Source organism: Ignavibacteriales bacterium, assembly GCA_026390815.1.
Classification (GTDB): domain Bacteria; phylum Bacteroidota; class Ignavibacteria; order Ignavibacteriales; family SURF-24; genus JAPLFH01.
In genome coordinates, this window is sequence record JAPLFH010000033.1 from 1 (window position 1) to 57,671 (window position 57,671).

The 57,671-nt window shown below is 35.3% G+C and carries 45 protein-coding genes and 1 pseudogene (1 of these 46 running past the window's edge); 24 read left to right on the forward strand and 22 right to left on the reverse strand.

The window, feature by feature from the left end; genetic code table 11:
* Positions 1-151: 151 nt before the first annotated feature.
* A complete protein-coding gene (locus NTX22_09925) occupies positions 152-349 on the reverse strand; it encodes a hypothetical protein (GenBank protein ID MCX6150831.1) in 198 nt (65 codons plus the stop codon).
* 428 nt (positions 350-777) lie between these two features.
* On the opposite strand from NTX22_09925, the gene NTX22_09930 reads away from it, so the two are divergent.
* Positions 778-2,958, forward strand: coding sequence for a Tex family protein (locus NTX22_09930; protein ID MCX6150832.1), 2,181 nt, complete (start codon positions 778-780; stop codon positions 2,956-2,958).
* 17 nt (positions 2,959-2,975) lie between these two features.
* On the opposite strand, the gene rbsK is transcribed toward NTX22_09930, so the two are convergent.
* The 5 genes from rbsK to NTX22_09955 all read right to left on the reverse strand — a co-directional run bounded on the left by rbsK (position 2,976) and on the right by NTX22_09955 (position 10,122).
* On the reverse strand, positions 2,976-3,890 hold the full coding sequence (rbsK, locus tag NTX22_09935; GenBank protein ID MCX6150833.1) for a ribokinase: 915 nt from the start codon (positions 3,888-3,890) through the stop codon (positions 2,976-2,978).
* A gap of 914 nt (positions 3,891-4,804) precedes the next feature.
* The gene (locus tag NTX22_09940) at positions 4,805-5,521 is read right to left on the reverse strand and encodes a nucleotidyltransferase family protein (protein MCX6150834.1); all 717 of its coding nucleotides are present in this window, start codon (positions 5,519-5,521) and stop codon (positions 4,805-4,807) included.
* Between the two features lie 88 nt (positions 5,522-5,609).
* On the reverse strand, positions 5,610-7,052 hold the full coding sequence (locus tag NTX22_09945; protein MCX6150835.1) for a phosphotransferase: 1,443 nt from the start codon (positions 7,050-7,052) through the stop codon (positions 5,610-5,612).
* A gap of 79 nt (positions 7,053-7,131) precedes the next feature.
* A complete protein-coding gene (allB, locus tag NTX22_09950) occupies positions 7,132-8,598 on the reverse strand; it encodes an allantoinase AllB (protein ID MCX6150836.1) in 1,467 nt (488 codons plus the stop codon).
* A 57-nt stretch (positions 8,599-8,655) separates the two neighbouring features.
* Positions 8,656-10,122 (reverse strand): pyridoxal-phosphate dependent enzyme, encoded by a 1,467-nt coding sequence (locus tag NTX22_09955; protein MCX6150837.1) that lies wholly within the window; start codon positions 10,120-10,122, stop codon positions 8,656-8,658.
* A 338-nt stretch (positions 10,123-10,460) separates the two neighbouring features.
* Here NTX22_09955 and NTX22_09960 point away from each other — a divergent pair, with 338 nt between their 5' ends.
* Entirely contained in the window at positions 10,461-11,465 is a 1,005-nt protein-coding gene (locus NTX22_09960) for a hypothetical protein (GenBank protein MCX6150838.1), read from the forward strand.
* A gap of 46 nt (positions 11,466-11,511) precedes the next feature.
* Here NTX22_09960 and NTX22_09965 read toward each other — a convergent pair whose 3' ends face one another.
* The 3 genes from NTX22_09965 to ygfK all read right to left on the reverse strand — a co-directional run bounded on the left by NTX22_09965 (position 11,512) and on the right by ygfK (position 16,997).
* Complete coding sequence (locus NTX22_09965) at positions 11,512-12,252, reverse strand: restriction endonuclease (protein MCX6150839.1); 741 nt, start codon at positions 12,250-12,252, stop codon at positions 11,512-11,514.
* 128 nt (positions 12,253-12,380) lie between these two features.
* Positions 12,381-13,697 carry a putative aminohydrolase SsnA gene (ssnA, locus tag NTX22_09970; protein MCX6150840.1) on the reverse strand — a complete coding sequence of 439 codons (1,317 nt, stop codon included), beginning with the start codon at positions 13,695-13,697 and terminating at the stop codon, positions 12,381-12,383.
* Between the two features lie 90 nt (positions 13,698-13,787).
* On the reverse strand, positions 13,788-16,997 hold the full coding sequence (ygfK, locus tag NTX22_09975; protein ID MCX6150841.1) for a putative selenate reductase subunit YgfK: 3,210 nt from the start codon (positions 16,995-16,997) through the stop codon (positions 13,788-13,790).
* Positions 16,998-17,291: 294 nt separating this feature from the next.
* Here ygfK and NTX22_09980 point away from each other — a divergent pair, with 294 nt between their 5' ends.
* The 12 genes from NTX22_09980 (at position 17,292) to NTX22_10035 (ending at position 30,220) form a co-directional block, all read left to right on the forward strand.
* Entirely contained in the window at positions 17,292-18,476 is a 1,185-nt protein-coding gene (locus NTX22_09980; GenBank protein MCX6150842.1) for a YgeY family selenium metabolism-linked hydrolase, read from the forward strand.
* A 116-nt stretch (positions 18,477-18,592) separates the two neighbouring features.
* Positions 18,593-19,840, forward strand: coding sequence for an ATP-binding protein (locus NTX22_09985; GenBank protein ID MCX6150843.1), 1,248 nt, complete (start codon positions 18,593-18,595; stop codon positions 19,838-19,840).
* Positions 19,841-20,019: 179 nt separating this feature from the next.
* Entirely contained in the window at positions 20,020-21,030 is a 1,011-nt protein-coding gene (locus NTX22_09990) for a hypothetical protein (GenBank protein ID MCX6150844.1), read from the forward strand.
* Positions 21,031-21,162: 132 nt separating this feature from the next.
* Positions 21,163-21,378 carry a hypothetical protein gene (locus NTX22_09995; GenBank protein ID MCX6150845.1) on the forward strand — a complete coding sequence of 72 codons (216 nt, stop codon included), beginning with the start codon at positions 21,163-21,165 and terminating at the stop codon, positions 21,376-21,378.
* Positions 21,379-21,389: 11 nt separating this feature from the next.
* A complete protein-coding gene (locus tag NTX22_10000) occupies positions 21,390-21,608 on the forward strand; it encodes a DUF2283 domain-containing protein (protein MCX6150846.1) in 219 nt (72 codons plus the stop codon).
* 10 nt (positions 21,609-21,618) lie between these two features.
* On the forward strand, positions 21,619-22,875 hold the full coding sequence (locus NTX22_10005; protein MCX6150847.1) for a threonine synthase: 1,257 nt from the start codon (positions 21,619-21,621) through the stop codon (positions 22,873-22,875).
* Positions 22,876-22,888: 13 nt separating this feature from the next.
* Positions 22,889-23,509: an NTP transferase domain-containing protein gene (locus tag NTX22_10010; GenBank protein ID MCX6150848.1), complete on the forward strand. Its 621-nt coding sequence runs from the start codon at positions 22,889-22,891 to the stop codon at positions 23,507-23,509.
* Positions 23,496-24,290 (forward strand): XdhC/CoxI family protein, encoded by a 795-nt coding sequence (locus NTX22_10015; GenBank protein MCX6150849.1) that lies wholly within the window; start codon positions 23,496-23,498, stop codon positions 24,288-24,290. The genes NTX22_10010 and NTX22_10015 overlap by 14 nt, the downstream gene beginning before the upstream one ends.
* Positions 24,291-24,440: 150 nt before the next feature.
* Positions 24,441-25,880 carry an FAD binding domain-containing protein gene (locus NTX22_10020; GenBank protein ID MCX6150850.1) on the forward strand — a complete coding sequence of 480 codons (1,440 nt, stop codon included), beginning with the start codon at positions 24,441-24,443 and terminating at the stop codon, positions 25,878-25,880.
* Complete coding sequence (locus NTX22_10025) at positions 25,877-28,129, forward strand: molybdopterin-dependent oxidoreductase (GenBank protein MCX6150851.1); 2,253 nt, start codon at positions 25,877-25,879, stop codon at positions 28,127-28,129. Before NTX22_10020 ends, NTX22_10025 begins: the two co-directional genes overlap by 4 nt.
* A gap of 118 nt (positions 28,130-28,247) precedes the next feature.
* Positions 28,248-28,673 (forward strand): archease, encoded by a 426-nt coding sequence (locus tag NTX22_10030; protein MCX6150852.1) that lies wholly within the window; start codon positions 28,248-28,250, stop codon positions 28,671-28,673.
* A 92-nt stretch (positions 28,674-28,765) separates the two neighbouring features.
* Positions 28,766-30,220: an RtcB family protein gene (locus tag NTX22_10035; protein MCX6150853.1), complete on the forward strand. Its 1,455-nt coding sequence runs from the start codon at positions 28,766-28,768 to the stop codon at positions 30,218-30,220.
* A gap of 76 nt (positions 30,221-30,296) precedes the next feature.
* Here NTX22_10035 and NTX22_10040 read toward each other — a convergent pair whose 3' ends face one another.
* On the reverse strand, positions 30,297-33,170 hold the full coding sequence (locus tag NTX22_10040) for a M20/M25/M40 family metallo-hydrolase (protein ID MCX6150854.1): 2,874 nt from the start codon (positions 33,168-33,170) through the stop codon (positions 30,297-30,299).
* 190 nt (positions 33,171-33,360) lie between these two features.
* Here NTX22_10040 and NTX22_10045 point away from each other — a divergent pair, with 190 nt between their 5' ends.
* Positions 33,361-33,747 (forward strand): response regulator, encoded by a 387-nt coding sequence (locus NTX22_10045; protein MCX6150855.1) that lies wholly within the window; start codon positions 33,361-33,363, stop codon positions 33,745-33,747.
* A 43-nt stretch (positions 33,748-33,790) separates the two neighbouring features.
* Here NTX22_10045 and NTX22_10050 read toward each other — a convergent pair whose 3' ends face one another.
* The 7 genes from NTX22_10050 to NTX22_10080 all read right to left on the reverse strand — a co-directional run bounded on the left by NTX22_10050 (position 33,791) and on the right by NTX22_10080 (position 38,823).
* Complete coding sequence (locus NTX22_10050; GenBank protein ID MCX6150856.1) at positions 33,791-34,627, reverse strand: lysophospholipase; 837 nt, start codon at positions 34,625-34,627, stop codon at positions 33,791-33,793.
* A 113-nt stretch (positions 34,628-34,740) separates the two neighbouring features.
* Positions 34,741-35,310, reverse strand: coding sequence for a DNA-3-methyladenine glycosylase I (locus NTX22_10055; protein ID MCX6150857.1), 570 nt, complete (start codon positions 35,308-35,310; stop codon positions 34,741-34,743).
* Position 35,311: 1 nt separating this feature from the next.
* The gene (locus NTX22_10060) at positions 35,312-35,857 is read right to left on the reverse strand and encodes a hypothetical protein (protein ID MCX6150858.1); all 546 of its coding nucleotides are present in this window, start codon (positions 35,855-35,857) and stop codon (positions 35,312-35,314) included.
* Positions 35,858-35,960: 103 nt separating this feature from the next.
* Complete coding sequence (locus tag NTX22_10065) at positions 35,961-36,269, reverse strand: hypothetical protein (protein MCX6150859.1); 309 nt, start codon at positions 36,267-36,269, stop codon at positions 35,961-35,963.
* 103 nt (positions 36,270-36,372) lie between these two features.
* Positions 36,373-37,737 (reverse strand): NAD-dependent succinate-semialdehyde dehydrogenase, encoded by a 1,365-nt coding sequence (locus NTX22_10070; GenBank protein MCX6150860.1) that lies wholly within the window; start codon positions 37,735-37,737, stop codon positions 36,373-36,375.
* A gap of 82 nt (positions 37,738-37,819) precedes the next feature.
* Complete coding sequence (locus tag NTX22_10075; protein ID MCX6150861.1) at positions 37,820-38,371, reverse strand: methyltransferase domain-containing protein; 552 nt, start codon at positions 38,369-38,371, stop codon at positions 37,820-37,822.
* Between the two features lie 110 nt (positions 38,372-38,481).
* A complete protein-coding gene (locus tag NTX22_10080; protein MCX6150862.1) occupies positions 38,482-38,823 on the reverse strand; it encodes a hypothetical protein in 342 nt (113 codons plus the stop codon).
* A gap of 198 nt (positions 38,824-39,021) precedes the next feature.
* Here NTX22_10080 and NTX22_10085 point away from each other — a divergent pair, with 198 nt between their 5' ends.
* Positions 39,022-40,608 (forward strand): M28 family peptidase, encoded by a 1,587-nt coding sequence (locus NTX22_10085; protein MCX6150863.1) that lies wholly within the window; start codon positions 39,022-39,024, stop codon positions 40,606-40,608.
* A gap of 18 nt (positions 40,609-40,626) precedes the next feature.
* Positions 40,627-41,466: a hypothetical protein gene (locus NTX22_10090; GenBank protein MCX6150864.1), complete on the forward strand. Its 840-nt coding sequence runs from the start codon at positions 40,627-40,629 to the stop codon at positions 41,464-41,466.
* 62 nt (positions 41,467-41,528) lie between these two features.
* On the opposite strand, the pseudogene NTX22_10095 reads toward NTX22_10090, so the two are convergent.
* Positions 41,529-41,846, reverse strand: a pseudogene (locus tag NTX22_10095) (septal ring lytic transglycosylase RlpA family protein).
* Positions 41,847-42,292: 446 nt separating this feature from the next.
* Here NTX22_10095 and NTX22_10100 point away from each other — a divergent pair.
* The 3 genes from NTX22_10100 to NTX22_10110 are packed head-to-tail and all read left to right on the forward strand — an operon-like array spanning position 42,293 to position 45,434.
* A complete protein-coding gene (locus tag NTX22_10100) occupies positions 42,293-43,759 on the forward strand; it encodes a glycosyltransferase family 2 protein (GenBank protein ID MCX6150865.1) in 1,467 nt (488 codons plus the stop codon).
* Positions 43,756-44,790, forward strand: a complete 1,035-nt coding sequence (locus NTX22_10105) for a DUF4922 domain-containing protein (protein MCX6150866.1) — start codon at positions 43,756-43,758, stop codon at positions 44,788-44,790. The genes NTX22_10100 and NTX22_10105 overlap by 4 nt, the downstream gene beginning before the upstream one ends.
* 14 nt (positions 44,791-44,804) lie before the next feature.
* Entirely contained in the window at positions 44,805-45,434 is a 630-nt protein-coding gene (locus NTX22_10110; protein ID MCX6150867.1) for a porin family protein, read from the forward strand.
* A gap of 57 nt (positions 45,435-45,491) precedes the next feature.
* Here the strand turns inward: NTX22_10110 and NTX22_10115 are convergent, their stop codons facing one another.
* From NTX22_10115 to NTX22_10130, 4 genes are all read right to left on the reverse strand, one after another.
* Complete coding sequence (locus tag NTX22_10115; GenBank protein MCX6150868.1) at positions 45,492-47,039, reverse strand: SpoIIE family protein phosphatase; 1,548 nt, start codon at positions 47,037-47,039, stop codon at positions 45,492-45,494.
* A 40-nt stretch (positions 47,040-47,079) separates the two neighbouring features.
* Positions 47,080-47,421, reverse strand: coding sequence for an STAS domain-containing protein (locus NTX22_10120; GenBank protein MCX6150869.1), 342 nt, complete (start codon positions 47,419-47,421; stop codon positions 47,080-47,082).
* A gap of 90 nt (positions 47,422-47,511) precedes the next feature.
* Positions 47,512-48,894: a sigma-54 dependent transcriptional regulator gene (locus NTX22_10125; GenBank protein ID MCX6150870.1), complete on the reverse strand. Its 1,383-nt coding sequence runs from the start codon at positions 48,892-48,894 to the stop codon at positions 47,512-47,514.
* A 7-nt stretch (positions 48,895-48,901) separates the two neighbouring features.
* Entirely contained in the window at positions 48,902-50,818 is a 1,917-nt protein-coding gene (locus NTX22_10130; GenBank protein MCX6150871.1) for a PAS domain-containing sensor histidine kinase, read from the reverse strand.
* 543 nt (positions 50,819-51,361) lie between these two features.
* Between NTX22_10130 and NTX22_10135 the strand changes: the two genes are divergently transcribed.
* The 4 genes from NTX22_10135 to NTX22_10150 form a co-directional block, all read left to right on the forward strand.
* Positions 51,362-52,642: a hypothetical protein gene (locus tag NTX22_10135; GenBank protein MCX6150872.1), complete on the forward strand. Its 1,281-nt coding sequence runs from the start codon at positions 51,362-51,364 to the stop codon at positions 52,640-52,642.
* A 54-nt stretch (positions 52,643-52,696) separates the two neighbouring features.
* Positions 52,697-55,570, forward strand: coding sequence for a T9SS type A sorting domain-containing protein (locus NTX22_10140; protein MCX6150873.1), 2,874 nt, complete (start codon positions 52,697-52,699; stop codon positions 55,568-55,570).
* A gap of 61 nt (positions 55,571-55,631) precedes the next feature.
* Positions 55,632-57,014: a TlpA disulfide reductase family protein gene (locus NTX22_10145; GenBank protein MCX6150874.1), complete on the forward strand. Its 1,383-nt coding sequence runs from the start codon at positions 55,632-55,634 to the stop codon at positions 57,012-57,014.
* Positions 57,015-57,147: 133 nt separating this feature from the next.
* Positions 57,148-57,671: the 5' portion of a pitrilysin family protein gene (locus NTX22_10150; GenBank protein ID MCX6150875.1), read on the forward strand. Its footprint extends 844 nt past the window's final position; the window shows 524 of its 1,368 coding nt (coding positions 1-524); the start codon lies at positions 57,148-57,150; the stop codon falls past the right edge of the window.

The window sequence follows — 57,671 nt, forward strand, 5'->3', positions numbered from 1 at the left end:
CCCGTGGCTGTCGTATAAGAAAATGAACTCATTAAATAATCTGTGTACAGTTCTAAGAGTTCTTTTTTCATCGCATACCTCTGATTTTTGTCACCAGAAATTTAATACCTTTCTTTCTCTTTGCGTAAGGTGAGTTAATTAGATCGTGAATTTAACTTGTTGGAACTAATTGCTGATTTTTAGAAAAACCTTCTTCTGAAATTTTTATTACTTCTTTGCAATCGACGCACATATAAATTATTCTGATGTAGTTGCTCGATTCATACGTCATTACCAAGACTTCATTAGATTTCTTTCCGCAATGCGGACATACAACCTTAACATACTTTATTTCTATTTCCGAAATCATCTCTCCTCTGGAAACTACTCTTATAGCTTTTTAATCGTTTAAATGTTCCAACTGCTATACATTTAATTGATTTTTTACTCTTACAAGCTGCAAACATCCATCAAATATTATAAACTTTGTATCTTGCTTCTTCCGGTAAGGAAACGATTAAATGTTTTACTTACCCAATAAACTTATGCTAATACAAATTTATAATCCTTGCCATGAACATGCTAATTAAAAATATCTTACGCAACAAATCATTTAAAAACCTTATAAAGTGATGCTATTATAATTTTAAAGCTGCAAACAACTTTGCTACAGTTTTAACATATGTTTTATTTTCGTGTTAGCTGTACGCGATTTTTTATTAATAGATATTTTAATTTTCTACTTGTAATTGGTATTTTTTTCAGGTTTCTTTTGCATTCAAAAAAATGTGATGGTAAATGATAAACATTCCTTATTTAATTGCAAATGAACTGTTAATAAAGAACGAACAGGTAAATGAAGTAATTGCACTATTTAAAGATGGCGCCACAATCCCTTTTATAGCGCGATATAGAAAGGAAAGAACCGGTGGTTTGGATGAAGAACAACTCCGCTCTATCGAAGATCGATTAAACTATCTAACCATCCTTGAAGAAAGAAAAGATACTGTTCTGAAAAGTATTGAAGAACAAGGGAAACTAACTGATGAATTAAGAGACAGAATAATTAATTCTGCAAAGCTTCAGGAAGTTGAAGATTTATACTTTCCATACAAACCCAAACGGAAAACACGCGGAACAATTGCTAAAGCAAAAGGATTAGAACCGCTTGCACTGTTCATTTTAGAAAACCCAATGTATCCGGGTGAGTTTAATGAAAAGCTACGAGAGTTTATTAATGAAGAATTAGGTGTAACCACGGAAGAAGAAGCACTGCAGGGAGCAAAAGATATCATTGCTGAAATGATAAGTGAAAGCGCTGACGTCCGTAAAATTGTACGTGAATTTTTACTTGAAAATGCAACGATAGCTTCTGAAAAAGTTAAAGAAAAAGCCGAAGTAAAGATCAATACTAAAAAAGATGTTTATGAGATTTATTATAATTTTAGAGCATCAGTTATTAAAATTAAACCTTATCAAACACTGGCAATAAACAGGGGTGAAAGAGAAAAAGTTTTAAGGGTTGCCTTAGAGGTTGATGACACCTCCATCTTGAAAGATATTTGGAAAACCTATTTACAGTATGAAGATTCTGTCTTCAGAAATATTCTTGAGGAAACAATTGAAGATTCATATCATCGTTTAATCTTTCCTTCAATTGAACGAGAGGTTAGAAATTATTTAACAGATGCTGCCGATTTACACGCAATAGAAATCTTTGCCTCTAACTTAAGACAATTACTTTTACAACCTCCGATTGCCGATAAAATAATTATGGGAATAGATCCAGGCTTTGTTTCCGGAAGCAAAGTTGCTTTAATTGATACTACCGGAAAATATCTTGAAGGGGAAACTATTTATCCTCATCCTCCACAAAACAAAACGGATTCTGCCTCCAGGGTGGTATTGTCACTAATTAAAAAGTTCGAGGTTTCAGTTATTGCAATTGGCAATGGAACTGCAAGCCGGGAAACTGAATTTTTTATTGCTGATTTAATAAAAGCAAATAATCTTAATTGCCATTACTTACTTGTTAGTGAGGCGGGCGCTTCTGTTTACTCCGCGTCTGTTATTGCCAAGCAGGAATTCCCAGATCTGGAGGCAAGCCAGCGCGGAAATATTTCTATAGCACGAAGAGTTCTGGATCCTTTAGCCGAGTTGGTAAAGATAGATCCAAAATCTATTGGAGTAGGTTTATACCAGCACGATGTTGATCAGAAACTTTTAGGTAAAAAACTTGATGATGTTGTAGTAAGCTGCGTAAATTATGTTGGGGTTGATTTAAACACGGCTTCAGTATCTTTACTCACTTATGTTTCCGGATTAAATAAAAGAATTGCCAACAACCTTGTTAAGCATCGGGATAAAATTGGAAAGTTTCTTAACCGCACTCAGCTTTTAGAAGTTGCCAGTTTAGGTGAAAAAGTTTTTGAACAAGCCGCTGGTTTTTTAAAAATTCCTAATGGCACCAATCTTTTGGATAATACATTCATTCACCCCGAATCCTATTTAGCAACAGAAAAACTTTTAAACATCTGCAGCATTTCAACTAACAACCTTAGAGATTCCGGAAATCTTGTGCACTTTTACGTTTCTAAACAGGGCAGCAAGAAAATTGCTGATGAAATTGGAATTGGTGAACCAACTTTGCTTGATATAATTGAGAACCTAAAAAAACCTGGCAGAGATCCACGCGAAGAATTACCCAAACCAATTTTACGCAGCGATGTTTTAAAAATGGAAGATTTAGTTGAAGGAATGCGGTTAAAAGGTACCGTAAGAAACATTGTTGATTTTGGAGCCTTTGTTGATATTGGCGTTAAACAAGATGGACTTTTGCACATTTCGCAAATTGCAAATAAGTTTGTAAAAAATCCTTTGGATGTACTAAGCGTTGGAGATATTATTGATGTTACTATACTTTCAATCGATATTCAGAAAGGAAGGATTTCACTTAGCACCAAAATTACGGTTGTTTAGTTAAGGCAATTGCCTAATTATTGGAATTCCATCACTTCAGTAATAGTTGGTGCTGATGATTGAGCACCCATCTTTGTTACAGATATGGCAGCAACAACATTTGCAAATTTAATTGAATCGTCCAAGGTGAAATTATGATATAATCCGTAAGCTAAACCTGCATTAAAGGAATCGCCTGCTCCAGTTGAATCAACAGCTTTCACTTTCTTCGCATTAAAGATTGCTGCCCGTTCTTGATTAATGAGCATTGCACCCTTTTCTCCAACGGTTACGATGACATTCTTTACCCCTTTATCAAGTAACATTTGTGCTGCCTTTTTGATTGAGACTTCATCTCTGATTGGTTGACCAGTTAAAATTTCAAGTTCGGTTTCATTTGGTGTTAGATAGTCAATCATACTTAAAACATTATCCGGAATTAACGTTGCCGGAGCTGGATTAAGAATTACTATCATTTCGTTTTCTTTTGCAAGCACAACTGATTTGTTTATTGTTTCAAGCGGGATTTCTAATTGCGTTAATAATATTCTGGATTTTTGAAACAGCAACTTTTTGGTTTCAATTTCCTCCGGCATAAGTTTCATATTGCTACCGGGAACCACCATAATTTCGTTTTCACCTTTAGCATTAACTGCAATAACTGCTATACCAGTGCTTTCTTCCGGATCAACAAATATGGCGTTGATATCCACCCCATCTTCTGCCATACCGCGGGATAATTTTTCTTTGAATGCATCATTCCCCATTTTTGTAATGAAGTAAGTCTTAATACCAAGCTTGGCTACACCAACAGCCTGGTTGGCGCCTTTACCTCCGGGGAATGTCTGAAATTTTTTCCCCAGTATTGTCTCCCCTAACTTGGGAAAATTTTCCAGAGTAACAACCATATCCATATTTGTACTGCCCACCACAAGAATTCCATCGCGCTCCATGTCTTGCACCAAAATATTATAATGTAAATTTATTTTTGTAAACTACGTATAGAATAATTTTCTGTTTTTTAAACGAATTAAAAGTAGCCGAAAATTTGAAACAAAACAAGAATAACTCTTTCCGCTTTTTGCACATAAATCCATCCTTTCTAAATCTTCATACTGTCTCGCTATTAAAGACAGCAATATAAATATGGGTTGCTACACAAATCTTTGAACCGGGGAATACACCACAGCCAATTCAAAACCTAAACATGGTATTAATTATTCTAAATAGAATTGAAGTGTTGATGCCGGGTTACTTATAATTGCTTACTGGTTAGTCACATAAACAAAAAGCGGCAAGCCGCAATGGTTGATCCCGCTATCGGGATTGATGAATTACCTGCCTTTGCCGAGTCTGTTGCACAACCCAATTTTTCAATAAAGTTAATTGAGACAAAAAGAGAAATAATATTTTAATAGATAAATTATGTTTTTTAAAAAGCTTTCAGAACCCGTTTTAATCGTACTAATGTAGAATTGAAAGTCTCTTTTCAACTTAAGCATTACAATAAGACTTTACATTCAAATTTGTTTTATGGCATTAGCTGTATCAAAGTATGTTGAAATAAAAACGAAGCAGTCAATACAAGCTTTTCTTTCCGAATGCAAAAAAATCACAGACACCCGAATATTAATTAAACTTAGTAATAAAATTATTCTTGCGTGTTCCTTTATCAGAAGAGGTCTTAAAACTTCTACAAAAGCTAATTCTTCTGCTGCACTAATTTGGACAAGTCGGGAAACTTATGCTTTCGTTAAAAGTTATTAAGCAAAACAATAGATTACATTTTAAATCAATTACTGTAAGATTAGCAATCAATAATACAGGTGAATATAGAAATGATAATGAGTGCGGTCAATTTTTAGCATCATAAAAGCTTTTCTGCTTCTGCCAGATTCTCTTTCTTTCCCAAATCCAGCCAGAAATTATCGTCGTGATTGAATGCAATGATTTTATAATTACCAACCAGCTTCAAATAAAGTTCTATGATTGAAAAAATATTTTCTTCCGGCATCAGTTCAAAAATTTGCGGATTGATGATTTGTATTCCGCTGTTTGCAAGCGGATGCATTTGGGATGACGATTGCCTGGCGATTTTCGTTTCGCCGGTTTTTATATTCTTCCAACCGCATAAAATATTATCATCATCAAAAAGCAAGTAGCGTTGCGTGGCTCGGTTTCTTACCGCCAGAGTTGCAATTGAGTTTGCAGTAAGTTGTGTCTGGTAAAGTTTATTGAGATCAATATTTGAAAAAACATCAACATTGTAAACAAGAAATGGTTTTCCATTATCAAAAAACCATGCGGCTTTCTTCAATCCTCCGCCAGTATCAAGCAGTAAATCACTTTCATCGGAAATCGCAATGTTAATTCCAAAATTATTTTTCCTTTTCAGGAAATCAACAATCATATCAGCAAAATGATGCACATTAATAATTATTTCATCAATACCGGAATATTTCAGCTTAGTTATAGCTAATTCAAGTAGAGGAATGTTTTTTACTTCTACTAAGGCTTTCGGTTTATTGTCAGTCAGCGGTTTAAGTCGGGTGCCTAATCCTGCTGCAAAGATCAGTGCTTTCATATTAAGTGAAACGATAAACGTCAGACGTCAAACGAAGGAAGTAAGACGCGGGACGTGAATTATAAAATTGTTTAGAATAATTAAGCCGTCATTCTATTTGTTTAACCAATCCTAATTCCCGGTGATTTATTTTTACTTTCACATCAAATTTATCTTTCAGATGTTTAGCGAGTTTTTCTGCGCAGTAAACTGAGCGGTGCTGTCCGCCGGTGCATCCGAAGTTTATCATCAGATTAGTAAAAAATCTTTTCTGATAATTTTCTACTGTGCGATCAACCAACGAATAAACATCAATCAAAAATTTGTTAACATCGCTTTCTGTTTCAAGAAATTCAATTACCTCTTGGTCCCGACCAGTTAACGAGCGGTACTGATCATACCTGCCCGGATTATTAATGGCACGGCAATCAAAAACAAATCCACCGCCGTTACCAGTTTTATCTTCAGGAATTCCCTTCTTATAAGAAAAACTATTTATAAGAATGGTAAGGTTTAATGTGGCTTTTGTTTCCCCGTATTTTTTTAATTCTTCGGAATCAATCATTCGTCGCAGAACTTTTAGCAAAGTTGGAAGTTTAACCGGAAAAGTGACTGTGTTTAAAATCCATTCAAGGTTGCGTAATGCAAACGGAATACTTTTTAGAAAATGTTCCTTACGTTCATAAAAACCTCGATAACCGTAAGCACCCATTGCCTGCAGCATTCTTATTAAAACGAATCCAAAAAAATATTGTGTAAATTCCAGTTCGTTAATTGGAATCAATTTGCCGGTTGTTTCAATGTAATGATGGAGTAGTTCTGCACGAACCGGCAATGGTATATCGGCTTTGGCATCATACAGCAAAGAAGCCAGATCGTAATGAAGCGCCCCTTTACGCCCACCCTGGTAATCTATGAAGTAAGGTTCACCGTTGTAAATCATTACGTTACGTGATTGAAAATCGCGGTAAAGAAAATACTCGCTTTCAGCTTGAAGCAAATAATCGGTGAAAGTCCGGAAATCATCTTCAAGATGCTGCTCATCAAAAGGAACCTTGGCAAGTTTAAGAAAATAATATTTAAAATAATTTAAGTCCCACATCATAGATAATTGATCGAATGAGGAGCGCGGGTAGCAAACACTGTAATCCAAATCTTTACCCGCAATTATCTGGAACAGGGGAAGCTGCTCAATTACTTTTTTATAAAATGAAATTAAATCAGCAGGAAAACCACCGTCTTTACGAACTGCGGTTAAAAATGAAAATAGAGTTGTATCACCAAGATCCTGGATTAAGTAAACATTGTTCTTCAAATCTTCGCAATAAATTTCGGGCACTCTTAATCCCTTAGAGAAAAAATGTTTACTGAAAGTTAGAAAAGCAATGTTCTCTTTCTTATCAGAATTAAAAACGCCGATGGCAGTTTTGTTTCTTCCGGTTATCCGATAATATTCCCTTGCAGAACCAGACAGAGGAAGTGCGGTTATGTTTAAGGATTTTTCACCAGACCATTTTTCAAAAAGGATTATTAATTTTTTATCTTTTTGCATTTATACCTTATTTTTTTCATAGGAATCAAATCTACCAGAACTAAGAACAAGAACAAGAACAAGAGTAAGAGTTTAAAATTTACTTACCAAATATATTTATAAATTGTCCGTATCCGGTGGATGCTTCCGGATAATTTTTTCTATCAGCAACTATTTTTCCCCGAACCAAAGTTTTTTCAACAATGGATTTAAATGTAATTCCTTCGAACGGTGTGTACTTTCCTTTAGAATGCATATTTTCCGCCTTGATTACTTCCTCATCCCAAAGATTTATCAAACTCAAATCAGCATCATAACCAATTTCTATTTTACCTTTTCCCGGCAGGTTAAAATATTCAGCAGCCTTCATTGATAGCAGCCGGATCGTTTCTTCCATCGTTAACCTTCCTTTAAAAAACCCTTCGCTAAAAAGAAATGGAATCCGGTGCTCTGCGCCAGGTATGCCGACATATACTTCCCAAAAATTTTTAGAGGATTTTTCTTTTGCCGGATTGCATCCAGCATGGTCTGTTGTTACAAAGGAAATCGTTCCATCTTTCAGTCCCTGCCAAAGCGCTTCACGGTCAGCTTCATGCTTAACAGGCGGTGCAGTTTTAAGAAAATTTGAAATCGTGCGGTTCTCAAAATCTTTTTGTGTAAAGTAAAGATAATGGGGACAAGTCTCGGCTGATATATCCAATCCTTCCTTTCTGGCTTTCCGAATCAAATTAAGTCCCAGCCTGGAGCTAAGATGAACAACAAGGATTTTACAACCAGTTTTTTTTGCAATATCAACCACATTAGTAATTGCCTGGGCTTCCGCACTTTCATCACGAGCCTGGCAGTATGCTCGCCAATCAGTTCTTCCTTCACGTTGGAATGAAATCATACTGTTGGTTATCAGCTCTTTATCTTCTGCATGAACAGCAAGAATCTTTTTGTTATTGGCTATCCAGCTTGCGCAAACCTGCATCTGCATTTTGGTTAATTCTCTAAAAGAATTCATCCCGGAATGAAGGTAGGCTTTAAATCCCGTTACGCCAACTTTAGCCAATTCCTCAATTTGATTTTGAATATTTTTCCCATCAGTAAAATCATTTCCGCTGATGCCTCCCCAAAAAGCAAAATCAACAATACTTCTTTGTTTTACAGCCTTCAGTTTTATTTGAAAATTTTCCAAAGATGTAACGGGCGGAATAGATGTGCAGGGCATATCTATTATTGTTGTTGTTCCTCCTGATGCCGAAGCAAGTGATCCATGTTCAAAGTCATCCCGGTTTTCAAAGCCTGGTGTATTAAAGTGAACGTGAGAATCAATTCCTCCGGGCATTGCAAGTAAAAATTCTCCATCTATAACTTGAGAACTGGCTGGAAGTTTTTTTAATTGTAGACCATTGACAAACCCGGATAATTTTTCTTTAGTGGAAATATCGTCCCAATTAACCGTTGAATTCAGCTTTGGAATTATCTGAACAATTTTTTCATCGAAGATAATATCGTTTAGCTTTAACTTATTACCAGAGGTATTTATAAATACATTTGACAGTATGCGTACTTTTGAAGCCATGATTTCCAGTCGAAAATTATTAAAATCAATTTGCTAAATTATAACAAGAGCAATTACTTATTTTTCAGAATTTACCTGCCGATTAAAATCTTCAATTAATTTATCCCATAAACCAACTGTAGCAAAGCGTTCTTTCCAGTAATCTTCATCGTACCACTGAGCATTTAATTCTTTTACATCTTTTCCTTGCTGCTCCACCCAGGTAAAATATTTTAAATTGTGGATGGCTTTCTTTTCGTAATAATTTAACTCTTTAATAAAATCAATATTTTGATTTTCAATTGCAATACGCCAATCGATTTCAGCTTGTCTATCGGAGTAGCTTCCGCTGCTTTCATTCATTTCCTGCAAACGCGATCTATACATTTCAACTGAATCCGTAAAAATTGTAAAGATGACATCGTTCTCACCGAATTCAAAATACTTTGCAAGTTTAATTGCGCTTATGGTATTGCTGATGGATGAAATGCCCATCAACGATAATTGATCGATAACCTCGGAATCCATTCCTTGCTTAACGAGCCACTCTTTTCCGGCAGGTTCGTTAAATAAGCGAAGGATACGAAGTGGAAGTTCGTCATCAATTGCAACAACGGCATCTGTGTTTTTAACATTGTGGATCCATGGAATATGTTTGTCGCCGATTCCTTCAATGCGGTGCCCACCAAAGCCGTTCATATAAAGTGTGGGGCATTGCAGTGCTTCCGATGCGAGAACTTTCATTGTCGGAAACTTTGTGCGCAGGTAATCTCCAGCTCCGATTGTTCCGGCCGAACCGGTTGCGCTTACATATCCGCTTAAACGCTGGTTCCCTTTTTTAATTTGATTGAACAAACTTTCTATCGCAAATCCAGTAACTTCATAATGCCAGGCGGGATTACCAAATTGATCGAACTGGTTGAAGATAAAATACTCATCGCTTTTCGCTTCAAGCTCGTGGCATTTATCGTAAATTTCTTTTACGTTACTTTCGCATCCGTAAGTCGCATAAATTTCGGCGCCAAGAGTTTTAAGCCAATCAAATCTTTCCTTGCTCATTTCTTCCGGAAGTATTGCGACTGCATGCACTGAAAGCAAAGCGGAATTAAAAACACCGCCGCGGCAATAATTTCCGGTTGAGGGCCACACTGCTTTATGATAATCCGGATTGAATCTTCCCGTTACAAGATATGGCGCCAGGCAGCCATAAGTTGCGCCAACTTTATGTGCACCGGTTGGAAAATGTTTGCCAACCAAACCAATAATGCGCGCTTTAACTCCGGTTATGCTTTGTGGAAGTTCAAGATAGTTTATTCCGCCAATCTTTCCAGTCTTAACATCATTCTGCCAATTGATACGGAAAAGATTGAGCGGATTGAGTTCATTCAAATCCACTTTCTCAAGTTTCTGTTGGATCTCTGCCGGAATAGTTTCCGGATGTTTTAATTGTTTAAATGTTGGAAGAATTATTTTTTGTTTTCTGCATCTTTCAATTGAACGGTGAAGGAAATCCTCATTCTCAATTTTCCAATTCCAATTATCCATAATATTTCCTTAAGAATTTTTCACTAACAACAATTTATCTACACGGCAAATTAATGATTTTTTGTGTAAATATTTTGGAATAATTGAAATGCGATAAGTTCCGGCTCCACCCAATGTAACTTTTAAGGTTTATTTGGGCAGGCGGCAGAGCGGAAATTTAGTAAGCCTCGTATTGATGGTTCTTTGATTTACGTGTATTTTTAACGCAAGCTTTAACAAGAATTCATGAAAATTTTAGCAGTTTAAGAACATGGAAAAAGAGGCATCTAATTTTTATTAACGAAAACAATAAAGTTGCATCAATAAAAAATCTTTCTGCGGTTAACCGGATAACGGCGTTGTGGGCTTTCAGTGAATCGGCATTGGGCGGTGTGCTGCATGCATTCAGAATTCCTTTCTCTGGATTATTTATCTGCGGGGCTGCTGTAATTTTTATTTCATTGATTGCGTACTTTTCGCAAAAGCGGTGGACCGTTCTGAAATCCACTTTAATTGTTATCCTGGTAAAGGTTATTATTAGTCCCAACACTCCAATAAATGCGCACTTTGCTGTTCTTATCCAAGGATTAGCCGGGCAATTATTGTTTTCAACAATGCGCCTGCCAAAAGTTTCGTCATTAATTCTTGGAATATTTGCATCGATGTATTCTGCATTTCAAAAAATATTTTTACTAACGCTTGTTTTTGGAAATACGCTGTGGGAATCGATCGATCAATTTTCGGCATTTGTGCTTAAACAATTTTCTATTTCAACTGCGGCTAATTTAAAAATAAGCTGGTGGCTGATTGGCATTTATGGTTCTATTCATCTTCTTGGAGGAATTGCCGCTGGAATAATTGCCGGCAGGTTGCCAGCATGGATTACGAAACTTTCTGAAAGGAATGATATTCCAGCCCTGCAATTCCAGAACAATAGTTCGCGGGGGAATATTGACCAGAACAAGAATAAGAAGAAAAAAAGAAGATGGTGGAAGAAACCAACTGGAATTATAATTTTAACTTTCCCCGTTGTGATGGTTAGTTTGTCTTATATCTTTCCTGAGTTTGGAAAGAATAAGGTTTATGAAATTGTAAATATGATTATCAGATCGCTCCTGATAGTTTTTGTGTGGTTTACTTTTGTAGCTCCGTTGATTCTAAAATTCTTTAAAAGGCTGATTGATAAAAAAAGAATTATTTATTCTTCTGAAATAGATGAGATAATCAGTTTGTTCCCACACTTAAGAACCATCATAAATGAAAGCTGGAAAATTTCTGCTACACAGAAAGGACTAAACCGGTTAAAGGCATTTTTGAGCTATGCATTTGTATTACTTATTCTTGCAGATTTTGAAACAGAATGAAAACAATTATAGCGGCGTCCGTCTTGATTGGCTATTTCGACTACGTTCACACTCCTTCAAAATAATCTGAATCTAATTTTTTTAGAATAATTTTTTTATGATGACTTACACCAATGTCATAATCAATCATCAGTTCTGCTAACTTATTACCGTCAATCAATACAATCTTCTTTTCAATTTTGTCAACATATTCCAGTGATTCTTTAGTGAAAGTTGATGTTGTTATAAAAACACCCTTTTTTGCTCTTTTACTTTCAAGGCTACCAGCAAATTTTTGTATCTCAGGTCTCCCCACAGTATTTTCCCATTTTTTTGCTTGAATGCATATTATATCTAAACCAAGCACGTCTGCTTTTATGATTCCATCTATCCCCTCATCCCCAGGACCTTGAGTTATTCTTGTTTCATCATTGGGATCACCGTAACCCATAGCGACAAGTAGATCTTTTACTAATATTTCAAAAAATTGCCAGGTACAACCTTTTAATTTTTCTAAAATCTCATCAGAAAGATTCTTTTTGAATAATTCATAAGATGTATCAATTTTTTCTTCTGGTAATAGAGTATCAATTACTTGCTCGCTTTCTGAATCATTGGTCTGATTTTTTCTATATCTACTCATTATAAATTCATCAAATTCAGGATATTCTCTTAAAACACTCACATCAATTTTATTCAATTCCCTTTGTAGTAATTGTTGACCTCTTGTGGTAATAGTAAAAAATCCTTTATTAATTCTCTCGATTAATTTAGATTTTAGAAAATAACCAACCGTTCCATTAATCATTAGAATTGATCTTTTAGGATCGTCGTTCTTTATTAAGTCATAATTTTTCGTTAAATGATCCACAATATCGTTATAACTTCGCTCAATATTGCTCTTGAATGAGCAGAGGACAGGTAACATATAATCTTCTAATCCGGAAGTTCATCCATTCGCTTCCATAATTTTCTTGCTGCAACTTTTGCTTCCCGGTAAATTGGTTCTATATCAAAAGGGAAATGCCGATTTTCTAATACAATTTTACCGTTCACAATTACCGTTTCAACATCCCGTGAGGAAAAGCCAAAAATAAAATGGCCAGCAAGGTTTTCTGTTTGCAAAGGTGTTGGCGGCTGATAATCGTAAACTACAAGGTCGGCAATATAACCGATCTCAACTTTTCCAAACGGATAACCAAAGTACCGGTGAAGAATTTCATTTCCATTTTGTAAAAATCCAAGGTAGTCGTTCGTTTGAAGAGGAGCCTTAGCATCATTATTCTTGAAGTATGCAAATTTTGTTTCTTCAAACATATTAGAGCCAATTCCATCCGTTCCCAATGCAACATTTTTTACTTTCGACATGTTATTCAAATATCCAACACTGTTGTTCATATTAGAGCGTGGATTATGAATTAGAAAGGAGTTTTTAGAATTGATTATTTCGATCTCCTTTTCATTTAAAAACACTCCGTGAGCAAGTATTGATTTATGATTTAGTAGATCAAAATCATTTAATCTTTCTATTACTCTCTTCCTGTATTTGATGATACAATCTCTTTGGTCAGAATCATCTTCAGCAACGTGAATGTGTATTCCTCTTTTGGTTTTCGAAACAGCCGCAGATAAATGTTTTAATGAATCATCACTTAAAGTAAAAGAAGCATGGGCGCCAATTGCAGCTCCTACCAAATGAGGCTTCGATTGTTCCGGAATGGAATTCGTAAAATCTATATTTTCTTTGACTCCAATTTCCATTTCGTCCAAACCATTCCTGTCTGTAACTTCGTAACATAAGATCCCACGCAATCCAACTTCTTCAAAACATTTTTTTAAAGTGGTTAGCGAATTGCTGATAAAAGATGGAGAAGCATTATGATCAATAACCGAAGTGGTGCCGCACTTGATTGCTTCCAGTGCTCCAATCAATCCGCTGTAATAAAGAGATTCTTCATCCAATGCACGGTCAAGTTTCCACCACAGGTTTTGTAAAATCTCAGGAAAATTATGGGCTGGATTTATGTTTGCTATTATTCCTCTTGCCAGCGCGGAATAAAAATGATTGTGTGAGCAGACTAAACCGGTAGAAACAAATTTTCCATTCAGATCAATAACTTTATCCGCAGGATATTTTTTGTTTACGTCTTTTCCAACATCGTGTATAATTCCGTTATCAACAATAATGTCCGTTGGCTCCGAAACAAATTGAGGATTAAAATTTATAATTCGTGCATTAAGTAGAGCGATCATGATTGTTCCGATTTATATCATTGTTAGTTTATACCATTTTCCATCATCCGTCAATCCCGCTAGCGGGATCATCCATTGCGGCTTACCGCATTATGTTGTTGGATCTAATAAGTACGAATAATTTTTGTAGATATTTAAAATCAACGTTGTGTATTTGCTAAACCCCGCACTTTCATAAAGTTCTGAGTTCCAGCCAATCAGGTTACTGCTTTTATCAAACTCAAATTCACCTTCAACAGAAGCTAATCTTATTTTAAATGCCTGGATGTTTTCGGACTTTGATGGTCGCAAATAAAAACCATCATTCTTGCTTTTATTAAAATTATCATCACTCCAGAACAAAGTAAATTTATTTTTATAGGGTGCACCGGTGTAAGGGCAAAATGTTTCGCAGTTTCCGCATTCGTTACACATTCCATCTATGTGTAGGATTTGGTATTTATCTTTGAACTGTGAATCGGAGAATCGGAGAGTCGGAGAACCTGTTTGCCGAAAGGCAAGATCGGAGATTTCAATTGCTATATTTGACCTGTTCGGGCAAACTTCCACGCATTTATTGCAAATAAAATTACAACTCAAACATCGTGAAGATTCTAAAATCAAATCGCTTTCACTTTGAACGGAAACAACACCTTTCCTTTTGATCAATGTTTTTTCCCTTTTTGTCAAATCGAATTTGATTTGATAATTTTCTTCAAGCTTTATATTCTCTTTTCTGATTATCGCATCAGCGGTTTTCTTACCATCCGCAATCGCTTCCACAACTGTTGCGGGACCGCGCAAAGCATCACCTCCGATAAAAACATTTTCCAATTCGGTTTCATTTGTGGTGTTGTTTGTTATTATAGAGCTACTTTTGTCCAACGAAAGATTATTCTTTTTTAGAATATCAAGTTCCACTACTTCACCGATGGCAGAGATAACGGAATCAACTTCAATTTCTGTAAATTCATTTTCTGCGGGTAACACTTTTCTTCTTCCATCGGATTCAATTCCTCCAAGTATCATCTTCTGGCATTGTAATTTATTGCTGGAAAATTCAACTGGCAATAATAGTTCTTTAAATATCACACCATCGTTTATTGCTGCATCAAATTCTTCTTTATCAGCGGGCATAAATTCCTTGGTTCTCCGGTAGATGATGTAAACCTTCTCCACGCCGCAGCATCGTATTGCTGCGCGGGCGCCATCCATTGCAGAGTTTCCGCCTCCAACTACTGCTACTGTTTTTCCAAGCACCGGCTTTTCATCTTTATGGAATTGTTTTAAAAAGCTGATTGCGTCTAACACATTTTTGTTATTACCAGCAAGTTTTAATTCTCTCGATTTTCCAGCACCGATTGCCAAATAAAAATATTTGAATCCTTGATTTCTTAATTCATCCAATGAAAAGTCGCTACTAATTCCAAATTCAAATTTCACTCCAAACAATTTTATAAACTCAATATCTTTATCAATTGCATCCTGCGGTAATCGGAAATTTGGAATAACGTGCTGGACCGTTCCACCGGCTTTTTCTGTTTTCTCGAAAATGGTTACTTCAAACCCAGATTTTGCAAGAAAGTAACCGGCAGCTAATCCTGAAGGTCCCGAGCCAATAACAGCAACTTTTACTGCAGCTGAATTATTTTTTACTGACTTCTGACTTCTTGCCCCCAGCTTCTCTAAATATTCCGGAAATCCTTTTTCAGCAGCAATTTTTTTAAGATCTCTAATTAAAACCGGAGATTCATAATCCCAGCGCGTGCAATGATACATACATTGATGATCGCAAATGTAACCAGTAATATGAGGCAGTGGATTTTTAGCTGTAACTACTTCAAACGCTTCTTCAAATCTATTTTCTTCAATCAGTTGTATGTACTCAGCAACATCCTGATGAATTGGGCAGGCTTCCTGGCAAGGCGCAATGTAACAATCTAGTTGAGGTAATTTCAAAGGAACTTTAATTGAATTAATTTCCCGTGCATCTTTTCTATAATCAATATCAGTCAAAGAATATTCAGCCAATGACTTGAGTTTATCAAAATTTATTTTCCTTCCTCTCGGTTCTAATTCCCAAACACGGGTTACCTGCTCTGTAATTTGATACAATCGATTATAACCACCGGGCTTAAGCAAATCGGTCACAAAAGTAATTGGATAAATTCCTGCGGAAAGAATTTTTTCCGCATTGTGGATCGATCCGCCGCCGGAGAAAGAAATATTTAAATCTCCATTAAACTCAGAAGCTAATTTGCTGGCAAGATTAATTGTTAATGGATACAATGCTCTTCCGGACATATACATGTCGCTCCCTGGAAGCGCCCCTTTTTTATTCTTCATTCCCAAAGTATTGGAAAGCTTAACCCCGAACTCTCTGTTGTTTTCTTTGGCGAATTCTTTCAAACGATTTAACATTGGAACCGCGCCAGTAAATTGCAGATCGTGGTTAAAGGCATCTTTATCAAGTTGAACATATTTGTAACCAAGCGAACGCAAAGTGTTTTCAACAAACTCATATCCAAGTAAAGTAGGATTTAATTTAACGTAAGTGTGAAGACCTTTTTCTTTAATCAAATATTTGGCAATTGCTTCAATCTCATCCGGAGGGCAGCCATGCATTGTTGAAAGTGTGACTGAGTTAGAAATGTTTGGTGTTATTCTTTCAAGGCATTCAATGCAGATTTCAATTTTATCATCAAAGATGTGTTCTATTCCAAATCCGTTTTTCAGTAAATTCTTGTAGTAACCATTTTTTAGCAGAGCGAGTAAAGATTCTTTATAAGTATTAAAGGTTTTATTGATGGAGGCATCTTTTAATTGGTTTATAAATGTATCCATTCCCGGCGACTTAATTCCTTTAAGATCATAACCAACGCTCATATTAAAAATAAATCCTTTCTCTTCTAAAGGAGAGAAATGGAATATTTCATTCAGCAGGTGAATGAGAATCCATGCCTTTATATACTCATCGTAAGATTCACCGAGCGATAATTCCTGCGACCATTCAACATTGTAACCCTCATCTTCAGCATCTATACAGGGTTTGTCTATTTCAAGGTTATCCAGGATTTGGACGGTCTTTAATTCAAAAAATCTTCCTCCGGTAAGAAAAGCGGAAATAATATTTTGCGCTAACTGAGTATGCGGTCCAGCAGCGGGACCGATAGGCGTTTCTAATAATTCACCAAAGACTTCTAAAGTTTTAAAATCCTTCTTAAAGAAAAATTTTTCTGAAGGTATTCCAAAAATTGATTTGTGATTTTTATATTCATTAAAAATCCAGTTCAATAAGTGATGAAACTCGATGGTTCTCATTTGCAACGCCACAACAACCTCAGACTAATCAATTAGTACTGTGTGAGATATTACTGGTTAAAAGGTATTACTGTTAAATTGCTGAAGAACAATTTGACAATAGAATAAAATACTTCGGCAAATATAAGATTTTGTTCTTAAATCTGTTTCTATTTTTTTGTAAATTCGTTTCGCAATTTTAAATGATGTTAAAAATTTTGAATGTTGCTATTGAATTAAAAAATTTGCTTTTACCTTTCCAGATTATAACATTCAAAGTTAAGCATCAAATATTTTCATAAAAAAGGATTGATAATGGATTACTCAAAACTAATTTTGGAAAAAGCAGAACAATATAAAGATTACACTGCTGCAAATCTTTCAAGACTCATACAACGTAAATCGTTAAGCACAAAGGAAGAAAAAGCCGCGCGCGAATTAAAATGCCAGATGGAGGAAGCCAATTTTGATGAAGTAAAAATTGATGGGCTCGGAAATGTAATTGGAAGAATTGGCAGCGGCAAAAAAATTATAGCTATTGATGGACATATTGATACAGTTGATATTGGGAATGAAGAGAACTGGAATTTTGATCCGCTTTCCGGTGAAATTAAAGATGGTTTCGTTCATGGTAGGGGAAGCGTTGATCAGAAAGGTGGTCCGGCAGCTTTTGTAACTGCTGGAAGAATTTTAAAAGAACTTGGATTGAAAAACGATGTAACGATTTATTTTATCGGATCAGTTATAGAAGAAGATTGTGATGGTTTATGCTGGAAATATATTTTAGAAGAAGACAAAATAAAACCCGACTGCGTTATTGTTACCGAACCAACAAACTTAAACATCTACCGCGGGCAGCGTGGAAGAATGGAAATAGAAGTTTCCTTTTACGGGGTTTCATCTCATGGCTCTGCTCCGGAAAGAGGTAAGAATGCTATTTATATGGCATCAAAAGCTGCTCTTGAAATTGAAAAGATGAATGAACGGCTTGCAGTTGATCCTTTCCTTGGCAAAGGTTCGGTTACTGTTACAGAAATGATTTCTTCAAGTCCATCGCTTTGTGCTGTTTCCGATTTTGCAAAGATCCATCTTGATAGACGATTAACCTGGGGCGAAGATAAAAAGCTTGCAATCAATCAGGTTGAAGAAATTGTAAAAGAAATGAAAGCCAAAGTTGAGATGCTGGAATATAAAGAAAAAGCATTTACCGGTTTGACTTACGGAATGGAAAAATATTATCCAACCTGGAAATTGGAAGAAGACCATCCGGTTATACAAACTGGAGTGAATGCATTTAAGGAATTATTTGGCAAAGATGCTTTGGTTGATAAATGGACTTTTTCCACAAACGGAGTTGTGATAACTGGAATTTATGGAATACCGGTAATCGGTTTTGGGCCCGGCAATGAAGTGTTTGCACACGCACCAAACGAAAAAGTACCGGTGGATGATTTAGTAAAAGCATCCGCATTCTACGCTATGTTTTGTGAGAGCTTCTGAACATGTTTAAAGGAAAGGCAACTAAAGGGACTTCAATTAAAGTGGATTTGGAAGAAATTTTTTGTACATTGCCAATAAACAATATCGTATTATTCATACATTAGTAATAAACAACGATGAATAGAAATTTATTAGAGAGAGTAGTTAACGACCAATTTGAAAGTTTTAGAACTAGGAAATCTGGGATTAAGAGAAATATTGATTTAAGTAAGTATCTGAAAAGCAAACAAATAATCGTTATAACTGGTGTAAGAAGATGTGGAAAATCCACTCTTCTAAAACAAATATCGGAATTTTACAAATCCTTTTATTACTTAAACCTTGATGACGAAAGGTTAATTCGGTTTTCTGTAGAAGACTTTGATGATCTTGTACTTATATGGAAAAAGAAACAAAAATCTAAGGTGGTTTTGTTAGATGAAATACAAAATATAAAACACTGGGAAAGATTTGTCCGAAGACTTCACGATGAGAATTATAAAATATTTATAACTGGTTCAAATGCAAAATTACTTAGTGGTGAATTATCTACTCATTTAACCGGCAGACATTCCAGGATAGAATTATTACCTTTTTCTTTTGAAGAGTATCTTCGTTTTAGGAAATATAATTATACTGAAAGTTATAAGACTACAGATAATTTATCACGATTACTTAAACTTACAGATGAGTATATTGAAAACGGGGGCTTCCCTGAATTTTTAATTTACAATGATGATGAGTATCTGAAAAGAATTTATGAAGATATTCTTTACAGAGATTTGATAACGCGTTTTAAAATAAGAGAGAGTAAATCATTCAGAGAACTTGCAAATTATCTTTTCACAAACTTTACTTCGGAAGTAAGCTATAATGCGTTACAGAGGAATCTGAATTTTAAAAGTGTTGTTTCGGTAAAAAATTACATCGGTTACATTCAAGAGAGTTATTTGATTTATCAATTATTCAAATATGATTTCTCTTTGAAAAAACAATTAATTTATAATAAGAAAATTTATGTAGTAGATAATGGATTAAGGAATCAGGTTGCCTTCCGTTTTAGTAATGACTCGGGAAAGTTATTAGAAAATGCGGTATTCCTTCATTTGAAAAATACGGGTAAAGAAATTTATTATTTTAAGAACAAAAAAGAATGTGACTTTATTGTTAAAGAAAAGAATAAAATCATAACAGCAATACAGGCAACTGACGTTTTAACTGATGCCAATTATGAAAGAGAAATAGCTGGTTTACTTGAAGCGATGAACGCCTTAAATTTAAAGAAGGGTTTTATTATTACGCGGAACCAGGAAGAGAGAATTAAAAAAGAAGCTAAAGATATTTTTGTAATCCCGGTTTATAAGTGGCTATTAAATGCAGATTAATTTATTCAATCCGTTTCTGGTGGTAAATGGATCCGCACTTCGTGGGTTGGTTTGCGAAATGATTTAATTCTTAATTTGAGCAATATTATTTGAATATCTCCGATTTTCAACTCGGTAAAAATGTTTAAAAGGAATAATAGGCTTTTGCTAAAATTGACAATAAAAATATTGGAGTAACAATGACAAAAGATTTAAAAGGCAAACACTTTTTAACCGAAGACACCTGGACTAAACAGGAACTTGATACTGTATTTGAGACAGCATTTGACTTGAAGAAAAAATTCTACGCAGAAGAGCCAACACTTCATCTTCCATATAAAACTTTGTTTATGATGTTCTTCGAACAGTCAACCCGCACACGCAATTCGATGGAAGCTGGAATGACACAGCTTGGCGGGCACGCACACGATCTAACTCCGGACAAGATGCAAATAACACACGGCGAAGTTGCAAAAGATACAGCGATAATACTTTCAAGGATGGGACATGGGATTGCTTGCCGTAATTGTTTCTACGGGGTTGGGAATAAGTATCTTACAGAAATGGCACAATACAGCAGACGACCGGTAATGTCTCTTCAGGATGATATTTATCATCCGTTCCAGGGACTTGCAGACTTAATGACAATTTTCGAGCACTTCGGAAGAAACACAGAAAGATTGAAAGTAACAATATCGTGGGCATATGCAACTACACACGCAAAACCTTTGTCTGTTCCCCAAACACAGATTCTTCTTTTTCCCCGCTATGGTATTGATGTTACAGTTGCTCACCCAAAAGAATTTCCGATGAGCAAAGACATAGTTGCAAAAGCAAAGAAGAACGCTGAAGATGGTGGCGGCAGTTTGAAGTTTACAAATGATATGGATGAAGCCTTCGAAGGAGCGCAGGTTGTAATTCCTAAAAACTGGGGCGGCTTTGGTTATTACGATGTTGATTATTATTTGCAGAATGAAAATGAATGCAAGAAAGAAATGCAGGCGAATCTTGCTAAACATAAAAACTGGATTTGCGATGACAAAAGAATTAAACTCGCTGACAAAAATGTAAAATTGATGCACGCACTTCCTGCAGATCGAGGCAATGAAGTAACAGATGAGATTCTGGATAACCCGGACATCTCAATAGTTTTTGATGAAGCAGAGAACCGTTTGCATACTGCAAAATCAATAATGGCTTTAACAATGTAATTAGAAACATGAGACCAAATATTCATTATATTTTCACAGTTTCTTTTGATAGACTTGGTTGTAGATGAAACAAATAAACGTCAGCCGGATAAAATGAAACCGATATGATTAAGTAATCACGCCGAGAGCTATTTGTATAAAAGAGGATTTTCATTCCAGGAGGTTGAAGCAACAATAAGAAATTCAACGTGGCAGAAATCCGGTATGGATAGGCTGGAATGCAAAAAGGATTTTACTTATAATGGATTATGGAATAATAATTACTACAAGATAAAACAAGTAAGACCAATATTTGTTGACGAAGAAAACGAAATTGTTGTAATAACTGTTTACACATATTTTTTCTAAAAGGAGATAAAATGAAAATAAGCTATGATAAAGCAATTGATGCACTAAGTATTACCTTTAAAGAAACAACAGTTACAACTAAACATTTGGCAGAAGGAATTGCTATTGATTATGATAGTAATGGAAATATAGCTGGTATAGAGATATTAGATGCACAGAAAAATCTAGGAGGGAAAGAATCTTTTCGCCAAGTTATTCTTGAAGGTATCGGACTGGATTTGGCTGCTTAAAATTATATCAATGGAACACTACTTATATAAATGCTATAACTGCTACAAGGAATATTCTTCTATCTGGATTGAAGAAAATTTTATCTACCTCTGCCCATCCTGTGGTAAAGCAGAGAAGAACCAACCACTTAAAGGTGTTCTTAAAATTGAATATGATTATGATGGTCTAAAGAAAAAGTTGAACCGGGAAAAATTTCTTAAACTACCCGCCGGACAGTTTTGGCTTTATCCGGATTTGTGGCCAGTTGATTTTCAGAGTCAAACATTGAATAAAAACTTTCTTGATAGAATCCGATTGACAAATGACCCCTTCTTTGAATTGACTTATAATGGAAAATCTTTTTCTGTTTTTGATGATACCCGTAATCCAACACTTTCATTCAAAGATAGAGCTTCATCTTTAGTTGCCGCTAAGGCACTTCAAATTGGTGTAAAGGAAATTGCCGCTGCTTCAACTGGTAATGCCGGTTCTTCACTTGCCGGCATTTGTGCACGACTCGGATTGAAATCTCATATCTTCGTTCCTGAAAATATTCCAGCAGGAAAAAGAATCCAGATACAATCATTTGGGGCAAATATTTATTTGGTTAAAGGAGATTACGATCAGGCTTTCGATCTTTGTCTGGAAATTGCCGCTGCAAAGAAATGGTATAACCGGAACACCGCCTATAATCCATTAACCATCGAAGGGAAAAAATCCGCAGCGTATGATATTTTTATTTCAACACAAGGAAATATTCCCGACATTATTTTTGTTCCTGTTGGAGATGGAGTAATAATCTCCGGTATATACAAAGGATTCCGGGAATTGTTTCAGCTTGGTTGGATTGAAAAAATTCCAAAGCTAATTGCGGTTCAATCTTCCGTGAGTAATGCTTTGGTTCGATACCTGAAAGAAAAAAAATTTAATTACATTCCGGCAAACACTATTGCAGATAGTATTTCTGCCGGCGTTCCAAGGAATCTTTTTATGGCGGCAGATGCGGTTGAACAAAGTGAAGGTGAGGGAATTGAAGTTACTGATGAAGAAATATTATCTGCGCAAAAGTTTGTTGCACAAAATTACGGAATGCTGATTGAGCCAGCGAGTGCAGCAAGTTTTGCTGGTTACAAGAAATATCTTTTGATCAAAGAAGAAACCGGTAAGGAAAAAATAATGTTAATGTTTACAGGAAATGGCTTAAAGGATTTGAATGCGCTAAATTCCTGGAATGAAGCACCAAATATTCTTACAGCAGAAGAATGGAAAATTAAATTAAATGTTTGATGTATGATGGAAAATGGTTGATGGAAGAAAAAAAAAAATCATTTGTGGTGTATTGATTGCTGCTGGATTTTCCGGAAGGATGAATGAATTCAAACCACTGATGATGTATAACGGAAGTTCATTTGTTGTTGAAATAATCCGTAAGATGCAAACTGTTTGTGATAGAATAGTTTTAGTTACCGGATACCAGAACGAAAAAGTACAATTTGAAATTGAAAAATATTTTTCAGAAGATTCATCAATTGTTTTTGCTTTCAATCCTGACTATGAAAAAGGAATGTTCACTTCTCTCCAGCGTGGATTGAAAGAAGCAGTTGATGCGGATTGGGTGCTTTATCATTTTGTAGATCAACCCGGTTTGACGGAAGTTTTTTATAAAGAATTTATCATGCAGATTGAAAAGGAATCAAACTGGATTCAACCAGTATTTGCCGGTAGAAAAGGGCATCCTATTCTTTTAGCCAGCAGCATTTTTTTATTTATTACAAATGCTTCGCAGGAAGATAGTTTGAAAAACATTTCTTTAATTCCTGGAGTAAAAAAGAAATTCTGGAATTGCAATCATTCGCAGGTTCTGCAGGATATTGATACACCGGAAGATTATAAAAGGGAAATTGAAAATGAACATATATGAAAAAATTCTGGAACTGGAAAAAATAAACTCAGCTTTTGTTGTTGCGACGGTTGTAAATGTAAATGGCTCAGTTCCAGGAAAAATTGGATTTAAGATGATTGTTGAAGCGAATGGAAACCCAATCGGCACAGTAGGCGGCGGAGCCATTGAATTTGAAGCAATTAAAGAAGCGGTTAATCGTTTATCATCCGGTGAATGCGGGGTGAAGGAATATCTTCTTTCCGATAAACAAACTGTTACAACTGATGAAACCGAGATCGTTCCGATGAAATGCAGCGGAAAAGTTTCAATTTATTATGAAGTTCATGGTCAACTTCCAGCCATCTACATTTTTGGTGGAGGACATGTTGGACAAGCATTACTTTATTTCCTATCTCCATTAAATTACTACTCCGTTTTGATTGATAACCGTCAGGAAATTATTGAGAAGAAAAATATTATTGCTTCAAAAATAATTCTGGAAGATTATGTTGCTTTTGCCAATTCATTCCAGCCACGCAAAAATGATTTTGTGGTAATATTAACTCAGGGACACAAATTTGATTTTGAAATTGTAAAATCAATGTACAAAGGAAAACTTGATGTTGCATATATTGGAGTGATTGCATCAATGAACAAAGCGAATGAACTGATTGAAAATCTAAAGCAGGATTTAGGCGAAGATGTCGATCTATCAAGATTGCACTCACCAATAGGATTAAAAATTGGTGGAAATACTGCTGCTGAAATTGCATTAAGTATTGTATCGGAAATTCAATCTGTAAGAAATTCAGCAATGTAAAACTCTGTGCCTCGGTGTCTCCGTGGTGAATCAGAATTTGCAATAGAATAATTAACCACGGAGTCACAAAGACACAGGGAAGGACATTATATTCCTTGAAATTTCTGATAAATAAATCTAATTTCACTTCAAATAATTGAAGGCTTGTTTATGAGCTACTCACTAAACTTCATTTGCAATAATGAAGAAATACAAACGTCAATCAATCCCGCTACAGTTGTTTTAGATTTTCTGCGCAAGCATCAAAAACTAACTGGTACAAAGGAAGGATGCCGCGAAGGAGACTGCGGTGCTTGTGCAATTTTAGTTGGCGAACCTGTTAATGGAGGAATGAAATATCGAACTGTAAACTCTTGCCTTCTTCCAATACTTGCAGTCAATGGAAAACACATAGTTTCAATTGAAGGATTAAACTCAGCTAAGCTTAATCCAATACAGCAAGCTATTGTTGATGAAGGTGCCACGCAATGTGGATTCTGCACACCGGGATTTATCATTTCAATTACCGGATATTTTCTCTCCAACAAAAAAATAAATTATGATGCTGCTATAAATTATATAAGTGGAAATATTTGTCGCTGTACTGGCTATACTTCTATTAAAAATGCGGTAAAGAAAATATTTGAAGCATTGAACTCCAAACAGCAGTTAAATGAGAATACAATTGAAAAATTAATTTCTCTTGGAGTGGTTCCGGAATATTTTTCAGAAATCCCGTCACGTCTAAGAGAATTAAATTCCACTTTGTTGATGGAAAGGATTACTGGACTTTCAGAAGTTTTTGTTGGTGGCGGAACAGATTTGTTTGTTCAAAAGCCGGAACAACTTTTAAAATCAAAAATTATTATCGAAAATGATCAAGAACAAAATCAAGAGCAAGATATTTCAGGAATAAGATTGATTGGAGATAATATTATTCTTGACTCAAGAACTACAATATCAGAATTTCAAAATTCGGAAATAATTAAGAAGTACTTCCCGGAAATGGAAGTTCAGTTAAATCTTTTTGGCTCACCACAAATTAGGAATCGTGCAACAATTGGCGGTAACATTATAAATGCTTCGCCGATTGGTGATATGACAAATATTTTAATATCACTTGGGGCAGTTCTTAATTTAAGCGATGGAGAAACCGAGCGAAATATTGCAATAAAGGATTTTTATCTTGGTTATAAAAATCTCGATAAAAAAGAAGAGGAATTCTTAAAATCCATAGTTATTCCAATTCCCAAAGGAAATTACAAATTCAACTTTGAAAAAATATCCAGACGAACTTACCTTGATATTGCCAGCGTTAATACCACCATCTACATCGAGGTAAATGAAAATACTATTGCGGATGTCCGCCTTTCTGCTGGCGGTGTTGCGCCTTTTCCGTTCTATCTAAAAAATACTTGCAAATGTTTGCTGGGAAAAGAAATCAATTATTCTATTGTTAGGGAAGCGGCTGCAATTGCGCAAACTGAAATTTCTCCAATTAGCGATGTTCGCGGTTCGGCTGAATATAAAAGTCTGCTTCTTCATCAGTTGATCATTGCGCATTTTATTAAACTCTTTCCTTCCTTAATTGATTTGGAGGAAATTGTATGAGTAACTATGATTCAATTCAGCATGTACAAGGCATTTCTCAATTTGTTGATGATATAGCTTTACCCGAAGGTGCTCTTTCTGCTGCAATCTTAACATCACCAATTGCACATGGTAGAATTATAAAGATGGATTTAAGCGAAGCAAAGAAAATCCAGGGAGTAAAAGGAATTTTTACTTCGAAAGATATTACCGACGAAAATCAAATTGGTGGAATTATTTTAGATGAAGAATTACTGGCGGAAGATAAAGTTGATTTCATCGGTCAACCGATTGCAATTGTGGTTGCAGAAGATCAATTAATTGCCAGGGAAGCTGTAAAAAAAATAAATTTGGAAATTGAAAAACTTCCTGCCATCTTTGATCCACGCGAAGCATTTCTAAAAGGTGAGCTGATAATTCCACCACGAACCTTTTCTATGGGCGATGTTGAAGGCGCTTGGCAAAAGTGTGATGTAATTGTTGAAGACAGAGTTGATTCCGGTGGACAGGAACACCTCTACTTAGAAACGCAAGGCGCATTAGCTTATACAGTGGAAGGTGGTGGGGTTAAAATTATTTCTTCAACACAAGCACCAACAGCAGTGCAAAAAATTTCCGCACGTGTTCTTGGTTTACCAATGCATAAAATTGAAGTAGAGGTTGCCCGGCTCGGCGGTGGTTTTGGCGGTAAGGAAGATCAAGCTACGGGTTATGCTGTAATGACTGCCTTGGCAGCACATAAGTTGAAAAAACCCATCAAATTAATTTTATCGCGCCAGGAAGACATAAGGATTACCGGGAAGCGCCATCCATACACCTCTGATTTTAAAATTGGTTTATCAGCCGATGGAAAAATTCTTGCTTACAAAGTAATCTTCTACCAAAACGCTGGGGCAGTTGCAGATCTTTCTCCGGCAATACTTGAAAGAACTCTTTGCCATTCTACCAACAGTTATTTTATTCCCAATGTTGAAGCAACAGGAATAAGCTGCCGAACAAATCTTCCACCAAATACAGCATTCAGAGGATTCGGCGGACCGCAAGCAATGTTTGTTCTGGAGTCAGCTATCTACCGTGCAGCAGAAAAAATGGGAATCGATCCTTCAGTAATCCAGGAAAAAAATCTTTTAAGTGAAGGAGATGAATTTCCATTTGGACAAAAAGTTAAGAACAGCAACGCGAAAAAATGTTTGGCTAAAGCAACAGAAAAATTTAATTACGAAGCAATCAGGAAACGGGTAATTGATTTTAACGATTCAAATAAACTTTATAAAAAAGGTGTTGCTTTGATGCCGGTTTGTTTTGGCATTTCCTTTACAAGTACATTTCTAAATCAGGCAAGTGCACTTGTACATGTTTACACCGATGGAAGCATTTCTGTAAGTACGGCAGCAATTGAGATGGGGCAGGGAGTAAATGAAAAGATAAGAGCTATTGCAGCCACAAAATTTTCAGTAAACATAGAACGCGTTAAAATTAACGCTACAAACACAACACGGAATGCAAATACTTCTCCAACTGCTGCAAGCAGTGGTGCGGATATGAACGGCAAAGCAACTGAGATGGCATGCGAAAATATTCTGGATCGTTTATTTCAGGTTGCAAGAGAAGATTTGAAATTGAATGATTCGGTTATTTGTAAATTAGTTGATGAAAAAATTTATGCGGATGGAAAAGAAACTAATCTGACCTGGGAGAAGCTAATTCAATCTGCGTACATTAAAAGAGTAAGTCTTTCTTCCCACGCACATTATGCAACACCGTCAATTTATTTTGATAAAACAATCAACAAAGGAAAACCATTTGCCTATCACGTTTTTGGAACCGCAATAATTGAAGCCACCCTTGATTGCTTACGCGGTAACTATGAAATCAATTCTGTTAAAGTAGTTCACGATGTTGGTAAAAGTATAAATAAGGTTGTGGATAGAGGGCAAGTTGAAGGAGCAATTGTTCAAGGCTTAGGCTGGATTACAATGGAAGAGTTGTTGTACAACCCAGATGGAAAACTTTTAACTGACTCGCTTTCCACTTATAAAGTACCGGATATTTTCTGTGCACCAAAGGAAATTGAGGTTTACTTTCTTGAGGATACGACAAATCCTTTTGCAGTATTCAACTCCAAAGCAATCGGTGAACCGCCATTTATGTACGGTATTGGAGCATACTTTGCAGTTACAAATGCAATGAAAGCATTCCGCAAAGAAAAATATTTTAAGTTTGTTTCTCCTTTAACAAACGAAAGAGTTTTATTGGCTTTACATTCTTAAAAATGGAAATGAAAATCAATAGTTAATTGTGTTTGTCAGTTTGTATTTTATTCTTGGTCTTAATCTTAATCCTGATCTTCTGAAACAAAACAAGAGCAAGATCAAAATGATATAAGCAATGAGTTACAAATTTATAGATCATACTGCTGATATTGCAATTGAAGTAAAAGGTAAAACCTTGGAAGAACTTTTTACTTCTTCTGCAATGGCGTGGCGGGAATCAGTTACTGATGCTGAGTTGTTAGATTCGAATCAGGAAAAAAAATTAACTCTTTGTAGTGAACTTCTTGAAATTCTCCTCGTTGATTTCTTAAATGAATTGAATTATTATCTGCAAGTAAAAAAATGGATGATGAATTCAATTGAAAGAATAGGAATTTATTCTACCGGTAAAGAGTGGAGTTTAGAGGCGGTTATCAACGGCAGTGAATTCTCTCCGCAAATACATTCCTTGAAAGTAGAAATAAAAGCAATTACTTTTCATCAGATGAAGATTGAAAACATCAATGGTGAATTTGCAACAAGAATCATCTTCGATATTTAAATGATGGTTAAATTGTTCTATTGTTACATTGTTGACCGGAAAACAATTTAGCAGTATAACAGTTAAACAATAGTTTTTAAAAAGGTGATAAGATGGAAATAGGCGGAATTCAATTAAATAAAGTAAATGATAATCTTTGGGAAATTCCTTTAACTGGAAAGATGAAAGTTCCTGGTCGGATTTATATTTCCGAAGAAATGATAAAAAAACAATTAGAAAATGATGAAGCGCTTAAACAAGTTGTAAATGTTGCCTGCCTGCCAGGCATCCAAAGGTTTAGTTTAGCAATGCCGGACATACACTGGGGATATGGATTTCCAATTGGCGGTGTTGCTGCAACAGATTTTGAAGAAGGTGTCATTTCACCAGGTGGTGTTGGTTATGATATTAACTGCGGTGTAAGGCTTGCGGCAACTTCTCTTGAATATAGTTCTGTGCAAAGTAAAATTGGAAAACTTGTTGAAAACCTGTTCAAAAACATTCCAACCGGAGTTGGTGCAAGCGGTGCAATAAAAAAAGTATCAGTCAAAGAAGTAAAAGAAATTCTTGCTGAAGGATCCCACTGGGCAATTAAAAACGGATTTGGTGCTGCGGAGGATATTTCTTTTACAGAAGAAGGCGGGCGATTGGATGGAGCCGATCCTGATGTTGTTGGTGAAAGAGCCCTTGAAAGAGGTCTAGATCAGGTTGGAACACTCGGCTCAGGAAATCATTTTGTAGAAGTTGATGTGGTTGATGAAATTTATGATGAAACAGCTGCCTCCGCATTTGGATTGTTCAAGAATCAAATTGTAATTCAAATTCATACCGGCTCGCGCGGTTTGGGTTACCAGGTATGCGATGACTATTTAAAAGTGCTGATTAAAGCAGAAAGTAAATATGGATTCGATCTTCCGGATAAACAGCTTGTTTGTGCACCAATCAAATCGAAGGAAGGAATGGATTATTTAGGAGCAATGCAATCTGCTGCAAATTTTGCATGGAATAACCGCCAGGTAATTATGCATCTCGTAAAGAAAAGTTTTTTGCAAACATTTAATATGTTGGAGAAGGATTTAGGATTTCAACTTGTTTACGATGTTTGCCATAATATTGCCAAGATAGAAAAACATAAAATCGATGGTGAAATAAAAAAAGTTTGCGTTCACAGAAAAGGTGCTACAAGAGCATTCGCTCCGGGGAGCGAGCTCATTCCGGATAAATATCGGGGAGTTGGGCAGCCGGTGTTAATTCCTGGTGATATGGGAAGATACTCATATGTTGCAGTTGGAACCGATAAGGCAATGAATGATACGTTTGGAAGTTCATGCCACGGTGCTGGCAGAACACAGAGCCGCCACAAAGCAATGAAGAATGCTAAAGGCAGAAATATTATTGAGGAGCTTTCAAAACTCGGAATAGTGGTTCAGGCAAAGGGGATGAGAACAATTGCAGAGGAAATGCCGGAGGCTTATAAAGATGTATCTGATGTTGTAAATGTTATGCACAATGCCGGCATAACAAATAAAGTTGCTAAGCTTAGACCGGTTGGAGTGATTAAAGGTTAAGAAGAATCCTCAAAAATTTTTATATAGGAATCATAAAAAAGCCGACGCGTTAAAGCCAGCTTTTTTATTTGATTTTTTACTTCATCAAAATCATCTTCTTCATCCGTGAGTAATTTCCAGCTTTTATCTGATAGAAATAAACTCCGCTTGTTAGTTTGCTTCCATCAAATTCAACTTCATAACTTCCAGTATTCTTTTCTTCGTTTACTAATGTTGTTAATTCTCTCCCCAGAATATTAAAAACCTTTAGTGTTACAAATGATTGTGCTGGAATTGAAAATTGAATTTTTGTTGTTGGATTAAATGGATTCGGATAGTTCTGCATTAATTCAAATTGATCAGGTATTCCTTTCACTTCATTTTTTTCAACAGGCGTTGCTTCATTAAACTTATTAAGCAAAATATTTTGAACAAATTCCTTCGCTTGTTCCTGCTTCATATAATAAAGTGGAAAGCTGAGCGTAATAACTTTATAATCAGTGCCAAGATATTCTACACCTACCGGCAAGCCTTTCATGCTTCCAGCAACGGTTGTCGAGTCGAACCTGGAATCAAATTTATAAATTACATTACCATTATCATTCGGTTCAATACTTTCAATGTCCTTTAGTTGAAAGCTGGTTGCAGAATTCAATTTTGAAGAATCAGTAAAGATAGAAATATAATCGTCATCGGCAGATATCGCTCCGCTAAATCGCGTGCTAAATACTTTATTAACCCGTTTGATCTTAAGAAAGTCATAGAAAAAGTCACCAGCAAAAAACTCCCTGGGATATACAATATTTTTTTCAAAAGTTTTGGATGGTAAAAATCCTGAAATTATTAATCTTCCACCGAACTGCAAATATCTAACAAGGTCATACAGTGTACTACCCGTACCAGAAAAAGTCGAATAACTTTCGTCACCGTGGACAAAGATTGTAGAATAAGCACCCAGATCAGCCAACTTAGGCAAACCCTCTTTGGCAATATCAAAATCTTTTTTGTTAAAGTTAGTCAGCAGTGAATTATAAAAATCGTCCACTTCTGCGTCACTAGGTTTTCCGATTGTTCCGTTTCCATCAGCAGTTTTATCAACAACCAATATTCCCTGATCCAATGAAACCGAACGCGATTTTATTATTGCAGAACTACTTTCATTTAAAGTGCTGTCGATAGCTTTAATGCTGTAATAATAATAAATCCCGTTTTGTGGTGTTGAGTCTAAAAACAAAGTGTCTTGAACAATTGATGAGTTTAGCTTTATATAATTTCCACTTTCATTTGAAGAACGATAAATGTTATACCCGAGTAAATCGTTTTCTATGTTTGGCTTCCATCTGATTTCGATGGAATGCATTTGTGGCACATCTACCAACCCAGTTGGCAAAACGGGAACTAATTGAGGTATTAAAGATTTCTCCACAATCATACTGCTGTTTCCATCATTATCAACAGCAGAGATGCCGATATAATATTTTACTCCTTTGGTAAGATTATCTAACACCATTGTAGTGTTTGTTGTTGAAAGTACAGCATCATAAACCCCGGACGATTTTCCGATATAAATATTATATCCAGCCAGATCCGTTTCTGCGCTTGGCTGCCAGGAGAGTTTTAAAGAGTTTCCGGTTCCAAGATCAACAACAGAAAAGTTTTTAACTTTTGATAACATTATATCTGTATTCAAAAGTGTAGCACAAGAACCTTTAATTACCTCTGCGCAATAACTAATGTTGCAATTGTCAATTATGTCTCTTGGGGAATGATAATAAGGACTGAAAGAATATTCCTCAAAATATACGGCAGGAAACCCATACGACCAGAAAGCATAACTATCCGAACCGCTGCTATTCAGTGACCCAGTTTTGGCATTTAAAACAGAAAACTTCTGCGTACTTTGTTTTGCAATTTCTCTATAATCTTCTGCCCCGGTATAATAATTAATATTTATGTTACCTGATTGTAGTGAACCCGAAAAATTACTAATCATATCGTGATTGATCATCAGTTTAATTTTTTTGCCGGCAGAATAAGCTTTTTGTGCGTAATCAAAGCCACCAAATAAACCATATTCTTCAGCCGCGAATGTAACAAACTTAATTGTTGTTTCAGGTTTATATCCCATCCTACTTAGCACCCTGGCTATTTCTAAAACTGCGGTTGTACCGCTTGCGTTATCATCCGCGCCCGGTGCAATAAGGATAGGATTGCCTGAAGAATAGGAATCATGATGTCCCCCAACAACAATTTCTTCATTAGAGGTACTTAAGCTGTGGAGAGTTGCAACAACGTTTTTTTGCCACGTACCCTGGTAATTAAAAGAATCTATTTTAACATCGGTATAACCCATTTTTTGGAACTGCGATTTGATCCACAGGGAAACCGAATCTTTCGTTTGTGCAAACAGAAAACGGGTTTTAAAATCCTGCAAGCTTTTAATAAAAAAACGAACCGTATCTGGATTTACCTGTTCTACAATTTTATTAATCAAAGAATCATTTTTTACGGATATGGTTTGACCCTCATCGATTTTATTGTTCTCAAAATAGAATGGTTTTCTTTTCATCGCAATAAGTGAATTATAATTAGAAATTAATTCTTCTGAATTTATGTCTGGATTTTTAAGCACAAAGTTTTTCCCGTCATTATAAATTACATTCGTTGGATTGAAAACGGGGTTCAATTCATTTAAATGAGGACTGGTGATATAATATTTATTCTCAAGTGGATTATCATCAACGATGTTATACTGAATATGCTCCAAACTAAAGCTATTAAGAATTACTTCCGACACTTCTGTAATTAAAACATTATTAAAAATATGATAAACAGGAAGCTGAAATTTTTCCAATTTATTAAGTCCGTTCTTGTCGCTCAGTTCAACTGATATGAGATAATTTTTTTGTTGTGGAAAGAGATTGATAGAAATAAGAAATGCGAAGAGAAATAAATTGATTGTTTTTACCATTGTAACTCAAATCCTAAAAAATTTTTGCCAAATATATCTTGCTTAAAGTTCTAATCCAAACTTAAGATTGATAGACAGGAGTGTTGGTAATTTCTTCCAAATCCACATTCATGATAGTTATCACAGCATTCTTTCTCGGATATTGTATATTAAAGAAGGAAGCAGACATTAAAAACAAAAGGGTATATACATGAAAAAGGTACTGATCATAGATGATAACAAAAACCAGCAATACTTACTTTCCCATTTTCTCACGAAATATTTTGAATGCGAAATTCTGACGGCAGATAATGGAGAGGAGGGTCTGGAATCTATTCAAAAAGAAAATCCTGATTTAGTTATTCTTGATATTGCAATGCCCAAAATGGATGGCGTACAATGTCTTCAAAGAATAAGATTGAACAACATGAACAGCACTACTCCGGTGATTATTTCAACAGGGATGGATGAAAAATCCTTGATTTTCAAACTACTAGCTCTTGGTATATCTGATTATTTGATGAAGCCCTTCAATCTTTTTAGCCTTTATGAAAAAGTAAAAAAACATGTACCGGCTAATAGTTTTTTAACAAGTTGATTTATAAATCAATCAACAATAAAACATTTTGTAAGTGCACAATTCATTTTGTGTGATTATTTAGCCAGCTAACAATTGCAATAAAGATTTCATCTCTTCGAGCTTCATTATGAATTTCATGATAAAGTTCATCAAACACAATTAGAGTGCAATCTGTTTTAACTTTTGCTGCAAAGCGTCTGCTTGCTTCTGGTGATGTTACTCTGTCTGAACCACCGTGAAGAATTAGAAGCGGCAAATTAAAATCCTCCGCATGGGATAAAGCCCATTCACCGGCATCTCTAACACTAACAAATGTTCTTGCAGAAATCCAGGGATGAATGTACTTGTCCTTTTCCGGCACTTCCAATTTTATTTTTTCTTTTGAAAGGTCTGAGGACTTCAATCCATTAAATGAAATAAAAGATGGCCAATAATTATTTAGAAAGCTGGCAACATTATTCATTATTGAATTGGGTGGGTGACAAAGTTTTAACCAGGGACCAGTTACAATTACGCCAGCTAAATCGGTTGAAATATTCCTTAGTACATAATTGATGACAAGATTACCACCCATACTGTGCCCATATAAAAAAAGCTTTTTATCCGGAAATCTTTTAGCGGCTTCATTAAGCAGTTTTGAAACATCTGAAAGAGATGCTTCGTAAGATGGTGTGTGTCCTCTCTTCCCCTCCGATTTTCCATGCCCACGCTGGTCATAACTTATCAAAGCGTAGCCGGCGCTTGTTAAAGCAATTGGCAATTCTTTGTACCTGCTTGAGTGTTCTCCAAGTCCGTGAACCAGACAGACAACTGCTTTTACCTCAACATCTGGAATCCAGATTTGAGCAAAGATGTTTAATCCATCTTCCGTTTTCCAACCGAACTGAACATTTTCCATTTTCAAAACAATTTCATTAAAAATTGAAACTCCTAACAGCAAATTACAAATAAATCCCAATAATTAAATTCAAAATTTAATACAGTAGAAAAATCATTTTTAAGATTGGATTCTTATTTAACCTGGATTTCTTTATACCGGAAGCAGTCGGTAGTATGATCATTCACCATCCCGACCGCCTGCATATAAGCATAACAGATTGTAGAACCAACAAACTTGAATCCCCGCTTAATCAGATCCTTGCTCATTGCATCACTTTCCAAAGTTTTTGCCGGTATTTCCTTTAGTGATTTCCATGAATTTAAAATTGGCTGTTCGCCAACAAACTGCCAGATATATTTATCAAAGCTGCCAAATTCGTCTTTTATATTTAGAAAAGCTTTAGCGTTTTGAATAGCTGCACCAATTTTCAGCCGGTTGCGAACAATACCAGCGTTTTGTAAAAGTTCATCAATTTTATTTTGATTGTAAACTGCAATTTTCTTTGCATTAAAATTATCAAAGGCTTTCCGGTAATTATCTCTCTTTTTAAGAATAGTACTCCAACTTAAACCGGCTTGCGCTTCTTCAAGAATAAGGAATTCAAAAAGAAGCCCGTCATTGTGAACCGGAACGCCCCATTCCTTATCGTGGTAATCTATATAAAGTTGATCTGATGTTGACCATCCGCAGCGGGTAATCATATCATTTTCCTTTTGGCATTATCCTTTTAAATTTTCTGGGTTTCGCCTTTTCCACTTTTTGTTTTTTAGAATTTAACAACAAAAGCTTCCTTCCGGTTTCCAGATAGTAATTCATAGATTTTTCCCACCAGCGCATCATATCATCAAATTGCTTTTCCGATTTGGTTTGCACAAATTCATTCCCCTTTTCTGATATTGTAGTAAATGTATAATCAACTTTCACGTCAGATGTGCCATCGGTATTATCAATAACCTGTAAGCGGATTTTAACAATTACTGTTTCCCAAGTTAATCTTACAAACTCGATTATTTTATTTTTTTTGTTGTACTTTGTTACAACCCAAATTGTATTTACATCCCCAGCGTGTTTGGTTTTAAATACCGCACCCTCTTCTGCAAACCCGGATAATGAAAAGATCATTTCGTAGCTCCAACCATCAAGCCACTCGGTTTCTTTTTGGGGACAAAGAAGCGGAAAAATTTCTTTTGCGGTTGCATTTATTTTCTGTGTATAAGTTCTGCTAATTCTATTCGATTTGAAAGGCATAGTTCAATCCTTATTTAAGATGATTTTTTTTGTTGGTAAAGATAAAGAATTGTATGTACGAAATCCTAAAATCAAAATTAAAATATCAAATGGAAAAAAATAATTATTTCGGGAGTCCATCTGTCTTCTTTTCAAGATCTTCTTTTGTCTTTAGTTGTTTGTAATCTTTTAAAATTTCTTTTTGAGCTTTCAGGTAACCAAATAGAAAGTACATAGTTATAAAGAATGAAATATGAAAAAGAATTATTGGAATAAATCCCAATGAAACATTACGCCAATAATCCACAAGGTTTTGTCCTTTGTTATACAATGCAACTGAATTAGATAGTGCAATGTAATCGTAAACCGTCCAGAGAAATGAAACAGCTCCGATTAAAATTGTAATAATTGAACTGATCTTTAATTTAAACATATCTTTCTCCTAATATACTTGCGGAAATAAATTTTAGTTAATGATTGCTAAACTGTTGCACGGGATCTTTTCACTGAAATTAAGCAAAGCAGCAATTAAAAAATTATTTGATCCATACAGTTTTGATGTTTACAAACTCCTTAATTCCATAGTGTGATAGTTCTCTACCATAACCCGAAGCCTTTACTCCACCAAATGGAAGCCGTGGATCTGATTTTACCAGTCCGTTTATAAATAAAGAACCGGATTCTATCTTATGTACCAATCGCTTTGCTTTCTCTAGATCATTAGTCCAAAGACTTGCACCAAGACCAAACGAAGTATCGTTGGCAATTCTGATTGCATCTTCCTCATCATCTGCTACAATTATGGCGGCAACTGGTCCAAAGGTTTCCTGATCATAAACCGGCATTCCTTTTTTAACATTGGTAATAATTGTTGCCGGATAGTAATAACCTTTCACATCCATTCGTTTACCGCCGGTTAATACCAGGGCACCAAGTTCAACGGATTTTTTCACCTGTACATCAAGATCTAAAAGTAAATCTTCCCTGGCAAGTGGACCGAGATCATTCTCTTCATTAAGTGGATTTCCAATTTTTAAATTACCGATTAAACTTACAAGCAAACTTTCAAAATCATTTGATATTTCTTTTACAACAATAAATCGCTTTGCAGCAATACAACTTTGCCCATTATTAATTATTCGAGCAGTAACAGCAGTTCGTGCTGCTGCTTCAACATCGGCATCTGCAAGAACAATAAATGGGTCGCTGCCACCTAATTCCAAAACTGATTTCTTTAAATTCCTTCCGGCTGCTTCCGCAACTTTTCTTCCAGCCAAATCGCTTCCCGTTAATGTAACTGCCGCTACTTTTGGATGACTTATTATTTGTTCAACAGAAGAAGAACCAATAAGTAAAGTTTTAAATGTGTTGGATGGAAACCCAGCTTTAGTAAAAATTTCTTCAATAGCCAGTGCAGACATTGGTACGTTGGAAGCATGTTTAAGCAGACAAACATTTCCAGCCATCAAAGCTGGTGCAGCAAAACGAATTACCTGCCAGAAAGGAAAATTCCATGGCATTACAGCAAGCACAACGCCGATAGGATCGAACTGAATATAACTTTCTGAGGCATCGGTGTTAATAAATTCTTTACTTAAAATATTTTCTGCATTCTCCGCATAATATTCACATACCCAGGCACACTTTTCAATTTCTGCATATGCCTGCTTTATCGGTTTACCCATTTCAAGTGTTAATATTCTACCGTACTGTTGCTTTCCTTCACGCAAAAGGTTGGCAGCTTTTAACATAAGTTCTTTGCGGAAAGTTAAATCCGTTTCCTTCCATTGTAAAAATGCCTGGTGCGATTTTTCAATTTCGGCTTTCACAATATCCGCCGGCATTTCTTCAAAACTTTTAATTATTTCTTCAGTAGATGGATTTACAGATTGAATTGACATTTTATTCTCAATTATTTATTCGAAAATTAAATCTTCATTACAATGGGAAGTTTTTGTAAAATTAACGAAGTAGAAATAAAAATCACTTAATAACCTTTAACTTAAAATAAACTTCCTCAGGAGAAAAGATTCCTGCAAGAAATCGCTCGTACATTACCGGTTCAATGTTCAATAAAACATCCATCCATTTAAGCAGGTTAAAGTGCGATGTAATAAATCTTTTTTCTATTATTTCAAACTGGGCTTTTCCCTCATAGTTTGTACGATGGTTCAGTTTCCATTTTTCATAAAACTTTAACTTTCGGTTACCGATAAACTCATAATTATCAAACGTTCTTATTGAAAAGGGAATTTTATGATCCGGTTCGCCAAAATATTTTGTATTAAGAAAAAATGGTGCATAAACAATAATAATTGCTCTTGGTTTAGAAACACGGTAAAGTTCAGTAACTACTTTATGAAAACTATCCAGGTGCTCCAGAACGTGCGAAGCGTAAATTTCATCAAAAGTGTTTTCTTCAAAAGGAAAAGGATAGGAATTCAAATCGTGAATTACATTCCCGCCATAATCCACAATATCAATATTAACATACCCAGCTTTTAAATCCTTTCCGCATCCCAGATTCAGTTTCATATAACCTCAAATATTTCAAGAAATTTAAATGCAATTTAAACAAATCATTTTAAGTGATGATGAGCAGAGAAAAATCAAACTTCTTTCCATTTTATAATAACAATCTACTTTTAGAAAAGCTCATCTTTCAAAATCTCTTTTTCAACAGTATCAATTATAGTTGAATGAAAATAAACATCAAACCATTCTTTAAACATTTCTACAGTTCTATCATTGGGCCAAAGTTTTTCATCAATATTCCACTCGCTTAATTCCATATCAAAAATTTCCGTGAACTTGCTTCTTATATACTTTTCTGCATCACTTAGATTATCACTAACCGGAATTAAAAATGCAGTACAATCACCCCGGATATCTTCAAGAGAAATTTTTCTTTTATTGATGTTTTTGAGCCAATTATAAAATGGTTGCTTTGGTTTGATAACAACAAGTTGCCTATCGAGTGCATACATACAAACCCCTTTTAGTTTTAATCTGTAAATATCTTCCTAAACAATTTGTTTAATTTATAAAGCAACATAACTTTCCAGTTAAAAAAAGTCAAAGAAAATTTCGTAGAACGCAAAATTCCAATTTTATTTGCAATATTTTCTGCCTAAGTTTTCATAATTAAAATCATAGGATTATGCTGGTTTAATATGAAAAAATTTATGTTGATCAAATTTATATATTTAATCGTTCCGCTCCTGGTACTTTCTTTTTCATTTATAAGTTGTAGTTCATTTACCGTGATAGAAAAGGAAGGACTGGAAAAAATAACACCGGAAGACATCCAAAGCTTCATAACATTTCTTGCTTCAGATTCTCTTAAAGGAAGAAATACACCAAGTCCCGGGTTAGATACGGCAGCTTCATTTATTGCAAAGGAGTTTAAAGCAAGCGGATTATTGCCTGTAAACGGAAGTTATTTTCAAAAAATTTACCTTGGGAAAGTCAACCTGGGAGATGAAAATCATTTAAAGATTTCAACGGGTGGAAAAGAAATTTCATTTTCAATAAAAGAAGATTTTGTTCCGTTTGAAATGACTGCCAATAAAGGGGTTAATTCCTCAATTGTTTTTGCTGGTTACGGAATAACCGCACCTGAATACAAATATGATGACTACAAAGACATTGATTCAAAAGGCAAGATAGTTTTCATCCTGCGACATGAACCAGGTGAAGAAGATTCAGGTTCCGTATTCGACGGGAAAAAATTAACGAGCTATTCTGAGGTTTCTGAAAAAGTAAAAACCGCAATTGAGCATGGTGCCATCGGAGTAATGATTGCGACTGATCCATTAAATCATTCCTCCTTAACACCCCGGGGATTTCCGTGGCCATCTCTTTCCAAAATAATTCCCAAAGATGCACTTCCAATTACTTTAATTGATGACGAATCAACTAAAATTCCGGTGGTTCAGGTTGGCGAAGAAGTTGTTAAAATGCTTTTCGGAAGTGTAGAAAAACTTAAACAAATTCAAAAAGAAATTGATGAAAAAACAACACCGAACTCTTTCTTGTTAAAGGATTATTCTGCATCGATAAAGACGAGCACTTCAATACAGGAATATCCATCTAATAACGTTGTTGGACTTGTGGAAGGTTCAGATCCACAGCTTAAAAACGAAGTGGTAATTCTTGGCGCCCACTATGATCATGTTGGTTATAAGAAAAAGCATAATCCAGGTGAGGATTATATTTTTAATGGAGCTGATGATAATGCATCCGGAACAGCGGCATTAATGGCAATCGCAAAATCTTTCGGTTCATTACAACAAAAACCCAAAAGAAGCTTATTGTTTATTGCATTTCTTGGAGAAGAATTAGGTCTTCTTGGCTCCCAGGCTTACGTAAACAACCCACTATTTCCTTTGAATAAAACGGTGGCAATGCTGAACTTTGATATGGTTGGACGAAATGGTGAAGATACTCTTTACATAGTTGGAGTTTCCAGAAGCCCAGACTTAACTGAAATAAATAAGAAAGAAAACGAGCGGATTGGATTTACACTTTTATATAACCAGGAACAATTTTTAGGAAGAAGTGACCAGGCAAATTTCTTAAAGAAAAGAATCCCATCACTTTTTTACACAACGGGGGAGCACCCGGATTACCATAAAGTAACAGACGAAGTAAGTTTGATAGATTTTAATAAGGAAGCAAGAGTCGCACAGTTAGCTTTTCTTACTGCACTATACATAGCTAACGATAATCAGTACTATAAAGTTATCCCAAAACGTATTTCATTATTTTAATATTATTAAAGAGGTGTTATGAAAAATCTTTTCTTAAAATCAATAGTTTGTTTTACTTTCATATGCATTAACGTTGCGGTTTTTGCCCAAGGTTCATATAAACTTCAGTATAACTTCCAGAAGGGAGAAAGCTATAAATATAAAATAACAACGGATGGAGTTGTTACGGAAACAATGATGGGTCAGGAAATGAAAATCATCATGGATAGTAAACTCTATCTTAAAATGGAAACAGAAAATAGAACTCCGAAAAACATATCACTTTTAGTTTCTCTCGACTCAGCTAAATTCCACATGGGTATGCCAATGAAAGATACGACTATGAATTTAGAAAATTTTATTGGTAAGCGAACCAGGCTGGTTGCTCTTGCAACAGGTAAAGTAATTAAAAAAGAAATTGTTGATTCCGTAGCAGGAGTTTCGGAAATGATGGGACAGATAAGCGGGGAAACTACAAAGCTAATTGTGCTGCCGGAAAAAGAAGTGAAAATTGGAGAAACCTGGAGTTCTGAGGATGTTGATACAATAAATATGATGGGCGGAAAGATTGCGAATAAATCTAATATTGATTACACAATGGTGGGTAAGGTTGATACCTTATCACATTCCTGCCTTAAAATATTGTTCAAAGGAAAAACTTCCGCTGAGGGTAACGCAAAAATTATGGGGATGGATTTGTTTATTGAAGGAAATGGTAAAACAATTGGGTTTCTATATTTTGATGCGGAAAAAGGATTGATGATCCACTCTAGTACACAAATAGATAATGAAATGACTATGGCGGCAACTGGTGAACAAAATCAGATTATTCCGATAAGTCAAATAACAAGAAATACATATACGATAATAAATAAGTGATTCTATTAATTAAAGAACCCCGCATTAGAGCGGGGTTCTTTGTATCAACTTTATTTTGACTGTTAGTTCAAAGCAAGTAATGGTCTGGTTATATCAGCCAGGGTAACTTCATCAACTTTTAATGCAATTACACCTTTTCTAACCATCCCTAATGCAACGGCAGCACCTTTGGATAGATCGAGTTGGCGCCTATAACTGTATGGACCTCTATCATTAACTCTTACAATAACCGATTTGTGATTTCTTAAGTTTGTTAATTTGAGAAGTGTTCCAAAGGGTAAGGATTTATGTGCGGCTGTAAAAGCCATTTGATCATAAAATTCGCCATTGGCTGTCTTTCTACCGTGGAATTTTGGACCATACCAGGAAGCTATCATTTTGCCCTTATCCAAAAATTTGATGATGGATTCCTTTTCTATTTGTTGGGTAGAATCATTATCAGCTTTCGGTTCTAGGCTGCTAACATTTTCCTGTAACTGCGTACTTCCCGAATTGAATTCTTCACTAATTAGTGTGAATCCTACCAAAAGTAACATAACAAAAATTATGGCTCCTTTTGTTAAAGATATCAATAAAGACCTCACTAGTTGTTTAGAAATTTCTACATTCAATTTAACCCGAGCCGCACCAAAAATTCAATCTCAATATCTTGGATTGCCCCAGCAGAGACCATCCCCGATTATTCGAATTATTTGGCTTATCATCCGGATAATATGGAGTAAATTCTAAATCGGTATGAAAGAAATTGATATTGCATGAATTCCCGATGTATTAATGGATAATATTTTTTAATTTTGTCTCAATAAAAATTCATCAGGAGAATTTAATGAGAAGTACAATTACAGCTTTTATTCCTTATGCTGGGTATGAGCATTCGAAAAAAACAGTAAACGATCTTAGAAAATGCAAATTAGTTCAGGAGATATTCCTTTTAACCGTTGGAGGTTCAGAGAATTCTATTGAAGGATGCAAGAAACTAAATGTTGAAAACCTTGTTGGAAGTGACACTATTAATCTAATAAAGGATAATTCAAATTCAACCTTTACATTGATGGTAACCCAGGATAACATTATCGAGTTTGGGCAATTTGGTATTGAACGCTTTGCTAAAGTAGCCGAAGGAACCGGCTCGGGATTGTTATATTCTGATTATTATGATAACAAAGATGATACACGAATACCTCATCCAGCAATAGATTACCAGATTGGCAGCTTGAGAGATGACTTCAACTTTGGATATGTGTACTTTATGAATACCCACGCATTGAAAGAAGCTTTAGCCGAACAGGAAAAGAAAGATTATAAATTTGCCGGACTGTACGACCTTCGCCTAAAAATCTCCCAAAACAATCCGGTTATCAGAATCCCCGAATATCTTTACACTACCAGCGAAAGCGACACACGCAAGTCGGGTGAAAAGATATTTGACTATGTCGATCCCCGGAACCGCGCAGTTCAGGTGGAAATGGAAATTGCCTGCACTTATCATCTTAAAAGAATAGGCGCTTACTTAGAACCAAAATTTGAAAAAGTTAATCTTGATGAAGAAAAGTTTGAACTGGAAGCTTCTGTAATTATTCCTGTAAAGAACAGGATTAAAACAGTTGCCGATGCAGTTAACTCCGTACTTATGCAAAAGACAACATTTAATTTTAACCTGATTGTGGTAGATAATTATTCCACCGATGGGACAACTGAAATCTTAAAATCCTTTGCTGAAAAGGATAAGAGAGTGGTTCATGTAATTCCTGAAAGAAAGGACCTTGGGATTGGTGGATGCTGGAATGAAGCCGCTCATCATCCAAAGTGCGGAAAGATTGCCATCCAATTAGATAGCGATGACGTTTACAAAGACGAGACAACGATCCAGAAAGTAGTTGATAAGTTCAAAGAAGATAAATGCGCAATGGTGGTTGGTACCTACCAGATGACCAACTTCAAATTAGAAGAAATACCACCGGGAATTATAGATCACAAAGAATGGACACCGGATAACGGCAGAAATAACGCACTAAGAATTAATGGTTTAGGTGCACCACGAGCTTTTTATACACCAATCCTTCGCGAGATTAAAATTCCAAATGTAAGCTATGGAGAAGACTACGCCCTCGGTTTAGCCATTTCCCGTAACTACCAGATTGGCAGAATTTACGAACCAGTTTATCTTTGCCGCAGATGGGAAGAAAATTCTGATGCATCGCTTGATATTGTTAAAATGAATGGATACAATCTTTATAAAGATAGAATCCGCAGCCTTGAAGTTCTTGCACGACAAAGAAAAAATGCGCTATGATAGACAAAGTTTTAATTCCAGATTCTGATTTAAAACCCTGGTTAACAGGTGATGACCTTGGCAGTAAAACCAAAGCTCTTCTTGCACATCAGAAAGAGAACTGGCAGCTTTGTGCCAACGGTTATAAAAGTTTAGATAGTGTGGAAGTACGATCATTTGAGTTTGACGGATTTATTATTAAAGTACAGTTTAACCCGGGGCGGATCATTTCATCATCAGCAAAGGTTGATGAAAAATCCATTAAGGAAAGGAAGTGTTTCCTTTGTTTTAATAATTTACCACCAGAACAACGTGGAATACTTTACAGGAATAATTACCTTATTCTTTGTAATCCTTATCCAATCTTTAACGAGCATTTTACATTACCAAATATAGAACATCTGCCACAGGCAATTGATGATTCCTTTGCTGAGCTTTTAAGTTTTAGTAAAGAACTTGGTAAGTATTACACCGTTTTCTATAACGGACCCAAATGCGGTGCTTCTGCTCCGGATCATTTACATTTTCAGGCAGGTAATAAATTTTTTATGCCGATCGACAAAGAATATGAATCAATAAAAAGTAAACTTGGTAACAAGATTATTGAAGAAGAAAATCTTGCAGTTTACGCAGTTGATAAATATTTACGCCGGTTTATCTCTCTGGAATCGAGCAGCAAAGAAATCCTTGTAAAAGCCTTTGAAACATTTTACAATATTTACGAAAAGATTTCTGCTCCGGGTGAAGAACCGATGATGAACATTCTTTCTACTTACGAAAGTGAAAAATGGAAAGTCATTATATTCCCGCGCGCCAAACATCGTCCTTCTTATTACTTTGCAGAAGGTGATGAGAATATACTTCTTAGTCCCGCTGGGGTAGATTTGGGAGGCACCCTAATAACTCCGCTTGAAAAAGATTTTAAAAAGATAACCAAAGACCAGGTAATTGATATCTTCCGTCAGGTAACTGTTACTACAGAATTTTTTGAATTCATTAAAAAAAGCTTGAAGGCTGAAATTACTTCCACTACAAGTGAAAGTGTAAAATAATAAGGAAACCAAAAATGAAAAAGAACATTGCGTTTGTCTTCCTGCTTTTAATTATTGTTTCTTCTTCTTTGAACGCACAATTGGTAAGAAGCTATGGTTTTAAAATTGGCGGCAATCTTGCAAAGCAGGATTTTAATTATGCCTCAAATCTTTCAATTGATTTGAAAACAGATAACCGTTTTGGATTAAACGTTGGGGCTTTCATCGAGTTTCTTGATCTGCCGGTAGCAAGCATTATTGCAGAGGTTGATTACACACAGAAGGGGATGAAATATACATCTACTGTAAGAACCACCGAACATCCAGAAGGAATAGGAACAACGACTGTAAATAACAGAATTGATTATTTATCGATCCTCTTACTCGGCAAAGTAAGATATAACCTCATTCTTTTTTCTCCTTATTTACTTGCCGGACCAAGAGTAGATATTGAGATAAACAAAAATATTGATAAAAATTACGATGAAGTTTACAAAGATTTCAAGAAAGGAAATTTTGGATTAACATTTGGGATTGGAACAGAAATAATTAAAATGCTGCTTGCAGAAATCCGCTACAATGTTGATTTAACGGATGCATATTCCACTGCGAATCTGAAAGTTAAAAACCAATCAATTGATTTTTTGGTTGGTATAATGTTATAATGGAAAGAAATTATTTTAGGGAATTGCTGAACAGTGGAAGCGATTCCCCATTTTTTTTCAATCAACTTTAACTACAATCAAGCTGATATCATCTTCAAAATTTCCGCTGGTAAATGTGGTAATTCCTTCTTTTATTTTTTCAAGCAGGTTTTCTTCTGGTTTTAAGCCAGCCACAAGCAATTCAAATCTTTCAGCACCAAAAGGTTCTTTTAACTGATTACGTGATTCAGTTATTCCATCCGTATTAAGAATTAAATGATCACCTTCGTTAAAATTAATGCTGATATCTTCATAATCGCCGTTTGCAGAAAATCCAAGCAGCATTCCCCGCGATTGAATTTGTTCAACTTTATTTGCCAGAGAATTTTTATAAACAAGCGGAAGATCCCCCGCTCCTGCATATTTAGCGGTTTTATTTTTCCTGTTTAAAACAACAATGGAAAGTGTTGCAAACACTTCAGAAACTTTTGCATCCTGGTAAACTGAATCATTTATTTTTTGCAATAATACACTTGGAGTAAATTCATTGGCAGATTGCAGAACAACACGGATTGCGCTCCGTACATAACCGGCATAAGCAAAAGCAAAATACCAGGCGCCCCATTTTTTACCCATTACATCGCCAAGTACAATAACCAGGTTGTCTGGATCTAATTGAAAGTAATCAATAAAATCTCCGCCTGGAATTCCTTTAAACGGCTCATGCCAATGTTTTATTTTAAAACCTTCAAACTCAGGGAAATCATCTGGAACTACTTTAGCGCGGAAAGAATCAGCCGCAAGATGGATTTCCGAAACCATTTTCTTTCTTTCTTTATCCAGGCTTTTTAGAATGGCAGAAACTTTTGCTATAACAACACGCGGACCGGAAGTTTTAATAATATAATCTTCTATCTCAAGATCGAAACCTTCAAGTATATCGCTTTCTTCACCTTTGGCGGTTAGAAAAACAAATGGTATTTCTCTCATAGAGGCATCATCAAGTAAAATTCTGCGAAACTGGTAACCATCCATTTCGGGCATCATAATATCGCATACAATAATATCTGGCAGAAACGATTTAACAGCACCAAGCGCTTCTTTACCGCTGTTGGCAACTTTTACATTAAATCCAGCTTTGGTCAAATTATATTCAAAAAGTCTTGATAGTTTCATGTCATCATCAACTAACAGAACTTTGTTTGCCTCCTGTGTAAAACTTTTTCCACCTTCTGTTTTTTCTATGAAAGCTTTATAGATGTCGCTTCTTTTTAGTAATGATTTAACTTTGAAAATTAATTCATTCTCATCGATGGGGAAATCTAGGAATTCTTCTGCGCCACCGGTTATTAAAGTGGCTTCATTTATTTTTTCATTTTCCTGTAGAATGAAAAGAAAAGGTAAATGCTGATATTTCTCTTTCCTTACTTCAGCAAATTCATCGTAACCAAAGTGATAATCTGTAATTGCCAAATCGAATGAGTCCGCAGATTTTAAATCGAAAGCTTCTTTATAGATGCTCTTAATTTCAAGTTGATATTCTTCCGTACTTAAATATTGTTTAAGCCGATTAATAACATAATCATTAGAGTGAATAACTAATAGTTTTCTTATGTTTGTTCCCATCACAGTATATAAAATTTATAAATCATGCTTTTAAATTGATTTAGCCGATATAACTTTTTATTGCATCATCTTTAGTTGGAAATGTTTCAAACACACGGAACATTCGAGTAAGTTCGAACATGGAGTGAACGGCAGGTTGAAAACCAACCAACTTCAAATCGCCGCCAAGTGCGGTTACTTTTTTAAGTGAAACTACCAAAGCACCAAGAAAAGTTGAGTCGATGAATTCACATTGAGTTAGATCCACGATCAAATGTCTTGAACCTTCTTCGATATCTTTAACCAGAATTTTTTTAAAATCTTCCGCTTCTTTTAACGTTGCTCTATCAAGGTTAACAACCTGCACGTTAACGGAACCATATTTTTCTTTGATAAAATCCATTTATTACTCCGTAAATTTTATAACCAGTTTGATTGATGATTTATTAATATTCATCATTGAACATTTAAACGAACATATTATAAAAGCTAATCATTCCTTTGTTTCATTTTCAATTTTATACCTAACCATTAATCTGTAAAATGTAGCCCGCCCAATATGTAATCTCTTTGCCGATTCCAGTATATTTCCGCCGGTAACTTTAATGGCATGCTTAAGCGCTTCCTGTTTAAGTCTTTCAAAAGGAATAATTGTATCATCGCTAAACAATGTACCGGATATTTCTGGTGAAAGCGATCCATCAGCAGAGCGGATATAATTTGGTATTACATCAACATCTATGGAGTCATATTCACTCAGAATAATACAGCGTTCAATTGTATTTTCCAATTCCCTTACGTTGCCGGGCCAATTATAATCGTAAATATATTTTAATGCTTTCTTAGTAAATCCAATAATATTCCGGTTTAATTTTTTATTTGCCTGACTTATAAAATGATCTGCCAGAACAAGAATGTCACCTTTTCTTTCTCTTAAATTTGGGATATAAATGGGAAAGGAATTCAATCTGTAATATAAATCTTCTCTAAATTCTTTTGTATCAACAGCAACTTTAAGATCTTTGTTGGTTGCCGAAATAATTCTTACATCAGTTTTAATTACCTCAGTTCCACCAACTCTTTCAAATTCCTTATTTTGAATTACGCGTAGTAATTTTGCCTGAAGAGCCATATGTAATTCACCAACTTCATCAAGAAAGATAGTTCCTTCCTTTGCCACTTCAAATTTACCTATCTTCCTTTGGTATGCACCGGTAAAGGAGCCTTTCTCGTGTCCAAATAATTCGCTTTCTAAAAGTTCGCGTGGAATGGAGGCACAGTTAACCACAACAAATGGTTTCTCTTTTCTAATTCCATTATAATGAATTGCGCGGGCAATCAGTTCTTTTCCGGTTCCGCTTTCACCATGGATTAGCACGGTAATATCATTATTCAGCACTTTAGAAACCATCTTAAATACATCCTGCATTTTTTTATCAGCAGAAACCAGGTTATCAAAACCGTACTCCTTCTTAACATTTTCTTTAAGCAGTTTCAATTCCCTTTGAAGATCATAGTTCTTAATTGAATTTTTAATTGCCGGTTCCAGCCGCTGGACGTCTATCGGTTTGGGAAAATAATCGAAAGCACCTAAACGGAGTGCTTCTACAGCAACTTCAATGCTTCCCTGGGCAGAAAGCATTATCACGGGTAAATGTTCATCTTGGCGTTTTAATTTTTTAAGAATTTCAATTCCATCGATATCCGGCAGCATAATATCGAGCAGTACAAGATCTGGATTGAGGGATAATTTTTTTAACATCCCTTCGCCATTTTCAAAAACCTCAATTTGATATTTCCATTTGTCTCTTACCCAGTGCGATAATAACCTGGCGATGGATTTTTCATCATCAACTATGAATACTAATTTTTCCAATTGACCCTCATAATTTTGTTTCTACCATTTTAGGAAGTTTAACAATAAAAGTTGTTCCTTTAGTAACTTCACTTAGTACTGTAATTAATCCTTTGTGAAGATCGATTATTTGTTTTACCAATCCCAAGCCAATTCCGGTGCCGGTGCTTAAGGTGCCGGGATTTTCAACTTTAAAAAACTTCTGGAATATGCGTTCCAGATCTTTTTCTAAAATTCCAATTCCAGTATCGGTAATAATTATTTCAAATTCTTTATTAAATTCTTGCCCAATCACAGATACTCTGCCATCGCGGTCTGTAAATTTAAGGGCATTTGAAATTAAATGATAATAAACCTGTCCAATCCGTTCTTTATCTCCGAACAAATAAATATCTTTATCTGGTATATCCGTTGTGAATATAATACCTTTTTCATCTGCCGCCGCTTTTGCTTTGGTTACTATCTCTGTTAACAGTTCTGTTGCATTAAATTTAGTTTTAAGCAAGTCCATTTTACCGGCTTCTATTTTTGCAAAATCCAGGAAGTCGTTTATTAGCCGTGCTAATCGCTTCCCTTCACTAAGAATGATATCGTTGAATTCCATTACCATTTCTTTGGGAAGATCGGGATCGGCGCTTATCGTTTCTGAAAACCCAACAATGGAGGATAGCGGAGTTCTAAGTTCGTGAGAAATGTTGGATATAAACTCACTCTTTAATTTATTAACTTCTTCAAGTACAGAAACCTGTTGTTTGGCTCTGTCTCGTTCAACAGATATTAATCTATTTGCTTCTATTAGTTTTGCGTTTAGTTGTTGAAGTTTTTCCTCAACTTTGCGTCGTTCAGTAATATCTCTTCCGATACCAAGCATTCCGATAATTTCATCTGCTAACTTTATTGGTCTACCCTGAATTTCAAAAACAATGTCTTTATTCAATTTGTCTACTAAAGTTGCTTCAAAGGAAATTCTTTTATCTGATTTTAAGATTTGCTGGAAAGCGATTGCAATATCTGCTTTATTATTTTCGTTAACAAATTCAAGAAAATGTTTGCTAATCATTTCTTCCGGTGAATAGCCTAACGCAAGAGCACAATAAGAATTTACTGTTATAAAGTATCCATAACTATCAAGATTAAAAATAAGATCATTTGCTGTTTCAATTAAGAGCCGAAATCTTTGCTCCGATTTTTCAAGTTCAAGTTTGGCTGTTGTTTCTTTAGTTATGTCGCTTAGAACTCCATCAATTTTTATAACAGTTCCATCCTGGTGTACTGGAAATCCCGAGTTTCTTATAAAATGTTGTTTTCCCCATTTGTCTTTTATCTGGTACTCAACGGTGGCAGAATTTCCTTTCCTTAGTTCTCTTACAAAGCCCTTAAATTTTACTAAATCATTCCGGTTAATTTGTCTTACAATCAACCTGGGATTATGGAGTAGATCTTGCGGTGTAAATCCCAGCATTTTTACAACGGCTTCTGTAATAAAAATGAATTTGCTGCCATCCGGTGGTGTAGAATATAGAACGGCTTCGATGTTCTTGGTTGTATCCTTAAGAGAATTCTCCAGAAATGATTCATCTATTGTATTCTCGAATGTATTGAATATTTCTGTAACTTCACCATCAGTATTAACCAGTGGAAATGAATTAACGTTGAACAAAACAGATTCATCTTTTTCGGTTAAGCATCTAATCCTTCTGTTATAAACAGGGTTACCGTTCTTTACTATATCGGGAGCATAAAAGCATTTTTTTGCATTTAAAAGAAGTTTAACATTGGAAATTTCTGAAGTTTGTTGGTTTAGGCTTGCCTGTGTAAAAACTAATTTTAATAATTCTTTTCCACGGGCATTTATTGCAAGAATATTTCCGTCTATATCGTTTATCAGGAGACCAATCCCTATTTCATTAAATATTGTTCCGAAATCTATGTCGTAATTTTTCATCAGGATAATCTGTACTTGTTTTATTGTACCAAGCTACTAATACTGTAAGAATTTGCTCACTAATCTAATAAAAAAAATTGTAAGAAATGACTGACAAAATAATTCTGCCGGATTTTTATCTTTTTAATTGAGCCACACATCTAAAGAAAATCTAAATTCGGGTTCTTTATAATAGGATTCATTAATGTCAATTATGTTTAGAACAATCAAAAGTTAATTGTAAGCTTTCAAATTCCAAACACTGAATGGGTAAGATTAAAAATACAATTTGATGCTAGTAAAATCGAATGTGGGAAAGGCGGTTGAGTTTAGGCGTTGATTGACTTTGAATTTTTGTTTTTTAATATTGTTGCAAAGTTTTAGAAAGATGTTTGATATTAAACAAAGATTCTTTAAGTAGTACTATAAAATTTCGAATGATGTACAATTCCTTCTTTTCTTTTTACTTTGATGTGTATGTCAAAAGAAGAATTTCCATCTTCAAATCTTAGTTGCCAAAATACAGCAATAGTGCAATGATTTTTATAATTAGAGGAGTAGCAAATGAAAAAGATTTTAATTCTAAATGTAATATTAGCATCAACTTTAGTAATTTTTTTATTTCAAAATGGCTGTCAAAATGATTCTCTCTCTCCTCAACAGAACCGTAAACCCAAAATTGAAAGCTTATCAGCTAATCCAGCAACTATTGAGACAGAACAGCAAACCGCATTAACCTGCGTAGCCACAGATGCGGATGGAGATAATCTAACAATAACCTGGGCGTCGCAAGATGGTAGTTTTCCGAATGGCGACACAGGTATTTCTGTAAACTGGAAAGCATCTGTTGTAAAAGGCAGCTATGCAATTACAGCTACTGTTAGTGATGGAGAAGTAACGGTGACTGATATAGTTACGGTTACAGTTCAAGACGGCAGCGCAAATTTGTCGCCAAATCCGCCATCCAATCCAAGTCCGGAAGATAATGCCACAAACCGACCAAAGGCTTTAACATTAAGCTGGACTTGTAATGATCCTGACGGAGATCCTTTAACTTATGATGTTTATTTTGGAACAAGCAGTAACCTAACTACAAAAGTTTCATCAGATCAAACAGAAACAAGCATAACAAGAAATGGTCTTAACACCAACACTCCATATTACTGGAAGATAGTTGCAAAGGATAATCATAGTAACTTAACACCCGGTCCTGTTTGGAAGTTTACGACAACCCCTGGGGGAACTGTAGGATCAATTTGTCCTGGCTTACCAACTGTAATTGATTCGCGCAACGGCAAAGTATACAACACTGTAAAAATTGGCAATCAATGCTGGTTAAAAGAAAATCTTGATATTGGAACCAGAATAGATGGAAGCAAGGAACAAACTAATAATAGTACAATTGAAAAGTATTGCTATGATAATCTCGAATCTAATTGTAATACATATGGAGGGCTGTACCAATGGAATGAAGCAATGGCGTACAGCAAAACACCAAGCATACAGGGAATTTGCCCTGGTGGTTGGCACATACCAACAAAAGCAGAATTCGATACATTAGCAAGAGTAGTAAATAATGATGGTAACGCTTTAAAAGCATTAGGACAAGGAATTGCCCCAAATGGTGAAGGAACAAACACGAGCAGTTTTTCCGTTTTGTTGGCTGGCTACCGGTACGATGATGGTCACTTCTATAATTTAAGTGACGGCACGTACTTTTGGAGTTCGAATGAGATTGATGTTACATATGCCAGCTACCTGAACCTGATTGATTATGATAGTTATATGCACTTCCTGGCTGATTACAAGGCTTACGGTTTTAGCATTCGGTGCGTTAAGGATTAGCATCAAAATACAGCAAGAGTATTTTGATTATTATAAATAAAGTGGACGACACAAATGAAAAAGTTAATACTGATTTTGTTAATGCCATTTGCACAGTTTTATATTCTATCTGCCCAGACAGTAACGGGCAAATTAGTTAATATAACAGGAGAAGGTTTATCTGGTTTACAACTGCAACTTTATATTTCACCAAATGTTTACTCAACAACTTCTGGTATTGATGGCTCTTTTACTTTCGCGAATATTTCTGATGTAGAAACAGAAAACACTCTTCCATCAGGTTATAATATTTCTAATAATTATCCTAACCCATTTAATCCCTTAACAAGAATAAACATTACACTTCCAAAAGCCAGCAAAGTTAAAATTGATTTGTTCAATATCGTCGGTGAAAGAGTTAGATCTGTAATTGAAAAAGATCTTGGCGCAGGTAATAATTTTGTCGATATAGAATTGAATGGGCTAGCTAATGGATTTTACATTGCAAGAATAACAGTTGATCAGCAATATACTGTTCTAAAAAAATTAATGCTTCTATATGGAAGCCAACATTTAACAAACTCACCTGGTGTTGCAAACTTCCAGCTTAACAAATCATCTGGTGATATAATACTTGATAGTATTGTAGTTAGTTCATTTATAACTGGAAGAAAAACTTTCACAAATCTTCCCATCCTGACCGGCAAGACAATTGATGTCGGAAATTTAGTTGTAGAATTAATCGTGACAGAAAAATTAGAAAACTTCACAGGTCAAGTTAAGTTACCAGATAATTCAACTGTTACTTTGCAAAATCTTAGTTTAGTTACGCCTGTAAATGAAGCTAATGTCAATAGTGACGGATCAGTTGTGGTAGAATCCTATCAAGATAAATATTCTTTTACTTATTTGTTAGATGAAAAAGATAATATGATAGGAGCATCATATTCAAATCTTACTAACAACTTTGAAATAAACGAAACTACTACGGCACTAGCTGTGGCTTTTATGTTTCCAGTCGATTGGGGAATTTTTGGTCTTACGCCAAATCAATTGATGATCGAAATATCTCAGCACTCCAAATTCCCGGCTCTGAAAAATATTGTAAGAGATCTAATGGTTAATGATCCCAAAAATTTAATGAATTATCAGGCACATCCGGATATGTTAAAAACAGCGGCTGAAATTGTTCTAGATATTGTTCACAATCACGGCGGCATACTTCAAAAAAAAAGTGGAATATCAAACATCCTTTCCGGTCCTGTTTATATTGAGGATGTGCCCAATGATGGGAAAATAAAAATCATAAACCCCCGCGCAACACCATATGGAATATGTTCCTACAACACAGATAAAAACCCATTAGATAAAGATTCATATTCAATGTGGTCACCACCACTTTATGTATATGGAAGGGGTATAAACTGGTGGATATTGCCAACTAATGGAGAAACAGAATACTCAATAGGTGACGGTTATTTTATTTTGACGTTATCACGGAGTGACCCCCGGTATTGCCTTGCTAGTGAATTTCTTCCCGTACCTTTAATTGGCGCAATATCATTTGTAATGGACCAGAACTGGGAAGTAGCAAATGGAGATTATTATAAAATATTAAAAGCCAATTCTAAATTAAAAGGTTTATTGGGCGGGTTAATCTATGTGACAGCACGCAGTCTTGGAATTGTATCTGTGGTTGATCCATCTGAAGCAACTGGATTTCTGCAAATAGCTTTAGATTACGGACCCACAGCTGCTGAATTATTCACAGAAGTTACACTGTCAGGCGAAAATCTAATGGAGGGAGGTATTACAGCTCTTCCAGGATTTCTTGTTCCAACTATTAAAAGAAATGCGGAAAGAATATCTGTCTGGGCTTCTAAATATGGTTCAAAAGTAGCGCCCAAAGCATTACAAGCAGGCATTGGAAATTTAACTGTAATATTGGATTTTGTTGGTGCAGGGGAAGATGCTTTCTTACTTGGCTGGTTTTTTTATGATTCTTTTTTTTCGGAAAGTGATCTTACATTTTATATTAAACAAAAAAATGGGAATGCCAAAATTTATACTACGCAACCTGCCCCAACGGTACCCACTGTATCAGGTGTTTTTAATGGAATCGCAGATAGTTCTTATAATTATACTGTTTCACCTTCAGATTCCGACTGTGATAATGTAAAGTATAAAGTTTATTATGGAGATGGAACAGTAGATGAATCAGATTATGTGACAAACTGTCAAAGTTATATGTTTTCTCATTCCTATCAAGCTGGTAATTATGAAATTTCAGTACAAGCAATCGATAGGTTAGGTTTCTCATCCGAACAATCCCAACCGATTAAAGTAACCATTGTATCAACCACATTTTGCCCGGAAATTCCTACTGTTGCCTATGCCGGTAAAATATATAACTCTGTCCAAATTGGAGCTCAATGCTGGTTAAGAGAAAATCTTGATGTAGGAACAAGAATAGACGGAGCTGCCGAACAAACGAACAATAGTACAATTGAAAAATACTGTTATGATAATCTCGAATCTAATTGTGATACTTACGGTGGCTTATATCAATGGAATGAAGCGATGCAATATGTAACAACACAAGGCACAAAAGGTATTTGTCCAACTGGTTGGCACATACCGACTTTAGAGGAATTTCAGACTCTGGCAACAACTGTAAATAATGATGGGAATGCTCTTAAAGCTATTGGGCAAGGAACAGGCGCTGGGGCTGGTACGAATATAAGTGGATTTTCCGCATTGTTTGCGGGTTACCGTTATGAAAGCGGCTTCGCTGGTTTATTAGCTAATTACACTTACAATTGGAGTTCAACCGCGTACGATACCATTATTTATAGATATAGCTTTCACATTTACTATGATGGTAGTAATATAGAGCTATCGGGAAACGGTAAGCAATACGGCTTTAGTGTTCGCTGCCTGAAGGATTAGACAATTTGACTATTTGACTTGTCCTGGCAAGGGGACTCGATTTAAAATAATTTAGAAGGCTATGAGATTAGCAGAAAAATTTCCAGTATATAAAGCAGTAAAATTCGCTTTACTAATTGAATTATTTTTTGTGAATATTTTATATGCCCAAACAATAGAAGTACAAATTTTATGTTCTTCGGGCAAAGCTTTTATATCTAAGTTGAGCGGGGAGAAGACAACTTTACGTGACTCCGTTACAGTGATTGCAAATGGCATTTATAAATTCACATTAGATAAAGGCAATTATCATCCCGGTTTTTACCGGCTTTCTTTCAATAAAAATAAATGGATCGATTTTGTTAACGATGGCGAAGATGTAAGCATAAAAACTTATGCAAATAATGTTTTGGATAGTTTGAAAGTTATAAATTCCGAAAGCAATAAAATATATAACTCCTTCATTTTGCTAAATAAGCAATACAAGATTAAGACAGAATTGTTGCAGCTTATCTTAGCCCGCTATCCAAAAGATGATGGATACTATAAAACCACTGAACAAAAAGTAAAAGAATTACAAAATGAGTACACTGAATTTGTTAAAGTAATTTCACAAAAAAACCCGAATTCCTTCGTTGCCAGATACATTCGCTCTGCGCAATTACCGGTAGTAGATTATTCCCTTCCGATTGACAAACAAATAGTTTATCTAAAATCTCACGCACTTGATAAAGTTGATTTCAGCGATGCCGGATTAATTTATTCTGATGTCTTTTCAAATAAATCTATTGAGTACCTTACTTATTACCGCAATCCGCAACTGCCGAAAGAACTTTTAGAAAAAGAATTTATGATTGCTGTAGATACAATTCTGAATAAGGCAAAAGTTCATCAATTAGTTTATCAGCATATTACAGAATATTTGATAGATGGTTTTAAGAAGTTTGGGTTTGATAAGATCATCGATTACATAATTCAGAACTACGTTATCAAAGATGATCTTTGTCTTGATGAGAAAACAGAGAATTCTATTCAAAGAAGATTAGACCAGAATAAGAAACTGCCAATTGGTGCAATTGCCCCAAACATTGTTTTACCTGATGCTGGAGGTAAGGACATTGATTTATCAAAGCTGAATAGTGAAAAAGTTTTAATTGTATTTTATGCAAGCTGGTGCCCTCATTGTAATGAGTTAATTCCAAAGCTGAACGATTTGTACATCAAACAAAAAACTAAATCATTGGAGGTATTTGCAATTTCAGTTGATACAACAAAATCCGATTGGTTAAATTTTATAAAGAAGAATAATCTAAATTGGATTAACCTCTTTGCAGTAAAAGGATGGGGCAGCAAAGCCGCATCGGATTATTATTTATACGCAACTCCAACAATGTTTTTATTAGATAAGCAAAGAAAGATAATTTTAAAGCCAACTACGTTTGAAGAAATACATTCATACTTCTGATATTAGAAAACTACCGAAGTTCACCAAACAGCAGAGGTTTGTTATGCCAAATTTTAATATGAAATTTTTATAAATATTCTGTAATATATCCTTAGGAAAGTTTCAATTTATTTATATCACGAGAGGAAAAATTATGAGAGCCTTTCTATTTCTGTTTATTTTTTTATGCCTTACTATTTCAGTTCAGGTAAGCCAAATTCAGGTTCCTTATACCAGGTATGTTCTTCCAAATGGATTGAATGTTATCCTGCACGAAGACCACACAACACCAACTGTAAGCGTAAATATGTATTATTGGGTTGGTTCAGCAAATGAAAAACCCGGGCGCACCGGTTTCGCTCATTTGTTCGAACACTTAATGTTTATGGGCTCTGGACACGTGCCAGTTGGTCAGTTTGATAAACTTCTGGAAGCTGCCGGTGGAGATAATAACGGATCGACAAGTAACGACCGGACAAACTATTGGGAAAATGTTCCTACAAATGCTCTTGAACTTTCTTTGTTTCTGGATTCTGACAGAATGGGTTACTTAGTTGATGCTATGACTCCAAAAAAAGTTGATGAGCAGCGAGACGTAGTTAAAAATGAAAGAAGACAAAGCTATGAAAATCGCCCTTATGGGTTAGCTTGGGAAAATATTTATAAAAATTTGTATCC

What these genes read in the sequence shown, in the direction of transcription:
- ssnA (MCX6150840.1), bottom strand. Translation starts at nt 13,697, where the DNA reads ATGATCGCTCTACTTAATGCACGAATTATAAATTTTAATCCTCAATTT.
- NTX22_10135 (MCX6150872.1), top strand. Translation starts at nt 51,362, where the DNA reads ATGAAAAAGATTTTAATTCTAAATGTAATATTAGCATCAACTTTAGTA.
- NTX22_09925 (MCX6150831.1), bottom strand. Translation starts at nt 349, where the DNA reads ATGATTTCGGAAATAGAAATAAAGTATGTTAAGGTTGTATGTCCGCAT.
- NTX22_10145 (MCX6150874.1), top strand. Translation starts at nt 55,632, where the DNA reads ATGAGATTAGCAGAAAAATTTCCAGTATATAAAGCAGTAAAATTCGCT.
- NTX22_09940 (MCX6150834.1), bottom strand. Translation starts at nt 5,521, where the DNA reads ATGAAAGCACTGATCTTTGCAGCAGGATTAGGCACCCGACTTAAACCG.
- NTX22_09965 (MCX6150839.1), bottom strand. Translation starts at nt 12,252, where the DNA reads ATGATTAATGGAACGGTTGGTTATTTTCTAAAATCTAAATTAATCGAG.
- NTX22_10025 (MCX6150851.1), top strand. Translation starts at nt 25,877, where the DNA reads ATGAGTAACTATGATTCAATTCAGCATGTACAAGGCATTTCTCAATTT.
- NTX22_09990 (MCX6150844.1), top strand. Translation starts at nt 20,020, where the DNA reads ATGACAAAAGATTTAAAAGGCAAACACTTTTTAACCGAAGACACCTGG.
- NTX22_09930 (MCX6150832.1), top strand. Translation starts at nt 778, where the DNA reads ATGATAAACATTCCTTATTTAATTGCAAATGAACTGTTAATAAAGAAC.
- NTX22_10120 (MCX6150869.1), bottom strand. Translation starts at nt 47,421, where the DNA reads ATGGATTTTATCAAAGAAAAATATGGTTCCGTTAACGTGCAGGTTGTT.
- rbsK (MCX6150833.1), bottom strand. Translation starts at nt 3,890, where the DNA reads ATGGAGCGCGATGGAATTCTTGTGGTGGGCAGTACAAATATGGATATG.
- NTX22_10030 (MCX6150852.1), top strand. Translation starts at nt 28,248, where the DNA reads ATGAGTTACAAATTTATAGATCATACTGCTGATATTGCAATTGAAGTA.
- NTX22_09980 (MCX6150842.1), top strand. Translation starts at nt 17,292, where the DNA reads ATGGATTACTCAAAACTAATTTTGGAAAAAGCAGAACAATATAAAGAT.
- allB (MCX6150836.1), bottom strand. Translation starts at nt 8,598, where the DNA reads ATGGCTTCAAAAGTACGCATACTGTCAAATGTATTTATAAATACCTCT.
- NTX22_09955 (MCX6150837.1), bottom strand. Translation starts at nt 10,122, where the DNA reads ATGGATAATTGGAATTGGAAAATTGAGAATGAGGATTTCCTTCACCGT.
- NTX22_10065 (MCX6150859.1), bottom strand. Translation starts at nt 36,269, where the DNA reads ATGTTTAAATTAAAGATCAGTTCAATTATTACAATTTTAATCGGAGCT.
- NTX22_10005 (MCX6150847.1), top strand. Translation starts at nt 21,619, where the DNA reads ATGGAACACTACTTATATAAATGCTATAACTGCTACAAGGAATATTCT.
- NTX22_10045 (MCX6150855.1), top strand. Translation starts at nt 33,361, where the DNA reads ATGAAAAAGGTACTGATCATAGATGATAACAAAAACCAGCAATACTTA.
- NTX22_10015 (MCX6150849.1), top strand. Translation starts at nt 23,496, where the DNA reads ATGAACATATATGAAAAAATTCTGGAACTGGAAAAAATAAACTCAGCT.
- NTX22_10110 (MCX6150867.1), top strand. Translation starts at nt 44,805, where the DNA reads ATGAAAAAGAACATTGCGTTTGTCTTCCTGCTTTTAATTATTGTTTCT.
- NTX22_10000 (MCX6150846.1), top strand. Translation starts at nt 21,390, where the DNA reads ATGAAAATAAGCTATGATAAAGCAATTGATGCACTAAGTATTACCTTT.
- NTX22_10080 (MCX6150862.1), bottom strand. Translation starts at nt 38,823, where the DNA reads ATGTATGCACTCGATAGGCAACTTGTTGTTATCAAACCAAAGCAACCA.
- NTX22_09985 (MCX6150843.1), top strand. Translation starts at nt 18,593, where the DNA reads ATGAATAGAAATTTATTAGAGAGAGTAGTTAACGACCAATTTGAAAGT.
- NTX22_10090 (MCX6150864.1), top strand. Translation starts at nt 40,627, where the DNA reads ATGAAAAATCTTTTCTTAAAATCAATAGTTTGTTTTACTTTCATATGC.
- NTX22_10050 (MCX6150856.1), bottom strand. Translation starts at nt 34,627, where the DNA reads ATGGAAAATGTTCAGTTCGGTTGGAAAACGGAAGATGGATTAAACATC.
- NTX22_10020 (MCX6150850.1), top strand. Translation starts at nt 24,441, where the DNA reads ATGAGCTACTCACTAAACTTCATTTGCAATAATGAAGAAATACAAACG.
- NTX22_10100 (MCX6150865.1), top strand. Translation starts at nt 42,293, where the DNA reads ATGAGAAGTACAATTACAGCTTTTATTCCTTATGCTGGGTATGAGCAT.
- NTX22_10075 (MCX6150861.1), bottom strand. Translation starts at nt 38,371, where the DNA reads ATGAAACTGAATCTGGGATGCGGAAAGGATTTAAAAGCTGGGTATGTT.
- NTX22_10070 (MCX6150860.1), bottom strand. Translation starts at nt 37,737, where the DNA reads ATGTCAATTCAATCTGTAAATCCATCTACTGAAGAAATAATTAAAAGT.
- NTX22_09945 (MCX6150835.1), bottom strand. Translation starts at nt 7,052, where the DNA reads ATGCAAAAAGATAAAAAATTAATAATCCTTTTTGAAAAATGGTCTGGT.
- NTX22_10040 (MCX6150854.1), bottom strand. Translation starts at nt 33,170, where the DNA reads ATGGTAAAAACAATCAATTTATTTCTCTTCGCATTTCTTATTTCTATC.
- ygfK (MCX6150841.1), bottom strand. Translation starts at nt 16,997, where the DNA reads ATGAGAACCATCGAGTTTCATCACTTATTGAACTGGATTTTTAATGAA.
- NTX22_10105 (MCX6150866.1), top strand. Translation starts at nt 43,756, where the DNA reads ATGATAGACAAAGTTTTAATTCCAGATTCTGATTTAAAACCCTGGTTA.
- NTX22_10115 (MCX6150868.1), bottom strand. Translation starts at nt 47,039, where the DNA reads ATGGGAACAAACATAAGAAAACTATTAGTTATTCACTCTAATGATTAT.
- NTX22_10035 (MCX6150853.1), top strand. Translation starts at nt 28,766, where the DNA reads ATGGAAATAGGCGGAATTCAATTAAATAAAGTAAATGATAATCTTTGG.
- NTX22_10060 (MCX6150858.1), bottom strand. Translation starts at nt 35,857, where the DNA reads ATGCCTTTCAAATCGAATAGAATTAGCAGAACTTATACACAGAAAATA.
- NTX22_10010 (MCX6150848.1), top strand. Translation starts at nt 22,889, where the DNA reads ATGGTTGATGGAAGAAAAAAAAAAATCATTTGTGGTGTATTGATTGCT.
- NTX22_10085 (MCX6150863.1), top strand. Translation starts at nt 39,022, where the DNA reads ATGTTGATCAAATTTATATATTTAATCGTTCCGCTCCTGGTACTTTCT.
- NTX22_10140 (MCX6150873.1), top strand. Translation starts at nt 52,697, where the DNA reads ATGAAAAAGTTAATACTGATTTTGTTAATGCCATTTGCACAGTTTTAT.
- NTX22_10055 (MCX6150857.1), bottom strand. Translation starts at nt 35,310, where the DNA reads ATGATTACCCGCTGCGGATGGTCAACATCAGATCAACTTTATATAGAT.
- NTX22_10130 (MCX6150871.1), bottom strand. Translation starts at nt 50,818, where the DNA reads ATGAAAAATTACGACATAGATTTCGGAACAATATTTAATGAAATAGGG.